We start from the raw sequence: 57016 nt of genomic DNA on the forward strand, positions 1-57016 counted from the left end.
GTGCATGTACTCGCTGCAGGGGTTCGAGCCGTTGATCCGGCCGGACTCCGGGCAGGTGTGCCAGTGGTTGATCGTGTCGTCGTACTGGATGCCCGGGTCGGCGCAGGCCCAGGCGGCCTCGGCCATCTTGCGGAACAGGCTCTTGGCCTGGACCTCCTCGATGACCTCACCGGTCATCCGGGCGCGCAGGCCGAACTGTCCGCCCTGCTCGACCGCCTTCATGAACTCGTCGTTCACGCGGACGGAGTTGTTGGCGTTCTGGTACTGGACGGACGTGATGTCGTCGCCGCCCAGGTCCATGTCGAAGCCCGCGTCACGCAGGGCGCGGATCTTCTCCTCTTCCTTGACCTTGGTCTCGATGAAGTCCTCGATGTCGGGGTGGTCGACGTCGAGGATGACCATCTTGGCGGCGCGACGCGTGGCGCCACCCGACTTGATGGTGCCGGCGGAGGCGTCGGCACCGCGCATGAAGGAGACCGGGCCGGAGGCGTTGCCGCCGGAGGAGAGCAGCTCCTTGGAGGAGCGGATCCGGGAGAGGTTCAGGCCGGCACCGGAGCCGCCCTTGAAGATCATGCCCTCTTCCTTGTACCAGTCGAGGATCGACTCCATGGAGTCGTCGACGGACAGGATGAAGCAGGCGGAGACCTGCTGGGGCTGCGGCGTGCCCACGTTGAACCACACGGGGCTGTTGAAGCTGAAGACCTGGTGCAGGAGGGCGTATGCCAGCTCGTGCTCGAAGATCTCCGCGTCGGCGGGCGAGGCGAAGTACTTGTGGTCCTCGCCGGCCTTCCGGTACGTCTTCACGATGCGGTCGATCAGCTGCTTGAGGCCGGTCTCGCGCTGCGGGGTGCCGACGGCACCCCGGAAGTACTTGCTGGTGACGATGTTGACCGCGTTCACCGACCAGAAGTCGGGGAACTCGACGCCACGCTGCTCGAAATTGACCGAGCCGTCGCGCCAGTTGGTCATGACGACGTCACGGCGCTCCCAGCTCACCTCGTCGTACGGGTGTACGCCGGGGGTGGTGTGGATGCGCTCGATACGCAGCCCCTTGGTGGCCTTGGTGCCCTTCGCGCGGGAACTCCGTGCCGGACCGCTCGCCGTCTCTGTCATGCCGCCTCCCTCTACGGGCAAAAACGCCCTGAAATGCCACGATGTTCCCGTGACACGCTGTTCTGTGCTGACGCCGCGGGCACCCTCAGCTGCCACCCGCGGCAAATCCTGGATCGCCGTCCGACAACCGGATTCGGGTCCTCCCCCCGGTTCCGGTCCGCCCGTCAGCCGGCGAGATGGACGGGTTCGGGCGCCCTGGTGGTACCGCCCGGCCCGTGATCGTCCTCCTGGCTCCCCGCTCCCGCGTCTTCGTCGTCCGCGACGGGGTCCTGCGCCGCCTGCCTGAGCTCCGCGATCGCGGCCTCGAAGTCCTCGAGCGAGTCGAAGGCCCGGTAGACGGAGGCGAATCGCAGGTAGGCGACGAGGTCGAGTTCCTGCAACGGGCCGAGTATGGCCAGCCCCACGTCGTGGGTGGTCAGCTCGGCACTTCCGGTGGCCCGCACCGCCTCCTCGACCCGCTGGCCGAGCTGGGCGAGTGCGTCCTCGGTGACAGGTCGTCCCTGGCACGCCTTGCGCACGCCGTTGATGACCTTGGTACGGCTGAATGGCTCGGTGACTCCGGACCGCTTCACCACCATGAGCGAGCACGTCTCCACGGTCGTGAAACGACGGGAGCAGTCAGGGCACTGGCGGCGCCTGCGGATCGACGTGCCGTCGTCGGTCGTACGACTGTCGACCACGCGGCTGTCGGGGTGCCTGCAGAAGGGGCAGTGCATGATCTCCAACCCTCCTCACAGCAGACTCAATGGCCTCGCTGGACCACCCGGGCCCCACGAAGCAGCCCCAAGCATAGGCGATCTCAGAGCCACCGGAGACCCGGGGGACCACAACTTGTGGGCTGCTGTAGCAATCCAACCACTAGATGTGGTGATTGGCTGATACATCGCCAGGTTGCGCGTGTCGCACACGTACCGCTACGGCGGATACGGAGATACCGTGGGCGCCGCACGGAGGTCACGTGCGGCTCCGGCGCAGATGGGGGCGGTCGTCCCGGTCGGCAGGGGTCCGGATGGCAGACTGGGCACACCCACACGGCCATCAGCCCGGCGGTGAAGAGTACAACGATGGGACCTTTTGTCCGCTGGGTACCGCGTGAGCCATACACCCAGACATGTGATCGCGTACGGTGAACCGCGTTTTTTCACTCGAACGTGTGTTTGGCGCAACCTTTCGAAAGCAACTACCGTTGTCCAGCAGGGAGACCATCGAGAGGGGCCGACGTGACCACGACCGCAGACAGTGCCACCATCACCGCCCAGGACCGCTCCCAGGGCCGACTCGACCCGGTGCATGCCATGAACGAAGCCGTGAATCCCGAGGGGCACAAGCGCTCCCTACCGGGCCGACCTCCAGGCATCCGGGCGGACAGCTCGGGCCTCACCGACCGGCAGCGCCGAGTGATCGAGGTGATCAGGGACTCGGTGCAGCGGCGGGGCTACCCGCCGTCGATGCGAGAGATCGGCCAGGCCGTAGGCCTGTCCAGCACGTCCTCGGTGGCGCACCAGCTGATGGCACTGGAGCGCAAGGGCTTCCTGCGCCGCGACCCGCACCGCCCGCGCGCGTACGAGGTACGCGGCTCCGACCAGGCCGTCAGCGTGCAGCCCACGGACACCGCCGGCAAGCCCGCCGCGTCGTACGTCCCGCTGGTCGGCCGGATCGCCGCCGGTGGCCCGATCCTCGCCGAGGAATCGGTCGAGGACGTCTTTCCCCTCCCTCGGCAGCTGGTCGGCGACGGCGAGCTGTTCGTGCTCAAGGTCGTCGGTGACTCCATGATCGAGGCCGCTATCTGTGACGGCGACTGGGTCACCGTCCGCCGCCAGCCGGTCGCCGAGAACGGCGACATCGTCGCCGCCATGCTCGACGGCGAAGCCACCGTCAAGCGCTTCAAGCGCGAGGACGGGCATGTGTGGCTCCTCCCTCACAACTCGGCCTACGAGCCGATCCCCGGCGACGACGCGACCATCCTGGGCAAGGTCGTCGCGGTACTGCGTCGCGTGTGACGCCTGCGGCGGGCGGTGATCCCGCCCGCCCTCCGATCGGGCCCCGGGACCCCTGCGCCGGTTCCGGGGTCTTGTACTGTCCGGACCCCGGCGACCGCCTCTTCGGATCGCGGGTTAGCCTGACCCGGCGCCGGGTCAGGCTAACCCGCGATCACTTCGCCTCCGCCTGCCGAGCCGTCGCGTCGATGGCCGCCAGCGACTTCCTGACCTGGTTACGGTCCGTGGTGTACCAGAAGTCGGGCAGTGACGACTTCAGATAGCCGCCGTACCGCGCGGTGGCCAGCCGCTGATCGAGTACGGCGACCACGCCCCGATCCCCCGACGCGCGGACCAGCCGGCCCGCGCCCTGGGCCATCAGGAGCGCGGCGTGGGTGGCGGCGACCGCCATGAAGCCGTTGCCGCCGGCGTCCTCGACGGCCTTCTGCCGGGCACTCATCAGCGGGTCGTCCGGGCGCGGGAACGGGATCTTGTCCATGACGACCAGCTGGCAACTGGGGCCCGGGACGTCGACGCCCTGCCACAGCGACAGCGTGCCGAAGAGACAGGTCCGGGGGTCCGCCGCGAAGTTCTTGATCAGCTCGCCGAGGGTCTCCTCGCCCTGCAGCAGTATCGGGAACTCGGGGATCCGGACGCGCAGCTCCTCGGCGGCCTGCTGGGCCCCCCGCATCGAGGAGAAGAGGCCGAGGGTGCGGCCTCCGGCGGCCTGGATCAGCTCGGTCAGTTCGTCGAGCATGTCGGCGCGGTCACCGTCCCGCGCGGGGCGCGACAGGTGCTTGGCGACGTAGAGGATGCCCTGCTTCGGGTAGTCGAAGGGGGAACCGACGTCGACGCCCTTCCACTGCGGGAGGTCGTCGCCCTCGGTGCCCTCGGGGGCGAGGCCCAGGGACGCGCCGACGCCGTTGAAGTCGCCGCCGAGTTTGAGGGTCGCCGAGGTGAGAGTGACCGAACGGTCCGCGAAGAGCTTCTCCCTGAGCAGGCCCGAGACGGACATCGGGGCGACCCGCACCGAGGCACCGAAACGGTCGTGGCGTTCGTACCAGACGACGTCCCACTCGGAGCCGTTCACGATCCGCTCGGCCACGTCGTGCACGGTCTCCACCGAGGCCAGGGCCTGCTTGCGGACCGCGTCCTCGTCCTGGACCGACTTGTCACGGGTCGTGCCGATCGCGGAGATCACGGTGCGGGCGGCGTCCCTGAGGGCCGCCAGGGCGTAGCCGAGATCTTCCGGGATCTCCTCGAGGCGGCCCGGCAGGGCCAGCTCCATCAGCCGCTCGAAGCCCTCGGCGGCGGTCTGGAGCTGGTCGGCGGCCTTCTCGTCGATCAGCTTGGCTGCCCGCCGGACCGCTCGGTTGACCTGGCCCGGGGTGAGTTCGCCGGTGGCGACGCCGGTGACCCGTGAGACCAGTTCGTGCGCCTCGTCCACGATCAGCACCTCGTGCTGCGGGAGCACCGGGGCGCCTTCGATGGCGTCGATCGCCAGCAGCGCGTGGTTGGTGACGACGACGTCCGCGAGCTTGGCGCGCTCACGGGCCGTCTCGGCGAAGCACTCGGCGCCGTAGGCGCACTTGGACGCACCCAGGCACTCCCGGGAGGAGACCGAGACCTGGGCCCAGGCCTTGTCGGAGACGCCCGGGGTGAGGCCGTCCCGGTCACCGGTCTCGGTCTCGTCGGCCCAGTCCCGCAGCCGCAACAGGTCCTGGCCGAGCTTGCTGGTCGGCGCAGCCGCCTCGAACTGGTCGAAGAGGCCCTCCTCCTCGTCCTGCGGCACGCCCTCGTGCAGCCGGTGCAGACACAGGTAGTTCGACCGGCCCTTGAGCATCGCGAACTCCGGGCGGCGGCGCAGCAGCGGGTGGAGGGCGTCGACGGTGCGCGGCAGGTCCCGCTCCACGAGCTGTCTCTGCAGGGCGAGGGTCGCCGTCGCCACGACGACCCGCTCGCCGTGGGCCAGCGCGGGCACCAGATAGCCGAGCGACTTTCCGGTGCCGGTGCCGGCCTGGACCAGCAGATGGGATCCGTCGTCGATCGCTTCGGCGACCGATTCGGCCATGGTCACCTGGCCGGGGCGCTCCGTACCGCCGACAGCTGTGACAGCGGCATGCAGGAGTTCAGGGAGGGAGGGCTTCGTCATAGCGCGACCACCCTACGGCCCGGCACTGACAATCGGGCGATCAAGGCGAGGACGAGGGGCGGGATCACGCGAGGTGCTCCTGGGCAGGTGGGCTGAGGAGGAGTCATGAAGGGGCCGCCAAGGGAAGGGCAGGCCAGGGGGTTTGCCCGTGTTGTTTCCTCCCGGGTGGCCGGGTGGCGGGTTGTTCCGAATTCTTCCGGGTGGCCGGGAACTTGATCGGCGGCCGCTTCGTACTACATGTGTACGCGCCATCACTCAGCGCTACATCAGATGACGTAGGGACCGGTCTCGGATCATGAGGGCGGCCCGTTTGGCAGGCAGGTCGATCTCGGCGGCGTAGCGGAAGCCCGCGCCGAGGAAGGCGGCCACGGAGGGGGTGTTGCGAAGATCGGGCTCCGCGACGACGCGCGCACAGGCGGGGCGGTGATCAAGTACGAGATCGGCCACGGCTCTGAGCAGGGCGGACCCCAGTCCGCGCCCCCGGTCGGCGGCATCGCCGATGAGGAGGTGGACTCCGGTGTCGTGCGGGCGGGCCGGGTAGTGGCGGGCGAGCGGGTCCAGGTCGGCCCGGTAGATCTCCCAGTAGCTCATCGGAGTGCCGTCGAGACTGCCCAGGCAGGGCACGCTGCGTCCGTCTCCCGCGAGCTGGCCACGCAAATGATCTTCCGTCTGCGCCCGTGAACCGGCCAGCTGCCAAAATGCGGCCACGGCGGGGTCGTTCATCCAGCGGCCGATGATCGGCAGGTCGCGTTCGACATGGACCGGCACGAGGTGGAAGGTACCGACGGGGGTCTCGGTGGGGCCCCAGCCGGCCAGCCGATCGAGCAGGTCGAGCGTGTCCAGTGGGCCGAGCGGGTCTTGGTGGAGCGGGGTCGGTCGGGCCTGAGCGTGCGGAGTCGGTCGGACGTCGGCATGCGGAGTCGGTCGGACGTCGGCATGCGGGGTCGGCAGGACGTCGGCATGCGGGGTCGGTCGGTCAGGAGTGTGCGGGCTCGGTCGGTCGTGGCCCAGCAGGGTCGGTTGTTCATGACCGAGCGGGGTCTGTCGCTCGTGACTGAGCGCGGCAGATCGTTCCTCGTCGAGCGCGACGGCTCGGTCGTGTCCGAGTGCGGCAGATCGGTCATGCCCGAGTGCAGAGGCTCGACCGAGTGCAGAGGCTCGGTCGGGGTCGAGTGCGGGCACCTGCGACTCGGTGGTCGGGGCGGCGCGAGTGCCGTCCGGGGCGGCCGGTGCGGCCAGTCCTCCACCGCCGTTGTCGGAGCCGGGGATCTCGCCGTCGTCGGTGTGGGCCGTCGTACCGAGATCGGGGCCGGTCGTCTTCCCGGCGAAGAGGGCGAGGAGATCGGCGGGCAGGCGGAGGTCCAGGGTGTCCTCGCAGTCCCGGGTGTCCTCGGCGGGACCTGAGCGGCCGGGGTGGACGGGGTGGACCGGTACGGGGCCTGCGTCGGCGCTCGCGTCGGTGGGAGGCATGGTGCGCTCCTCTCAGGAGACGAGGTGGGTCATGTTCCTCGGTCGGTGAGGTGGATGAAGATCGGTGGACGAAAGGCGGTGGATGACGGCGGTGGATGAAGGGCGGTGGGTGGAGTCAGTGGTCGGCGGCGGGTGAAGGCCGGGTGGCGGGCGGTAGAGGGAGGGCCGGTGATGAGGTCGCCGTGGTCAGAGCGGTCGGACGGTCAGGAGTGGAGGGGGTTGGCGATGGTGACGTAGACGGACTGGGTGTCGACCGGGCCGACGAGTTCGTCGAGGCCGTGCAGCCGGGTCAGCAGGTTGGCCTTGCAGCGCAGGACGGGTGAGTCGAGCAGGTGGCCGGGCAGGGAGGTGCGCATCCGGGCGGGTCCGGAGGCCGCGTCGGTGAGGAACCGGCGGAAGGCCGCGAGCAGCAGGCGCTCGTCGGCGAGCCGCTGGGAGCCGAACGCGCCGATCAGACCGAACACGTTGTTGATGCCGAGGTAGTAGGCGAAGCGTTCGTCGGTGACCTCGTCGGAGACGAAGGTGTCGCTGTGCTCGCCGACTCCGGGCAGCCGGGCGTCGAGTTCCGCCCACCGGGACTCACGGAAGTAGTAGCCCTGGTTGTCACGGTAGCGGCCGTCGGCGGGCCAGCCGTCGGCGTCCAGCAGCAGCAGGGTGTTCTGCTGGTGTGCCTCCAGGGCGATACCGGCCTCGCCGTCGAGCCAGAGCACCGGGCGGACGGCCTGCTCCAGGTAGCGCAGGAACCACTCGGCGCTGACGGCGCCGACGGGGCGGCCGGTGCGTTCGGCCAGCCGGGCGACCACCCGGGCGAGCCGGGACCGGTACGGCCGGGGAGCGCCGTTCGCCGATGGGGCGTCCAGGGGAAGGGGTGCGGCCAGTCCGGCAAGGCAGGACACGTCGTCGTCGGGGGTGAACGGGTTGTGCCGGATCATCACGTCGAGTCCGGGCACGGGTCGGCCGTCCTGGCCGTCCACGGCCAGCCAGGCGGGGTCGCGCACGATGTCGAAGCCGGGGTGGGCGGCCTGCCACTGCTTGGCGAGGCCGGTGCGCAGCAGGCGGTGCATCTCGACGCCGCGGTGGAGTTCCTTGCGGAGGTTCTCCCGGCGGGAGTTGGTGATGCGCAGGCCCAGCGACAGCTTGAGCATGGCGGGGGCGCCGGTGCGGTGCACGGTTCGTACGGAGGAGGTGGGATGCCAGGGGACGCCGAGAGGGCCCAGGTCGCGCAGGAGTCCGGCGTCGAGCAGGGCGGCGGTCGTCTCGCGGTGGCGGACCTCACGGGCCTGCCAGGGATGCAGGGGCAGGGCGGCGCCATAGCCGTCGGGCAGGGGCAGGGCCGTGCCGGCCAGGCTTTCCATGAGGTGCGGCGCGGGGACAGGGCGGCCGCGCTCGGTCCAGGCCGAGTCGGTGGCGAGGAGGGAGGAGGCGACTGCCATCCAGTGCAGGGGGAAGGAGCCGCGCAACTCCGGTGAGTAGAGCCGGGCTTCGGAGTCGGTCAGACCCTCACGGCTCTTCGGGGTCGGGTGCAGGGGATGCCCGAGGAGGAGTGCCTGTTCGGCGTCGAGAAAACGGTCGGGGCCGTCGGCGGGGTGGGCACGCCGGTCCGCGATGAAGGTGACCGTGCGGCGCAGGGAGTCGGCGACCCGGGCCACGAGGTCGCCGGCGTCGAGGACGGCCTGGGTGCGGGGAGCGCCTTCGGCGCGGCGAGGGCCGCCGTCGGGCTGGAAAGGGCTGCCGTTGAGGCGGAGGGGACTGCCGTTGGCTTGGGCGACGATGCCACCGACCGAACCGGGACTGCCGTCGACCGGCTCGGGACCGCCGCCGACCGGATCGGGACCGCCGCTGACCGGATCGGGGCCACCACCGACCGGATCGGGGCCACCACCGACCTGACCAGAGCTGCCACCGCCCGGACCGGGGCCACCACTGACCTGGCCTGGGACACCACCGACCTGACCAGGGCCACCACCGACCTGACCAGGGCTGCCACCGACCTGGCCTGGGACACCACCGATCTGACCGCGGCCGCCCTCCGGTCGGACCACCGTGCCCCCTGCCGCTCCCGCCGTCTCCCGGCTGAGCAGGGCCGCGAGGGTGAGCGCGTCGACGGGCGGGGCGGTGTCGGGGGTGCCGGCCAGGCGGGGTGGGCCGAAGCGGTGCCAGCCGGTCGGGGACCAGTGGCGGACCGGGGTGATCAGGGCCGTACCGCTGGCGGGCAGCGGGATGCGGAGGGTGCCGGTGTCGGGCGCGGGGAGGTTCGTCTCGCGTGCCCAGCAGCGCAGCAAGTTCTCCACGGCGGCGGCCTGGGCGGCGACGTGCGGGTCGGGGTGTTCCAGAAGGTCCCCGGCGTCGTCGCGGGACCGCTCGGGCGGGAAGGTGCGGCCGCGCTGCTGGGGAACCGACTCGGCGAGCGGAACGGGACGTCCCTGTGGACCCTGGTCTCCGTGGTCGTCGGGGGTGGGGGTGGCGTTCAAGGGGGTTCCTCAGGGGCTCGGGCGGTGCGGGGTCGACCGGTGGCCGTCGGCCGTCGTGTGCGGCGAACTCGGCTGTCGGGGGGGTGAGTCAGGTGCTGGCTGTCCTTACGAGAGAGGTGTGAACGATGTGGGGTCTCATGCGCGGCCCGGTCGGGCCGCGTGGTTCCGTTCTGGTCCACCGGTCGGCTGCTGCGGTCCGGCGCCGGTCGACTGCTGCGGTCCGGCGCCGGGCGACCGCTTCGGTGCGGCCGCGCCGGGCGCCCGGCCTGCTTGCGCCGGTCCGGCAGCGCCGGGGCGCCGGTCCGACGGCCGCGGTCCGGTGGGCGGGCGCCTTCCGGTTGGTCCGGCGGGCGGGTTCCGCCTTCCGGCTGATCCGTCGGGTGGGTTCGCTGCGGGCGGTCCCTTCGGCTCGGTCGTCTCGGGCACGGTGGCCGGTCGGCCCGTTCCGGATGGGTGGGCTAGCCGGCCGGCTCCTTGCCGCCGCCTCGTCGGCGGGGCGGCCGTACGCCGTGGGCGGCGGGCTCGCGGGCCACCGCCGCCACGGCGTCGGCGAGGCGGTCCAGGACGGCGGCGGCCTGTTCGTCGGTGATGGTCAGCGGCGGCAGGAGTCGCACGACACCGGCGTGGCGGCCGCCGAGCTCGACGATCAGCCCGCGTTCCAGGCATGCGCGCTGCACGGCGGAGGCCAGTTCGGGAGCGGCCGGGTGCGGGCGGCGACGGCCCGCACCGTTCCACCCGCTCACCGCACCGCCGCCCCGCCCGTCGCCGGGCACGGCACCGCCGCGCCCACCGCCCTCGCCCGCAGCACCTTCGCGCCGGTCGACCCTGCCCGCAGCACCGCCGTCCGAGTCGCTTCCGTCCACGGCACCGCCCCGCATCTCCACCGCACCGCCCCTACCGAAGCCCCGGATCTCACCGTCCTGCCGCGTCTCCGCGTATCCCCCGCCCTCCCCCGCGGCCCACGCGCGCCCGTCCTGCGCGGCTCCCGGGCCCTGCTCCCCCTCCGGATCCACCAGTTCCACCCCGATCATCAACCCCCGCCCCCGCACGTCGCCCACGCACGCGAACTCCTCCTGGAGGCCTCGCAGCTGGGCGAGCATGCGGGAGCCGAGCAGGCCCGCGCGTTCGGCGAGGCCGTTCTCCCGGACGTGGGCGAGGGTGGCCGTGCCGGCGGCCATGGCGAGTTGGTTGCCTCGGAACGTGCCGGCGTGGGCGCCGGGTTCCCAGACGTCGAGGTCGTCGCGGTAGACGACGACGGCGAGGGGGAGGCTGCCGCCGATGGCCTTGGACAGGACCATCACGTCGGGAGTGACCCCGCTGTGCTCGACGGCCCAGAAGGCTCCGGTCCTGCCCACCCCGGTCTGGATCTCGTCCGCGATGAGGGGGATGGAGCGGTCGGTGGTGAGCTGCCGCATCCGCCGGAGCCAGTCGTCGGGCGCCGGGATCACCCCGCCCTCGCCCTGGACGGGTTCGAGGATCATCCCGGCGGGCAGCGGGACGCCGGACTTGGGGTCGTCGAGGACGGACTCGGTCCAGCGGGCGGCGAGTTCGGCGCCGTCCGGGCCGCCGACGCCGAACGGGCAGCGGTAGTCCTGGGGGTAGGGCAGCCGGGCGACCCGTACGTCGCAGGCCCCGCCGGAGGCGGCCAGCGCGCCGCTGGTCATGCCGTGGTACGCGCCGGTGAAGGCGAGGATGCCGGTGCGGCCGGTCGCGGCCCGGACGAGTTTGAAGGCGGCTTCGACGGCGTCCGTCCCGGCGGGCCCGCAGAACTGGACGCGGGCGCGGTCGGCGAGGCCGGGCGGCAGGGTGCGGAACAGCTCGGTGATGAAGGCGTCCTTGACGGGGGTCGCCAGGTCGAGCACGGAAAGGGGGGCGCCCGAGTCCAGGACTTTGCGGATCGCCTCCAGTACGACCGGGTGGTTGTGGCCGAGCGCGAGGGTGCCGGCGCCGGAGAGACAGTCCAGGTAGCGGCGGCCGTCGGCGCCCTCGATGGTCAGCCCACGGGCCCGCACCGGCACGATGGGGAGGGCGCGCGCGTAGGTCCGCGCCCGCGACTCACGCGCCGACTGGCGTCTCAGGATCCCCTCGTGCGCCGCGCGCGCTCCCCCGAACGTGTCCCCGGTCACCGACTCCGTCACGGCCACGGCTCGCTGTCCTCCCCGCTGTCCAGAGGCGAGTTGATCGGCGGGCACCGGGCACAGGCAGCGGGACCCCCACCGCTACCAACCCCGGACCGGCCGACGGGTTACGGGTTGCCTCAAGATCCTTGCCTTCACCAGACCGACGGACACCGACACCGGGCCGCCGTCTGTCACACCCTGATACGTGCCGAGCGTCGTCCTGATACATGCCGAGCGTCGTCCTGATACGTGCCGAGCGTCGTCCTGATGCATGCCGAGCGTCCTCCGGAACCGGCGGCCGCACACTCGTCCCCCGGCCGGAACCCAACGGGAACTGGCCCGTCCGGGTCAGCGCGGTTTGACGAGGTCAGGCGGGTCCGAGTGACGGAAGTGCGGGGACGGCCGCACCGGACCGCCCGTAGCGAAACCGTTGCCCTTCCATGGGCGGCCCCGCACAGCGAGCGCATAGTGTGACGCTCAAGTTCCTTACCAACAGGGGGAGTCACCAGCATGCGATCCATCCGGCCGTCGTTCACCCTTCGAAGGGGCGCGCCCCGGGCGCTGGCGGCCGTCGCCCTCGCTTCGGCGCTGGCGCTGACCGCCACCGCCTGCGACAGCTCCGGCGACGACAACGCGGGCGGCCCGGCGCCGGCGTCCGCCACGGCCGACACCGGCGACGGCAAGATCAAGATCCCGGACGACATCAGGAACAAGCTCAAAGAGCACGGGATCGACATCGACAAGTGGAAGAACGGCGCCTGGAAGAACTGGGACAGGGACGACTGGCTGCGCGAGGCCAACGACTTCATCAACCCCATCATCAAGGGCCTGTGGAACCCGGACCGGATGCGGGACGCCAACGACCCGGACAGGAACAAGGGCGTCGACGACAACGACCTCTCCGGTGACCAGGGGGTGACCGACCCGACGCCGGACCCGGTCGAGGCGAAGGCCGTGCGGCCGACGTACCACGCCAACGCGGCCACCGCCGGGAAGGTGTTCTTCGACTCCCCCGAGGGCACGATGGTCTGCTCGGCGACGGTCGTCGAGGACCCGGCTCACCCGGGCAAGTCCAACCTGGTGTGGACGGCGGGTCATTGCGTGCACGCCGGCAAGAACGGCGGCTGGTACCGGAACATCGCGTTCGTGCCGTCGTACAACGACCAGGGGCTGACGGGCACGGCGCTCGCGCAGGCGACGCGCTCCCAGGTCGCGCCGTACGGCGTCTGGTGGGGTGACGGGGCGCAGACCTCGCAGCAGTGGATCGACCAGGGCGGGGAGACGGGCGGCGACGGTGCGTCGTACGACTACGCCGTGATCCATGTGACACCGGAGCAGGGCAGTGGCGGCAAGTCCCTGGAGGAGACGGTCGGTTCGGCTCTTCCGGTGAACTTCGACGGGCCGGCCGTGCCGAAGGTCTCGAGCATCACGGCCACCGGGTATCCGGCGGCGAAGCCGTACGACGGGTCGTTGCTGTACCAGTGCGCGGACAAGCCGGGGCGGCTGTCGGTCGACGCGTCGGCGCCGACGATGTACCGGATCGGCTGCACGATGACCGGTGGGGCATCGGGTGGCGGCTGGGTGGAGACGGGGGCCGACGGCAAGCCGGCGCTGGTGTCCAACACGTCGATCGGGCCGGTGAGCTCGGGGTGGCTGGCCGGGCCTCGGTTCGGTGCTGTGGCCAAGGGTGTGTACGAGGGGGTCAGCAAGGAGTTCGCGGGACGGTAGAGGGGCGGTCGTCTCCCCGTGGGCGCTGCCGCGTTGTCGGCTGACGGCCGTCGCTGACCGGTGGCGCGGGCTGACGGCCGTCGCTGACCGGTGGCGCCGGCTGACGGCCATCGCTGACCGGTGGCGCCGGCTGACGGCCATCGCTGACCGGTGGCGCGGGCTGACGGCCATCGCTGACCGGTGGCGCCCACCCGGCGGCGCCGCATATCGATCCAGCCCCGCGCCCCCGACGAAGCATGAAGGGCCCGCCCCCTTGAAAGGGGGCGGGCCCTTCACCGATCAGTCGTCACGCAGCCGGAGTCGGAACGTACGGTGTCAGTTCCGCCGCCAGTTCCTCGTGGACCCGGACCTTGAGCAGGGTGCCCTCGGCGGTGTGTTCCTCGGAGAGCACCTCGCCCTCGTTGTGAGCGCGGGCGACCAGCTTGCCGTGGGTGTAGGGGACGAGCGCCTCGATCTCGACCGACGGGCGGGGCAGCTCGTCGTCGATCAGGGTGAGCAGCTCCTGGATGCCCTGGCCGGTGCGGGCCGAGACCGCGATGGACCGCTTCTCGTTGCGCAGCAGCCGCTGGAGCACCAGCGGGTCGGCCGCGTCCGCCTTGTTGATCACCACGATCTCGGGTACGTCGGTGGCACCCACGTCCCTGATCACCTCGCGCACGGCGGCCAGCTGCTCCTCCGGCACCGGGTGCGAGCCGTCGACCACGTGCAGGATCAGGTCGGCGTCGCCGACCTCCTCCATGGTGGAGCGGAACGCCTCGACCAGGTGGTGGGGCAGATGGCGCACGAAGCCGACGGTGTCGGCCAGCGTGTAGAGGCGGCCGCTCGGGGTCTCCGCGCGGCGGACCGTCGGGTCCAGGGTGGCGAACAGGGCGTTCTCGACCAGGACGCCGGCGCCGGTGAGGCGGTTGAGCAGGGAGGACTTGCCGGCGTTGGTGTAGCCCGCGATGGCGACGGACGGCACCTTGTGGCGCTTGCGTTCCTGGCGCTTGATGTCGCGGCCGGTCTTCATCTCCGCGATCTCGCGGCGCATCTTCGCCATCTTCTCGCGGATCCGCCGCCGGTCCGTCTCGATCTTGGTCTCACCGGGACCACGGGTGGCGAGGCCGCCGCCCGAGCCGCCGCCCATCTGCCGGGACAGCGACTGACCCCAGCCGCGCAGGCGCGGCAGCATGTACTGCATCTGTGCGAGCGCGACCTGCGCCTTGCCCTCTCGGGACTTGGCGTGCTGGGCGAAGATGTCCAGGATCAGGGCGGTCCGGTCGATGACCTTGACCTTGACGACGTCCTCCAGCTGGATCAGCTGGCCCGGGCTCAGCTCACCGTCGCAGATGACGGTGTCCGCGCCCGTTTCGACGACGATGTCACGCAGCTCCAGGGCCTTGCCGGAGCCGATGTAGGTGGCCGCGTCGGGCTTGTCGCGGCGCTGGATGACACCGTCCAGCACCAGGGCGCCCGCCGTCTCGGCGAGGGCGGCCAGCTCCGCGAGGGAGTTGTCCGCGTCCTGCACGGTGCCGGTGGTCCACACCCCGACCAGCACGACCCGCTCCAGGCGGAGCTGTCGGTACTCGACCTCGGTGACGTCCTCGAGCTCGGTGGAGAGGCCCGCCACGCGGCGCAGGGCCGCGCGCTCGGAGCGGTCGAACTGGTCGCCGTCCCGCTCTCCGTCGATCTCGTGGCTCCAGGCGACGTCCTCTTCCATCAGGGCATCGGCCCGAAGACCTTCGGGGTAGTCCTGCGCGAGGCGCCTGGTGTCCTGGGAAGGGGAAGAAGAGGAGGTCATTGGGTCCTTACGTCGATGGGGATGCCGAAATCGGCGTTCACTTTCTCAACGTACGAGTACCCCGGGAGATTCCCCGCGACCCGTACCGCGCCGACTCCATGATGGTCGCACGGTACGCACCGTCCCGGCACCGTGTTATTCCGGGGGCCGCCCCGCTTGTTCCGGGGGCCGCCGCGCCGTCACTTCTTGGAGTGCCTGGCCGGGGCCGGGACCTGCTTCCAGTCCGGGTGGCCGGGCATCGGCGGGGTCTTCTCGCCGTACAGCCAGGCGTCGAAGAAGCCGGTGAGGTCGCGGTTCGCGATCGACGAGGCCAGCTTCACGTAGTCGGCGGTGGTGGCGGTGGCGTCCTTGTGGCGCTGTACCCAGATCCGCTCCAGGCGCTCGAAGGCGGGCTTGCCGATCTCCTGGCGCAGGGCGTAGAGGGCGAGCGCGGCGCCGTCGTAGATGTTGGGGCGGAAGATGCTGATCTTCTGGCCGGGGTCGGGCGCCTTGGGCAGGGCGGGCGGTCCGCCGGCGGCGCGCCAGCGGTCGGAGGCGCCGTAGGCGGCCTTCATGCGGTTGATCATGGGCTGGTGGCCCTTCTCCTCCGCGTACAGCTCCTCGTACCAGGTGGCGTGGCCCTCGTTCAGCCAGACGTCCGACCAGACGCGCGGGCTGACGCTGTCGCCGAACCACTGGTGGGACAGCTCGTGCACCATGATCGACTCGATGTACCACTTGGGGTACGCGGTCTCGGTGAAAAGGTTCTTCTCGAAGAGGGAGAGGGTCTGGGTCTCCAGCTCGAAGCCGGTGGACGCCTGCGCCATGAGCACGCCGTAGGTCTCGAAGGGGTACGTCCCGACCTTGCTCTCCAGCCACGCGATCTGGTCCGGGGTCTTGGCCAGCCAGGGTTCGAGGGTCTTGGCGGCGGCGCTCGGGACGACGTCCCGGACGGGCAGGCCGTGCGGGCCGGTGCGGTGCAGTACGGCGGAGCGGCCGATGGAGACCTGGGCCAGTTCGGTGGCCATGGGGTGCTCGGTGCGGTAGGTCCAGGTGGTCTGCCGGCCGACCCGGGAGGACTCGGTGGGGAGGCCGTTGGCGACGACCGTGTAGTCGTTCGGGGCGGTGATGTGGAAGGTGAACATCGCCTTGTCGGACGGGTGGTCGTTGCACGGGAAGACCAAGTGGGCGGCGTCGGCCTGGTTGGCCATGGCGAGCCCGTCGGTGGTCCGTACCCAGCCGCCGTCCTGGCCCTTGGCGGCCATCGGGTCGCTGGTGTGCTTCACGGTGATCCGCGTCCAGCTGCCCCGCCGCAGCGGCTGGTCCGGGGTGACGACCAGGTCCTCGCCGGCGCTGTCGAAGGCGGCGGCCCGGCCGTCGACCTCGACGGACTCGACCTTGCCGTGCGCGAAGTCCAGGTTGACCCGGTCCAGGTCGGTGGTGGCCCAGGCGTTGATGGTGGTGACGGCCTGGAGCGGCTTGTCGTTGCTGCCGGGATAGGTGAAGGAGAGGTCGTACGACGCCACGTCGTACCCCGGGTTGCCGAGGTAGGGGAAGAGCCGGTCGCCGATGCCCAGCGGCGCCGGCGGGGCGCTCGCGCCGAGCAGGGCGACGGAGACGGCGGAGGCGAGCAGGGCGGTGTGCCGGCGCCGGGGCCGACGGGCGCGGAGGGTGAGCGACATGAACCACCGCTACCAGCGCGCTGCCGGCCCACGGCGACGCCGCGCGCCCGATCCACTCGAACGGGTACCTACTGGTGTTGCGCTCGGTCGACGTCGTACACCCCGGCCACGTTGCGCATCGCGCGCATGAGGGCGGGCAGGTGGGCCGCGTCGGGGAGTTCGACGGTGTAGGTGTGGCGGACCCGCTGCTGGCTGGGGGGTTCCACGGTCGCCGAGACGATCTCGGCGCCCTCCTGGGCCATCGCCTCGGTGAGGTCGGCGAGCAAATGCGGGCGCCCGAACGATTCGGCGACCAGGGTGACCCGGCAGGCGGTGCTGTCGCCCCAGCTCACCGCGGTCTCGGGGCGCCCGGTGCCCTTCATGTGCGCCACCGCGGCGCAGGCCACGCGGTGCACGGTGACCACTCCCCCGCGGACCGCGAAGCCGGTGACCTCGTCGGGCGGTACGGGGGTGCAGCAGCCGGCCAGCCGTACGGTCGCGTCGGGCCGGTCGACGACCACGGCGCTGGCCGTGCGGGGCGTGACGGTCTGGGGCTCCGGGATCGGGCGCGTGGGTACGGCCACGGGCGCGTGGGGCTCTTCGGTGCTGTCCGGGTGGGTGGCGAGCCAGCGCTGGATGGCGATGCGCGCGGCGGGCGTGTGGGCGTGCTCCAGCCACTCCCGGGAGGGTTCGGAGGCCGGGTCCTGGCCCATCAGCAGCTGGACGGTGTCGCCGTCCTTGAGGACGGTGCTGAGGGTGGCGAGGCGGCCGTTGACCCGGGCGCCGATACAGGCGTGCGCGTCCTCGCCGTACTGGGCGTAGGCGGCGTCGACGCAGGTGGCGCCCTCGGGCAGGCCGAGGGTGCCGCCGTCGGGGCGGAAGACGGTGATCTCGCGGTCCTGGGCGAGGTCCTCGCGGAGGGTGGACCAGAAGGTGTCGGTGTCCGGCGCGGCCTTCTGCCAGTCGAGGAGGCGGGAGAGCCAGCCGGGCCGGGTCGGGTCGGCGCGCTCACCGTCGGCCGGGGCGTCGGAGACGGGTGCGTCGGCGGCCGGGGCGTAGGGGTTGCCGAGGGCGACGACACCGGCCTCGGCGACCTTGTGCATCTGGTGGGTGCGGATGAGGACTTCGGCGACCTGTCCGTCGGCACGGGCCACCGCGGTGTGCAGCGACTGGTACAGGTTGAACTTCGGTACGGCGATGAAGTCCTTGAACTCCGAGACGACCGGGGTCAGACAGGTGTGCAGTTCGCCGAGTACGGCGTAACAGTCCGCGTCCTCGTTGACCAGCACCAGCAGCCGGCCGAAGTCGGCGCCGCGCAGTTCGCCGCGTTTGCGGCTGACGCGGTGCACGGAGACGAAGTGGCGTGGCCGGATGAGGACTTCGGCGGGGATGTCGGCCTCGCGCAGCACCCCGCGCACCTCGTCGGAGATGTCCGCGAGAGGGTCGTCCGCGCGGGCCGCGTTCTCGGCGATCAACTCCCTTGTGCGCGCGTACTCCTCGGGATGCAGGATGGCGAAGACCAGGTCCTCCAGCTCGGTCTTCAGGGCCTGCACGCCGAGCCGTTCGGCGAGCGGGATGAGGACGTCACGGGTGACCTTGGCGATGCGCTCCTGCTTCTCGGGGCGCATCACGCCGAGGGTGCGCATGTTGTGCAGACGGTCGGCGAGCTTGATCGACATCACCCGGACGTCGCTGCCGGTGGCGACGAGCATCTTCCGGAACGTCTCGGGTTCGGCGGCGGCCCCGTAGTCGACCTTCTCGAGTTTCGTCACTCCGTCTACCAGGTAACGGACCTCCTCGCCGAACTGTTCCCGCACCTGGTCCAGGGTCACGTCGGTGTCCTCGACGGTGTCGTGCAGCAGAGAGGCCGTCAGGGTCGTGGTCTCGGCGCCGAGTTCGGCGAGGATCAGGGTGACCGCGAGGGGGTGGGTGATGTACGGCTCGCCGCTCTTGCGCATCTGGCCGCGGTGCGAGGACTCGGCGAGGACGTAGGCGCGGCGCAGGGGTTCGAGGTCGGCGTCGGGGTAGTGGGCACGGTGCGCCTCGGCGACATGGCCGATGGCGTCGGGCAGCTTGCCGCGCGCCGCGTTGCCGAGGAGTGCGGCCCGGCCGAGCCGACGCAGGTCGATCCGGGGGCGGGCCTTCCTGCGGGCCGCTGTGGGCACTACAGGTCCGGGCGTCGCAGGGTTCGTGGCCTCCGCACTCATGGGCACCTCCGGCTCGTGGACCGGCGGACGGGGCCCCAGGGCATACATGGCTCAGGGATTGGTGACGTTCCCCCGTCCGTGCCGGTGCTTGATGCTACCGAGCCCAACACACCCGACTGACCGCCTCTCGCCGAGCGTGAAACGGATCACCCATTCGAGCGACGACTTGGAGGTTTACGATTTTGCGCCACCTGTTCGGGGGGTGGCCGACGTTTTTCGCCACCGGGAGCAACGTCGGCCGTGGATCCGGGTGTTGTGGGACACCCCGGACCACGGTTCTTGACGTCGGGCAGGTTCAGCGTGCGCCGTTTTCCAGCCATTCGGCGTCGATCTCGCCCTCGGCCACGATCACGGCGGGGCCGGTCATCTCGATCTCACCGTCGGGTCGTTCGGTGATGACGAGCCGTCCGCCGGGCACGTCCACGGTGTACGTCGCCGGGGTTCCGGTGACGGCGGGGTCGGCGCCGTCACGGCGGGCGGCGGCCACGGCGACGGCGCAGGCGCCGGTGCCGCAGGAGCGGGTCTCGCCGGAGCCGCGCTCGTGCACGCGCATCGCGACGTGGCCGGGGCCGCGGTCGACGACGAACTCGACGTTGACCCCTTCGGGGTAGGCCGAGGGCGGGCTGAAGGGAGGCGGGGTGTAGAGGTCGCCGGCGTGCGCGAGGTCCTCGACGAAGGCGACGGCGTGCGGGTTGCCCATGTTCACGTTACGGGCGGGCCAGGTGCGGTCGCCGACGCTCACCGTGACGTCGCTCTCGGGGAGGCGGGCACGGCCCATGCCGACGGTGACGTCGCCGTCCTTGGCGATGTGGACGGCCTTCACACCGCCGCGGGTGGCGACGGCGAGGTCGCCCTCCGTGACGTGACCTGCGTGCTGGAGGTAGCGGGCGAAGACGCGGACGCCGTTGCCGCACATCTCGGCGATCGAGCCGTCGCCGTTGCGGTAGTCCATGAACCACTCCGCGTCGGTGGCCATCCCCTTGGCCTCGGGGTGCGCGGCGGACCGGACGACGTGCAGCACGCCGTCGGCGCCGATGCCCGCCCTGCGGTCGCACAGGGCGGTCACGGCGGCCGGGGTGAGGTCCAGGGCGTTGTCCGGGTCCGGGACGATCACGAAGTCGTTCTCGGTGCCGTGGCCCTTGAGGAAGGGGATGCTCATTCTTCGAGGGTACGGGAGGGGTGCGGCGTGTTTCGGGCGCGGGCCGGTGGGGTCGGACCGCGCCCGCGCGGCAGAGCCGCATGTCGATACGGCCCCGCGCTCCTTGCGGGCGCTTCGGTCAGCGGCGCTTCCAGTGGGCCGTCCGTCAGCGCAGTCGCGCCACTCGCCAGACAGCCAGGACGACCACGAGTGCCACCAGGACCACGTATCCGAGCACCACACGCCAGTCGGGCCTGCGGTCCGAGCCCCTCGCGGGGAAGCCCGGCAGGGTGTAGCCCACCCGGCGGGCGGCCATCATGCCCCAGCCTGCCGCGCAGGAGCAGATCAGCAGGCCCAGCATCGCGATCACCGCGCCGCTGTCGCCGAAGTCGAAGGCGAGCGGGAAGGCGAACATCAGGGAGCCCACCGCGGCCAGGCCCACGATCGGGGCCAGCTGCCACAGGCGCAGCCGGCGCTGCGGGCGGAGCTCGACCTCGACCTCGGGGCCGCTGGTGAACATCTCCTCCGGCTCGGGGCCGTCGGCGGTCACCCCGCCACCCACCGTGTCGTCCGGACCGTCCGGCGTCAGTCGGTCCTCGCCCTCGTCCGGATCACCCGGTGCCACGGCGACGTGCTCGGTGTCATGTGCGGTGTCGCGAGGGCCGGCCTCCATCGCCACGCGCCCTCCCAACTAGGACTCCACTTGCGATCGAAGCTCGATGATGGCACGGCGCCGGAGGCCTCGATGACCGGTGGCGCATCCCGATGCCATGACGTGATCAGGCTGTGACCGGTCGTTCGAGCAACGCCAGGGCCAGCCGCGGAAGTTCCTCGCGGTCCGCCGCGGCCCCACTCAACCAGTGCACCCGGGGGTCGCGCCTGAACCATGAATCCTGACGGCGCGCGAAGCGCTTGGTGGCACGGACGGTCTCGGTCCGCGCTTCCGCTTCCGTGCACTCCCCGGCGAGCGCCGCGAGGACCTGCTGGTAGCCGAGCGCGCGCGACGCCGTACGGCCCTCGCGCAGCCCGTGCGCCTCCAGGGCGCGCACCTCGTCCACGAGCCCGGCCTCCCACATCCGGTCGACGCGCAGCGCGATGCGCTCGTCGAGCTCGGGGCGGGCCACGTCGACGCCGATCTGGACGGTGTCGTAGACCGAGTCGTGGCCGGGGAGGTTGGCGGTGAACGGCTGACCGGTGATCTCGATCACCTCCAGGGCCCGGACGATACGACGCCCGTTGCTGGGCAGGATGGCACGGCCGGCCTCGGGGTCGGCGGCGCACAGCCGGGCGTGCAGGGCGCCGGAGCCGCGCAGCGCGAGTTCCTCCTCCAGGCGGGCCCTGACCTCGGGGTCGGTGCCGGGGAACTCCAGGTTGTCGACGGCGCCGCGGATGTAGAGCCCGGAACCGCCGACCAGGATCGGCCAGCGGCCCTCGGCGAGGAGGGCGTCGATACGGGCGCGGGCGAGCCGCTGGTACTCGGCGACCGAGGCCGTGACGGTCACGTCCCAGATGTCGAGCAGGTGGTGCGGGACCTCTGCGCGCTCCTCGGGCGTCAGCTTGGCGGTGCCGATGTCCATCCCCTGGTACAGCTGCATGGAGTCGGCGTTGACGACCTCACCGCCGAGCCGTTGGGCCAGGAAGACGCCGAGGTCGGATTTTCCGGCCGCGGTGGGGCCGACGACGGCGATGACACGGGGGGCGGGGGGTGCGCTGCTCACCGCACCAGTCTCGCAAACCTCGGCGGCGGGTCTCGAACGAGTTACGTGACGGTCCGTGTCCGGCTTCGTTGCCCGTTGCGAGATTCCCGCCGCCGGCGAGAGGCGGTGACCGGGGTGGCGCAAACGGACGCACCGGGTCACGCGGGATTTCGCTCGCACGAGTAACGTATGGAGTGGATATGGGCGTTTTTGCACGATTCCTCGGGAAGAAGCCGAAGGCCACGGAGGAGCCGCACACCGAGGCACCGGCCGTTGCCGAGCCGGACCCGTCCGCCGCGGAGGACGTAGCGGAGAACGCGGCGGGGAACGCGGTGGAGGAGACGGCCGGGGCCTCGGTGGCGAAGGGGCCGGGCGAGGACGGCGACGGAAGCGTGGAGGCGCGGACGGAACCGGAGCCCGTCGCGGTGACCGGCGCCGAGAGCACCGAGATCCCCCAGCAGCAGTCCGCCAAGGAGGCCGCCGACAACGAGGTCGGCGAGGGCGCCCGCACATAGCGGCCCGCGAGGGAAGCCATAGGGAAGGTAGCCATGGGTCTTTTGGACAATTTGAAGGCCAAGCTCGCCCCGGCCAAGGACCGGGTCTCTGATCTCGCGCACCAGCACGAGGACAAGATCGACAAACTCCAGCACGGCATCGACAAGGCCGCGCGGGTCGTCGACGAGAAGACCAAGGGTAAGTACAGCGACAAGATCCAGACGGGTACGGGCAGGGCCAAGGACGCCATGGACCGGTTTGTGCACCCGGACGCGACCGACCCCACCGCCCCCACCCGGCCGGACGACCGGCCACCGGCTCCCTGAGCCGGGCGGACCACGCAGATCGGCGGACGGCCGAGAGTCACCCGACTCCCGGCCGTCCGCCGTTTCGCGAAGCGTCCAGGCCTGGACGGGCCGGGCTCAGGCAGGACCGGGTCAGGACCAGGTCGCCACGAGGTAGCCCACGCCGTACGGCGCCTCGTCGTGGAGCAGCGCCCCGGCGAGGCCCGCGTCCTCGGCCGCGCCGGCCAGGACCTGCCAGGGGGCCCGGCCCGAGGCCTTGAGCTGGTACGCGAGCTCCACGTCGAGGGCCTTGATCGCCGCGAGGTCGGCGGTGCCGAGCGCGCGGGCCGCCTCGGCGTCGAAGGGGGCCGCCCGCTCGTCCAGGTAGCCGGGCGCCTTGAGGGTGCGGCAGGCGCTGGCGTCGCCCATGACCAGCATCGCCACCCGCGCGGCCCGGCCGGCGATCTCCCGGCCGGTACGGACGCACCGCTCGGCCTCCAGCGGCTCGCCCACGCCCAGCCCCTCGATGGGCGCGTCGGCCCAGCCCGTGCGCTCCAGCAGCCAGGCGCCGACGGCGAGCGAGGCCGGCAGCTCCCGCTCACCGGCCTCGCCACTTCCGAGCCGTACGTCGACGTCGACGCCGAAGCCGCGGAAGGAACCCCGGCTGCCCTGCGGGAACGCGCCCCGCGCGGACTCCTCGGCGGGCCCGACCACCACCAGCAGGTCGGGCCGCGCGGCGGCGAGCACGCCCAGCGCGTCGGCGCAGGCGGCACGCGCGGTGTCCATTTCGGGGGCGGCACCCGCGGCGACCTCGGGCACGAGGAGCGGCGGGCAGGGGCAGACTGCTGCGGCGACAAGCATGATCGGCAGGGTAGCGGCGACGGCCGCCCGAGGTCGGACCCCGACCGGCACGTCACCCGGGTCGGCCGATGCGAGGACCGGCGCGGTGAGACTGTTCCCGTCAGTCGCAGCCGCAGCCGCTCGCCGCGGCCACCGGCAGCGGCTCCGGCACGCCGATCTTCGGCAGCCCGAGCAGCACACCCGCCGGCTTGGCCGCCTCGGCGGCGTTGCGCTTCTCCCAGGCGTCGCCCGCGCGGGTCCGGCGCACGTCCAGGACGGCGCCCTCGGCGAGGAGGTGGTGAGGGGCCGCGTAGGTGATCTCGACCGTGACGACGTCGCCGGGGCGGACTTCCTGGTCGGGCTTGGTGAAGTGGACCAGGCGGTTGTCGGGGGCGCGGCCGGAGAGGCGGTGGGTGGCGCCGTCCTTGCGGCCCTCGCCCTCGGCGACCATCAGCTCCAGGGTGCGGCCGACCTGCTTCTTGTTCTCGTCCCAGGAGATCTCCTCCTGGAGGGCGACGAGACGCTCGTAGCGCGCCTGGACGACCTCCTTGGGGATCTGGTCCTCCATGGTGGCGGCCGGGGTGCCGGGCCGCTTGGAGTACTGGAAGGTGAAGGCCTGGGTGAAGCGGGCCTCGCGGACCACGTGCATGGTCTGCTCGAAGTCCTCCTCGGTCTCGCCGGGGAAGCCCACGATGATGTCCGTCGTGATCGCGGCGTGCGGGATGGCGGCCCGGACCTTCTCGATGATCCCGAGGTAGCGGTCCTGCCGGTACGAGCGGCGCATGGCCTTGAGCACGGTGTCCGAACCGGACTGCAGGGGCATGTGCAGCTGCGGCATCACGTTCGGGGTCTCGGCCATGGCGGCGATCACGTCGTCGGTGAAGTCACGGGGGTGCGGGGAGGTGAACCGGACCCGCTCCAGGCCCTCGATGCTCCCGCAGGCGCGCAGCAGCTTGCTGAAGGCCTCGCGGTCGCCGATGTCGGAGCCGTACGCGTTGACGTTCTGGCCGAGCAGGGTGATCTCGGAGACGCCCTCGCCGACCAGGGCCTCGATCTCGGCCAGGATGTCGCCGGTGCGCCGGTCCTTCTCCTTGCCGCGCAGGGCGGGCACGATGCAGAAGGTGCAGGTGTTGTTGCAGCCGACGGAGATCGACACCCAGGCCGCGTACGCGCTCTCGCGCCGGGTCGGCAGCGTGGAGGGGAACGCCTCCAGCGACTCGGCGATCTCGACCTGTGCCTCCTCCTGCACCCGGGCGCGCTCCAGGAGGACCGGCAGCTTGCCGATGTTGTGGGTGCCGAAGACGACGTCGACCCAGGGGGCCCTCTTCACGATGGTGTCGCGGTCCTTCTGCGCGAGGCAGCCACCGACCGCGATCTGCATGCCGGGGCGCTTCGTCTTCATCGGGGCGAGGCGGCCGAGGTTGCCGTAGAGGCGGTTGTCGGCGTTCTCCCGGACGGCGCAGGTGTTGAAGACGACGACATCCGCGTCGCCGTCGGCGCCCTCGGGGGCGCGGACATAGCCCGCCTCCTCCAGCAGGCCGGACAATCGCTCGGAGTCGTGGACGTTCATCTGGCACCCGTAGGTGCGGATTTCGTACGTTTTCGATGAACGAATGTCCACTGCCGGGCTCCGGTCGCTGCTGATGGTCATGGCTCAAGGGTAGGCGGTGCCGAGAGCACCTCGTCGCGGGCCGGTCCCCGCAGCCGACGCGGGAACGGGGTCATCGGGGGCCGTGCGAAGGCGGGACGGGTGTGGGGGCCGTCGTCTCCCGGACCGCCGGTTCGGAAGCCGGGTCCGCCCCGCGGCGGCTCGCGGCGGCGAGGGCGAGGAGCAGGGCCGCGCCGGTCAGGGCCGCGCCGGTCAGGGCCGCGCCGGTCAGGGCCGCGCCGGTCAGGGCCGCGCCGGTCAGGGCCGCGCCTGCGGCGGCCACCGACGGCAGGGCGTGGCCACGCGCCGACAGGAAGCCGCCGCACCGGCGAGCGCGATCCCGGCCATACCCGCCAGGGAAGCCAACACCTTCGCCGGTGACTTCTCCGGGCTGTGCACCGGCCAGTGGATCACCCACCCGGTGGCGGATCTTCAGCGACGGGCACTGGTGTGGGACTCGGCGGGCAGCGCCGATCTCCCTTTCGGCCATCCCCGAGCGGGCCTTCGGGACTCAGGGCCGGGCCGGTCCGGCCGCGGTGATGGCCGAGGCCACGTCGTCCGCGGCATGGCCGGACGCGATCGCCTCGTCCCAGCGCTTCAGCAGCGCTTCGGTGAGTGGCAGTTCGAGTCCTCGCTGATCGGCGGCCGCCAGGGCGAGGGCCGCGTCCTTGCCGGCGTGGTGCAGCGGGAAACCCGGGGCGAAGTCGTGCTCGACCATGGCACGGCCCTTGGCCGTCGCATACGCGGATCCCAGCGGGCTCTCGGTGAGGGTGCCGAGGACCAGACCGGGTTCCAGCCCGAGCACGTTGGTCAGGCTGACGGTCTCGGCCATGCCTTCGACCAGGACCGCGAGCCAGTTGTTCAGTACGAGCTTGAAACGGCTGCCGTCGCCGAGGCGGTCCAGCCACAGCGTCCGGCGGCCCAGCGCGTCGAACAGCGGCTGTACCCGGGGGCGCAGCGCCGGGTTCCCGGAGGCGAGGACGAGCAGTTCGCCCCGTTCCGCGGGCTCGGAGCTCCCGGAGACCGGGGCGTCGACGAACTCCGCCCCCTCGGCGAGTTCCGCCAGCCGCCGGGTGGCGTGCACGCCCACCGTGCTCATCTGGATCCAGACCGCGTCCGGGCCGAGCGCGGTGAGGGCGCCGTCGGCCCCGGTCATCGCGCTCTCCACGGCGTCGCCGTCGGCGAGCATGGTGATCAGGAACCCGGCCTCCGCTGCCGCCCCGGCCGGGGTGCCGGCGACCCGCGCGCCCAGTCCGGCGAGCGCCTCGGCCTTCTCCCGGGTCCGGTTCCACACCGTCACGTCGAACCCGGCGCGCAGCAGAGTGCGCGCGATGGGGGCGCCCATGACACCGGTGCCGAGGACGGCGACGCGAATCCTCCCTGTCCCTGTCTGTGTCTGTGTCTGTGCCTGTTCTATTCGTTCTGTTCGTTGTGTTCGTTCGGTCATCACACACTCTCCGGGGAAGATCCGGCGACCGGCGTGGCCGCCGTCGTGATCAAGTGGCTGTCGCTCCGGATCGGCGGTCGAGATCAGCCGACTCTGGCGCCGATCACGTGCCCGATCCCGAAGACGGCCGCGGCGGCGAGGGCGCCCACGAAGAGCTGGCGGGCCCCGCAGCGCAGCGGAGACCGGCCGTTGAGCAGGCCGATCGCGCCGCCGACGGCGAACAGGGCGCTGCCCGCCAGAGCGACGGCGAGGAACAGCGCCGCCGTTCCCGAAAGGAAGAGGAAGGGCAGGACGGCGGCCAGGGCACCGACGGCGAACGAGGCGAGGCTGGAGAACGCCGCCGACCACGGCGAACCCAACTCGTCCGGGTCCAGCCCGAGTCCCTCGCGGACCATGGTGTTCAGGGCCGTGTCGTGGTCCCGCATGATGGTCGTCGCGACATGCCGGGCGTCCTCCGTGTCCAGCCCCTTGTCCCGGTAGACCTGGGTGAGTTCCGCCTCCTGCGTGCCCGGGTCCGCGCGCAGCCGGTCGGCGGCGACCGCTATCTCCCGCTCGTAGGCCTCGCGTTGGCTGCGCATGGAGATGTACTCGCCTGCGGCCATGGAGAAGGCACCGGCCAGCAGCCCCGCGACTCCGGCGAACAGGACGGCCGTACCGGAGACGCCGGAACCGGCGAAGCCCATCACCAGGGCCGTGTTGGAGACCAGGCCGTCGTTGACGCCGAACACCGCGGCACGCAGGGCACCCGAGCGGTCGCCGTGCCGTGTCCGCTCGCCGCGCTCGGCGGGGTTCCTGGTCTCGTCGTTCACGATGCCCGGGCGAGCGGCATACGTCCGTTCGGATGACGTCAGCGACATGACAGCGCTCCGATCCTCGATGGTGGTTTCCATCGGCGGCGATCACCGGACTCCCGGTTATTCGCCGTCATAGATACCAACGCACGGGAAGTGGCGCTGTTTCCCATTTGGGATAGATAGTCGGAGATAAGCGTTATCGCCATAAAAGATAGGGCGCGTGAGAGTCATGTAAGCCCGTGACTCCTGTCGGCGGGCGTGATGGCATGGGCGGCATGGAGTTGCGGGAGCTGCGGGCGTTCGTGGCGGTGGTGGAGGAGGGCGGCCTGTCCGCTGCCGCGCGGCGGCTGCATGTGAGTCAGCCCGCGCTGTCCCAGACGATCAGCGGGCTGGAGCGGCAGCTGGGTGTGCGGCTGCTGCTGCGCGGACACAGCGGGGTGCGGACCACCGAGGCGGGGACCGCGCTGGCCGGCGAGGCACGGGCGGTGCTCGCCCGGCACGATCAGGCGCTGCGGGTGATGGCCGGGTACGCCGGTCCGGGCGGCGGGGCACTGCGCGTCGGGATCCCCCTGGAGCTGCCGTCCGGGCTGCTCGACCCGGCGCTCGCCGAACTGGCCGAGGCCCATCCGCAGACGCGGGTGCAGGCCCGGCATCTGTCCACGGCGGAGCAGCTGACCGCGCTGCGCTCCGATGAGCTCGACGTCGGCTTTCTCCGGGAACGGCCGTCGGGGCCGGAGTTCGACGCGCTGCTCGTCGTACGGGAGAGGCTCGGTGTGCTGATCGCCGTCGACCAGGCCGCCGAGCTGGCCGGTCCCGACGGCATCCCGCTCGACGCGCTCGGCTCCCTGCAGTGGGTCGGGTTCCCGCGGGCCGGAAGCCCCGCCTGGTACGACGAGCTGACCGCGATCCTGCGCGGGCACGGCCTCGACCTCGGTCCGGAGGCGCCCGAGGGACAGGCCCTGATCGCCGACGTGAAGCTGGCCGCGGTCGCCTCCGGGCAGGCCTTCGCGCTGGCTCCGCCGGGCTGGCCGCAGCCGTTGCCCGACCACGTGACCTGGTCACCGCTGATCGGCCACCCGCTGGTGCGCCGCACCTGGGCGGTATGGCCGTCCAGCTCCCGCCGCCGCGACCTGGGCCGCTTCGTCGCGGCCCTGGACCGGGCGGTGCGGGACTGAATCGTGCGGTGCGGGTCTGAATCGTGCGGTGCGGGACTGAATCGTGCGGCGCCGAAACCGCGGCCGGCCGAGCCCTTCGCCCCAGGTGCCGTGATGCGCCGCCGTTCGGCTGCGGTGCCGTCGTGGCCGTCGTGGCTGTTTCGCGCCCACCCGGCGGATCCGCCCACGGGCACAGCCCCGCACCCCTTCGGGGCGCCGCCGGACCGCAGCCGACGTCGCTCGGCCCGTCGGCGCGTCAGCCGACAGAGCCGGGGGGCGCCGGCCGGCATGGGCCGGCGCCTCCGAGTGTCAGACGGCCGTGCGACCGCCGTCGACCGGCAGGATCGCACCGTGTACGAAGCTCGCCGCGTCGCTCGCCAGGTAGGCGATCGCCTCGGCGATCTCCCGAGCCTCACCGGCCCGGCCGGCGGGCGCCAGTGCGGCCAGGGCGTCCAGGTCGTCGCCCATGCCGACCGTGCCCTCGGTGCGGGTCGGGCCGGGCTCCACGGCGTTCACCCGTACGCCCCGCGGGCCGAACTCGGCGGCCCAGGCCTTGGTCAGCAGGTTGACCGCGGCCTTGCTCGACCCGTACAGCGCCATGCCCGCGAGGCCGAACTCGGCGACCATCGTGCTGACGTTGACGATCGCACCCTGCCCGCGCTCGGCCATGCCCGGTGCCAGCTCGGCCACCAGGTAGAACGGCGCCTTCACATTCAGGTCGTAGACGGCGTCCACATCGCTGGACGGCGTCTCGGCCGTCGCGCCGAACGGGAAGATCCCGGCGTTGTTGACGAGGATGTCCACGCGGCCGCCGCCCAGTTCGGTGGCCCGCCTGGCCAGCTGCCGCACCGAGTCGGCGTCCCTCAGCTCGGCCGCCAGGAAGTCGGCCTTGCCGCCGCGCTCCCGGACGGCCGTGACCACCTTGTCACCGCGCTGCGCGTCCCGTCCCGCGACCAGCACGTGGGCGCCCCGTTCGGCGAACAGGGTCGCGGTCGCGGCGCCGATACCGCTCGTGGCGCCGGTCAGAAGGGCCACGCGTCCGGTCAGATCAACAGTTCCCATGAGATGTCCTCAGGTGTGAAAAGTGGGGGCGAACCGGTCGTCCCGTCACCTCGTCCATGAGGTGACGGGAGTCCTCAAGCACCCCGGCGCACCGCGGATTCCGGCCCGTCCATCGGCGGATCCGATGGCCTCCATAAGGGATCGGACCGGCCTGCCGTGCCGGCGGTCACCGTCCTGGCCGTACCGCGTTCGCGCCGGTCAGGGTGGCCGGGCGGCCCGAGGGTGCGCGCTTATGACGGGTCTTCGTCAGGCGTATGGCCCCAGGGCGATCAACTCCGCGCGTCCAGCGGTTACCTGACCCGTACGGCACGGGGAGCCGCCATCGCGTCCGAGATGGTGACCCAGCAGCTCGGACCGGCACCGATCGTCATGCGAGGCAGCAATGAGCGCATCACAACAATCGGAACAAAAGGTACTTACGATCTTATCGTCCTGGGCGCCGGACCGGTCGGGCAGAACGTCGCCGACCGCGCCCGACCTACCTCCGGCTCCCGCCAAGACGGCTCAGCCCCTCCCCGGCGTCCTGCGGAAGAGTTCGTTCAGGTCCGTCTGCGGGATCTGGTGCTCGGCGTAGGAGAAGGTGCCCCGGTCCGCCAGCTCCTTCGCGGCGGCGAGCAGCTGGCCGTACATCGCCCGGGCGATGCTGCCGCCCACCGTGACCCGGCGTACCCCGAGGTCGCGCAGGTCGGCCAGTGACAGGGCACTGCCGGTCAGGCCCATCACCACGTTCAGCGGGCCGTCGATCCCGCGCACCAGCGTGCCGATGGTCTCCGCGTCGGCCGCACCCGGCACGAACGCGCAGTCCGCGCCCGCCGCCAGATAGGCGTTGGCCCGCCGGACGGCCTCGTCGAGCGGCCCTCCGGTGAGCAGCACGTCGGTGCGGCCGACCAGGACGAACGGCTCACCGGCCATGTCGACGGCTTCCCGGGCGGCACGGATGCGGTCCGCCGACAGTTCCGGCTCGTAGAGCGGCCGGGAGCGGTCGCCGGTGAAGTCCTCGATGTTGCCGCCGGCGGCTCCGGCCGCGAGGGTCAGCGAGATCGTCTCGGCCACGGTTTCGGGCGCCTCGCCGAACCCGTCCTCCAGGTCCGCGCTCACCGGGATCCGCACCTCGGCGGCGATCTCGCCGATGCGGCGGATCATGGTCGTACGGTCGACCCTGTCGCCGTCCGACGATGTGTCGCCGTCCGACGATGTGTCGCCGTCCGACGATGTGTCGCCGTCCGGCGATGCGTCGAGGTAGTCGTGGTCGGGGCGGCCCAGGGAGAAGGCCACACCCGCACTGGTGGTGGCCACGGCCGGGAAACCGGCCGATTCCAGGACACGGGCGCTTCCCGCGTCCCAGGCGTTGGGGAGCAGGAAGCAGCCCTCCCGGTGCAACTCGACGAAGCGTGCGGCCAGTTCCCGACGTTGAGTGTCCACGATGCCCAGTCTGTCAGCCGGCACTGACAACGAGGCTCCCCCTCGCCGTGGCCGGCGCGCGGCGAGGGCCAGGGCCGGATGCGGGCGAGGGCCAGGGCCGGACGCCGATGAGGGCCAGGGCCGGACGCCGGTGAGGGCCAGGGCCGGAGGCCGGTGAGCGTGTTCGGCCGGGCCGAGCACGATGATCGCCCTGCCGCGGACCGCGCCGCCGCCCTTCCCGTCGGCGGCCGCCGTGGCGCGCGTGAACTCGTCGACGCACTGGCCCCGTCCACAGGCTGGCGCCGGTCCGCGTACCCCCGGTCCGCGTACCCCCGGACCGCGTACTGTCGTGGCCGTCCGGCACCCGCACCCGATGGACGCCCCAGGAGGAACCGCCCCGTGACCTGCCGAGTCATTCTCATAGCCCCGGCGATCACCCCCTCGCTGCGGCGGGCCCGCTTCGACGACGGTGACTCCATCGAGAACCCGGAGGCGGTGGCGCTGTCCCTGCCCGCCGGCCGGGCGGTCAGCTCTCCCAGCGTGCGCTGCCGTGAGACGGCGACCGCGCTGGGCCTCGACGCCTCGGCGGAGCCCGGGCTGTCGGGCCTGGACGTGGGCCGCTGGCGGGGCCGGACGCTGGAGGAGGTCAGCGCCGCCGAGCCCGAGGCGCTGGCGCCCTGGCTGTCCGACCCGGGGGCCGCGCCGCACGGGGGCGAATCGGTCCGGGGGTTCTGCGCGCGGGTCACCGAGTGGCTGGAGACGACGGGCCGTACCACCGGCCGGACGATCGCGGTGGTGGAGCCCGAGGTGGTACGGGCCGTGGTGCTGCACGCGCTCGGGGCGCCCGAGACGGCGTTCTGGCGCGTGGACGTCCCGCCGCTGGCGGCGACGCAGGTGACGGGTGGCCCCGGCCGCTGGAACCTGCGGCTCGGGCAGGTCGGCGGTCAGGGAGTCTCCGGCGAGGTGCGGTAAATCCGCTGGAACGGCGCGCCCCGCCCCGCCTAGGGTCGCGCCATGACCACCCGCACCTTCCGCATCACCGTCCGCGGTGTCTTCGACGGCCTCGCCGCCGAGCAGCGCGCCGAGCTGCTGTCCCGGGCCGCCGACCACGATGTGCTGCGCGCGGCCTTCACCCCCGAGGGCCATCTCAGTTACGACATCGCCGCGCGGGCCGCCTTCACCTTCCGCTTCCTGGACGCCGGGGTGGAAGAGGCGGACATCCTGGAGGCGACCGAACGCGCCGAGGAGGCCGCCAGGGCGTGGCTCGCCGAGCGCGGCTACGGCTACAAGAACCTCCGGTCCAAGGCGGAGGATCTCTCGCAGGCACCCCTCGGCAAGCGGCAGCGCCGGGCCGCCGCGCAGCAGGGCTGACCTTCCGGGAAGCGGCCACGGCGGCCTGAAGTCGCCGTGGTTCAGGTCACGTTGGGCTGTGGCCGGATTGTGGAGGCCAGGTGTCCGCGGGCGTGGCATGCTCAGGGCCACACCGAGTTACCGGCCGGTTCTACCCGCCAGTAGCCATCGTCGGTGCCTCTTCGCCACCCCCCACTCCCAGGACTGACCTTGCGCAGACGCACGAGGCCCGGGCATGCCCTCATGCCCGCCTTCGCCGTGACCGCCCTCCTTCTCTCCGCCGGCTGCTCCGCACCCCCGCACCAGAGCTCCGCCGGGGACCGCGCCGCCGAGACCGCCCGGGTCTCCGACGACACCACCGCAGCCGCCCGCACGGACGGCCGGTCTCTCGCCGTCGCCGCCGCGCCCGCCGCGACCGCGACCGCGGCCGCGGGTTCGGCGGGCTCGGGCCGCCCGGCGCACCGCACCACGCTCACCGTCAGCTCGTACGACAGCACAACGCGACGAGCCGTCATCTCCAAGCCGGCCAAGGGGAGTCCGGCGTCGCCGACCGTCTCCCCCAGCACCTCGGCGTCGCCCTCGCCCTCCCCCTCGGCCGCGACCGGGCAGGCCGCCGTCGGTGACGTGATCGCCAGCGCACCCGCGCCCGGCGCCCCGGACGGACTGCTCGCCAAGGTCACCAAGGTGGTCGGCGAGACCGACGGGGGCACCGAGGTGCAGACCGAGCCCGCCACGCTCGACGCCCTGCTGGGCGATGACACCGCGAAGGGCACCGTGCCGGTCGATCCGGACGCCTTCGACGTGGACAAACTGCTGCCCGACGTCAAGGTGTCCTGGGCCAAGTCGGGTGATGTGCACGTCGGCCCGGAGGGTGCCACCGTGCCGCTCGGCAGCCTCCGGCTGGACGTCAGCGCCGAGATCCCGACCGCCTCGGGTGCTCCGGCCTCCGCCTCCGCCTCGGTGTCCGGCTTCGTCCAGGTCGCCCCGCAGGTCGACTTCGCCTACGGCGGCGCGGGCACCGGCAGCGCGCCCGGCTCCGCCTACCTCGGCGTGTCCGGCGACTGGAACTCGGGCTGGGCGGTCAGGGGCCGGGCCGCGGCGGCCACCGCCACCCCGCTGCGCGTCCCGTTCGCCAAGCTGCACGCCGACCCCGTCCTCCAGGTCGGCCCGGTCCCCGTCGTGGTCAACCTCGATCTGACCTGCTACCTCCAGATCACCGGCGACGGCAGGATCACCGTCGACGTGGAGCAGAGCCTCAAGGGCGACTTCAGGGCGGGCGGCACCTTCGGCACGGCCCAGGGCTGGACGCCGGTGAGCAGCTCCGACATGACGAGCACGCCGGTGCGCACCTCGGTGACCACCGCCGGCAGCGTCAAGACCGCGCTGGGCGCGGAAGCCTCGGTCGGCCTCTACGGCGCCGTGGGCGTCACCGCCGACCTGGCCCCCTATCTGCGCGGCGAGGCCTCCGGCACGGTCACCGCCGACTCCGCGACCCCGGGTGTCGACGCCCGGGGCGCCTGGAGCCTGTACGGCGGTGTCGACCTCTCCGGCACCCTGCGCCTCCAGCTGTCGATCTTCGGTACGCCGGTGCTGCAGCGGAGCGTCCCGCTGGGCGCCCTGCACCGCGAGTGGAAGCTGGCGGGCGGCTCGCTCTGAGCCCCGGTCAGGCCTCGCCGCCGGATATCCAGCCCTGCCGGCGCAGCTCGGCCGAGACGTCCGGCGCCCGGTAGTGCTCGCCCTTCAGCACCTTGCCGTCGGCCCGGCGGGCGACCTGCCCGTCGGGCCCCAGCTTGCTCATGTTGGACCGGTGGATCTCGGCGATCACCGCGTCGAGGTCGATGCCGTGCACCAGCGCGGTGCCGTACGCCACGTAGACCACGTCCGCCAGTTCGTGCGCGAGCCGGTCCAGGGGTCCGGCGACGGCCACCTCGGCGACCTCCGCGGCCTCCTCGGCGAGCAGCTCCCCGCGGTGCGCGGCCAGCTCGGGGGACACCTCCGTCGGCGTGGTGCGGGCGTCCAGACCGAAGGCGTGGTGGAACTCTCGGACGAGGCGGGCGGGCGAGGGTCCGGTCGGGGAACTGGTCGAGGAGCTGGTCATGCGAACGACTCTAGCGGCCGCCACTGACAGCCCGGGGCCCGCCGCCGTGCCCCCCGGCCCTGGTCAGGAGCGGGACCGGCTGGCAGGATCGCGCGCATGTCAAAGGTGTTCCCCCGTATCGGCAGGCGCCGAGCTCTCCAGGGCTCGGCCGCGGGCGTCGTCGCGTTCGGCCTGCTGCTGTGGTGGCTGCTGCCGCTGGGCGAGAACCCGCCGACCGGGACGATCACCTTCAGCACGGGGACGCTGAGCGGGGTCTACCAGGAGTACGGCGTGCGGCTGCGCACCGAGCTGGGCCGGGACATGCCGGGGCTGAAGGTGAAGCTGGTCCAGAGCGCGGGGTCGTACGAGAACGTCCGGCGGGTGGCGACCGGTCAGGCCGACTTCACCATCGCGGCGGCCGACGCGGTGGAGACGTACGAACTGAACGGCGGCCGGGGCGCCGACCGGATGCGCGGGGTGGCGCGGCTCTACGACGACTACGTCCAGCTCGTGGTGGGGCGTGACTCGGGCATCACCAGTGTCGCGCAGCTGCGGCACAAGCGGGTGGCGATAGGACTGCCCAACTCGGGTGTCCGGCTGATCGCCAACCGGGTGCTCAGGGCCGCCGGGATCGACCCCGGGAAGGACATCACCCCGATGTCCGACGGCATCGACACCGGCCCGGACCGGCTGCGGAAGGGCAAGATCGACGCGTTCTTCTGGTCGGGCGGACTACCGACCAAGGGGCTGCTGGACCTCGCGCGGAAGTACAGCTTCACGTTCGTCCCGATAGACGGCGGCCTCGTCTCCACGCTGCACTCCGAGAGCGAGGCCGCGCTCTACTACCGGGCGACCAACATGCCCGAGTCGGCGTATCCGTCGGTGCAGCAGGGCACGGCGGTGGCGACGATCGCGGTCTCCAACCTCCTCATGACCCGCAAGGACATGGACCCGCGTCTCACCGAGTGGGTGACCCGCACGGTCATCAAGAGCCGGGACGACATCGGCGCCCACGTCCACTCGGCCCAGCTGGTGGACCTCCGCACGGCGATCTACACGGACCCGCTACCCCTCCAGGAGGGCGCGCGACGGTACTACCGCTCGGTGAAGCCTTGAAGCACCCTTGATCAACCCCGACCGCCCCGCACCCGCACCCGCACCCGCACCCGCACCCACCGCACTCCTCACCCGCTCCGCGGCACCGAAACAGTCACCCGCAGCCCCCGCGGCTCACGGTGCTCGTACGACAACGAGCCCCCGCCCGCCGCCAGCAGCGCCCGCGTGATCGACAGCCCCAGCCCCGACCCCTTCACGTTCTGATGCCGGCCGCTCCGCCAGAACCGGTCCCCCACGCGCGCGAGTTCCTCAGCGGTCAGCCCCGGCCCCGTGTCGGTCACCACGACCTTCGACACGCCACCGTCGGCCGCGACGTCCACCTCCACCGAGCCCCCCTTCGGTGTGAACTTCACCGCGTTGTCGATCACCGCGTCCAGCGCGCTGGAGAGCGTGATCGGGTCGGCCCATCCCGTGGTCGCCGGGCACTCCCCGCTCAGCCGGACCCCCTTCGCCGCCGCGGCCGGTGCCCATGCCGCGACCCGCTCCGCCGCCAGCCGCCCGATGTCCGTCAGCATCAGGTCCGCCTCGGCGTGTTCGGCCAGCGCCAGGTCGAGCAGGTCGTCCAGCACCTGGGCGAGCCGCTTGCCCTCGGTGCGGACCGAGGCGATCTCCTCGTTGCCCTCGGGGAGTTCGAGGGCGAGCAGTTCGATGCGCAGCAGCAGTGCGGCCAGCGGGTTGCGCAGCTGGTGGGAGGCGTCGGCGACGAACGCACGCTGCTGCTCCAGCACGTCCTCGACGTTGTCCGCCATCTCGTTGAACGCCCGGGCCAGCCGTCTGAGTTCCGGCGGACCGCCGGCCGCCGCGACCCGGGACTTGAGCCGGCCGCTGGCGATCTCGTGGGTGGTGGCGTCGAGCACCCGTACGGGCCGCAGCACCCACCCGGTCAGCCGTAGCGCCGCGCCGACAGCGAGCAGCATCGCGGCGATCTCGCCGGCACCGATGAACAGCCAGCCGCGCAGGGTCCGTGAACGCATCGGCCCGGTGGGCGAGTCGGTGACCACCACGGCGACAACGTCACCGTCGCGGATCACCGGCGAGGCAACCACGAGCCGGGTCCGCTGCCAGGGCCACACCTGCTGCGGGTCATGGCTGCGCCGGCTCAGCAGCGCCTCGGCGTAGGCGTCGCGTACCTCGCCCGTCTGCGGCAGCACCCAGTCGTCGGGCGCGTTGGCCATGGAGGACGCGTTGCGGTAGAAGACGCCCGCGCGAATGCCGTACACCTCGTAGTAGCTGATGAGTTCGCGGTGGAGGGTCTCCTGCCGGTCGTCCGTGCGCATCGGGCGCGCGCTGGTCGGTGTGCCGGTGACGAACTGGGCGAGGGCCGCGAACCGCGCGGTGTCGTCGATCCGGTCCACGACGACCTTCTGCTGCTGGGCGGCGGCCACGCTGACGGCGAGGGGGATGCCGAGCGCGAGCAGGACGGCCGCCAGCAGGACGATGAGCAGCGGAAGCAGTCGTGTGCGCACCCGTCCCCGCTACGCGGCCGGGGCGACGAGCCGGTAGCCCACGCCGCGTACGGTCTCGATGAGCGCGGGCATGCGCAGCTTCGCGCGCAGGGAGGCGACATGCACCTCCAGGGTGCGGCCGGTCCCCTCCCAGCTGGTGCGCCAGACCTCGCTGATGATCTGTTCCCGGCGGAAGACCACGCCGGGCCGCTGGGCGAGCAGCGCCAGCAGGTCGAACTCCTTGCGGGTGAGCTGGACGACCTTGCCTTCCACGCTGACCTGGCGGGTGGGCAGCTCGATGTGGACGGAGCCGAGGCTGAGCGTGTCGTCGCCGTCGGCCGGACCGTCCTCGTGGTGGGTGCGCCGGCTGACGGCGTGGATCCGGGCGAGCAGTTCCCCGGTGTCGTACGGCTTCACCACGTAGTCGTCCGCGCCCAGATTGAGGCCGTGGATGCGCGAACGGACGTCGGCGCGGGCGGTGACCATGATGACCGGGGTGCTGGTGCGCTTGCGGATCTTGCCGCAGACCTCGTAGCCGTCCTGGTCGGGCAGTCCGAGGTCGAGCAGGACGACGTCGTAGCCGGCGCCCTCGGGGACGAGCGCCTGGAGGGCCTCCTCGCCGCTGCGGGCGTGGGTGACGGAGAACCCGTGCCGGGCCAGGACCGCGGAGAGTGCGGCGGCGACGTGGTTGTCGTCCTCCACGAGCAGCAGTCTCATCCCGGCCCCCTCCGGTTCAACGTTCGTTTCGTCCTGGTTCGTTCTCGGCTTGCCTGCGGAGAACCTGTGCCTTGTAGAAAACGCGCACACGCGCGCGTGCACGATGGCAGTCACGCTGATGGACGACGATGGCGTCAAGTGCGTTTCGGCGGCGCGCAGGTTCCGTTACCCGGCCGATACGCACAGAGGTCACGGCTGCTACGACATGTGCCCGAATGCTATCGGATCGTGATGCTCAGATCTCCCTCAGATGTAATGACGCTGGTCATGCGCGGTAACTACATTCCTCCGCAACCGAGGAGGACGGAGCCCGATAGCGATGACCGAAGTATCGGTGGCCAAGGAAGATGTGGCCGCGACCGGCGAACTGGTCGTCCTGAAGAGCGTCAACAAGCACTTCGGCGCGTTGCACGTGCTCCAGGACATCGACCTGACGATCGCCCGCGGCGAGGTCGTCGTGGTGATCGGGCCCTCCGGGTCCGGTAAGTCGACTCTGTGCCGCACCGTCAACCGTCTGGAGACCATCGACTCCGGGACGATCACGATCGACGGCAAGCCGCTGCCCCAGGAGGGCAAGGAGCTGGCCCGGCTGCGCGCCGACGTCGGCATGGTCTTCCAGTCCTTCAACCTCTTCGCGCACAAGACGGTGCTCGAGAACGTCATGCTCGGTCAGGTGAAGGTCCGCAGGACGGACAAGAAGCAGGCCGAGGAGAAGGCCCGTGCCCTGCTCGACCGGGTGGGGGTGGGCACCCAGGCCGACAAGTACCCCGCACAGCTCTCCGGCGGCCAGCAGCAGCGCGTGGCGATCGCGCGGGCGCTGGCGATGGACCCGAAGGTCATGCTCTTCGACGAGCCGACGTCGGCCCTCGACCCCGAGATGATCAACGAGGTCCTGGAGGTCATGCAGCAGCTGGCCCAGGACGGCATGACGATGATCGTCGTCACCCATGAGATGGGCTTCGCGCGGTCGGCCGCGAACCGGGTGGTGTTCATGGCGGACGGCCGGATCGTCGAACAGGCCACGCCCGACCAGTTCTTCAGCAACCCGCGCAGCGACCGCGCCAAGGACTTCCTGTCGAAGATCCTGCACCACTGAGGCGCGGCGGGACCCGCTTCCTTTCCCAGACGTCTTCACCAAAACGAGGGATGTTTCATCATGCAGCTCCGCAAGGTCACCGCCGCCTCGGCCACCGTGCTCGCACTCGCCCTGTCCGCCACGGCGTGCGGCGGCAGCGACAAGGGCGACGACAGCTCGTCGGGCGGCGGCAAGATCAAGATCGGCATCAAGTACGACCAGCCCGGTCTCGGCCTCCAGGAGCCGGACGGCTCCTACTCGGGCTTCGACGTGGATGTGGCCACGTACGTCGCAGGGCAGCTCGGCTACAAGCCGAACCAGATCGAGTTCGTGCAGACCAAGAGCGCCGACCGCGAGAACGCCCTCGCGCGTGGTGACGTGAAGTTCATCGCGGCCACCTACTCGATCACCGACGAGCGCAAGCAGAAGGTGGACTTCGCCGGCCCTTACCTGCTGGCCCACCAGGACCTGCTGGTCAAGAAGGACTCGAAGATCGCCAAGGGCACCGACCTCAACGGCAACAACCTGTGTTCCGTGACCGGTTCGACCTCGGCGCAGAACATCCAGAAGACGATCGCCCCGAAGGCCAACCTCAAGGAGGTCAGCACCTACTCGGAGTGCATCGCCGGCCTGCAGAGCGGGTCTGTCGACGCCGTGACCACGGACGACTCGATCCTCGCGGGCTTCGCCGCGCAGGACAAGTACAAGGGCCAGTTCAAGCTCGCGGGTCTGAAGCTGAGCAACGAGAACTACGGCGTCGGCGTCAAGAAGGGCGACTCCGCGACCCTCGACAAGATCAACAAGGCGCTGGAGAAGATGGTCAGCGACGGCTCCTGGCAGAAGGCGGTCGACGCCAACTTCGGCCCCGCCGACTACAAGAACGAGCCCGCCCCGAAGATCGGCGTGATCGTCAAGTAAGGCGCGGTTCCGCGCGCCCCGCGGAACTCGGCCGACGCAGGGATCCGGCAGGTCGCACGGTTCCTCGGGCGCGCCGCCGCCGCCGCTTCCCCTGGCGGCGGCGCGCCATGCCCTCCACCTACGCCACACACCCGGAAGCGCGGGAAATCGTGTTCGACTTTCTTCAAGGCTACGACGTCCTAGGGGCGTTCTGGACGACGGTGAAACTGACCGTCTTCTCCGCCGTGGGCTCCCTGGTCTGGGGCACCCTGCTGGCCGCGATGCGGGTCAGCCCGGTCCCGCTGATGCGCGGGTTCGGCACGGCCTACGTCAACATCGTCCGGAACATCCCCCTGACGGTCATCATCATCTTCACCTCGCTCGGTCTCGCCGACATCTTCGGCGTCACCCTGGGCGCCCACGACTTCAAGGTCCAGGGCTTCCGGCTGGCCGTGCTCGGCCTCAGCGCCTACACCGCGGCCTTCGTCTGCGAGGCGATCCGCTCCGGCATCAACACCGTGCCCGTCGGACAGGCCGAGGCGGCCCGCGCGATCGGGCTGAACTTCTCGCAGACCCTGCGGCTGATCGTGCTGCCGCAGGCCTTCCGCGCGGTGATCAACCCGCTGGCCAACGTCCTGATCGCCCTGACCAAGAACACCACCGTGGCCGCCGCGATCAGCGTCGTCGAGGCCGCCGCCCTGATGAAGACGATGATCGAGAACGAGGCCCAGACGGTGCCCATCGGCGCGGTCTTCGCCTTCGGCTTCGTGGTCCTGACCCTCCCGACCGGCCTGTTCCTCGGCTGGCTCGCCAAGCGCCTGGCGGTGAAGCGATGAGCTCGGTTCTGTACGACGCCCCCGGGCCCCGCGCCAAGCGGCGCAATGTCCTCCTCTCGATCGTCTTCGTCCTGCTGCTCGCCCTCCTGCTGTGGTGGGTGTGGCAGAAGATGGACGACAAGGGCCAGTTGAAGTGGGCCCTGTGGCAGCCGTTCACCACCTCCGAGGCGTGGACCACGTATCTGCTGCCGGGCCTCGGCAACACCCTCAAGGCCGCGGCCCTCGCCATGGTCATCGCCCTGCCCCTGGGCGCGGTCTTCGGCATAGCCCGGATGTCCGACCACGCGTGGATACGCATCCCGGCCGGCGCCGTCGTGGAGTTCTTCCGCGCCATCCCGGTCCTGCTGCTGATGCTGTTCGCCATGGAGTTCTACGTCCGCTCCACCGACGTCGGCAGCGACGAACGGCCGCTGTACGCGGTCGTCACCGGCCTGGTGCTCTACAACGCCTCGGTGCTCGCCGAGGTCGCGAGGGCCGGTGTCCTGGCCCTGCCGAAGGGGCAGACGGAGGCGGCGTACGCGGTCGGTCTGCGCAAGGGACAGACCATGACCGGCATCCTGCTGCCGCAGGCGGTCACCGTGATGCTGCCGGCCATCGTCAGCCAGCTGGTGGTGATCGTGAAGGACACCGCGCTGGGCGGTGTGATGCTCCAGTTCACCGATCTGCTCAACGCCCGCGGCACGCTGGCCGCCAACTACGCCAACGTCATCCCCAGCTTCATCGTCGTGGCGATCATCTTCATCCTGCTGAACCTGGTCCTCACCACGTTCGCCTCCTGGCTGGAGCGCCGGCTGCGGCGCAGCAAGCGCGGCACGGGCGCGGTCCTGGGGGCCGAGGAGGTCAACGACCTGAACGTGGCCGAGGTCGGCGGCGGGTTCGCCACGGGAGCTTCCGCCTGACACGGAGTCAACCCGGGCGACGCCCACGGAGGCAGCGGTCGTATGATCGCTGCCTCCGCCGTTTTCCGGGCCGTCGGCGGGCCCGCGCGCCCGCCATGCTGACGTGTCCCCGGGTGCGCCGCTTGACCGGGTGGCGCCCAGTCTGTTGCATACGTTCTGTGATCGTGCACCCTGCTCAACCAACCTGTTCATCCGTGTCCGTCGGGACTTGCGTACGGGCAGGGGGCGCCGCGCCGTGGACCCGGTGATCATTGTCGGAGCGGGGCCCGTCGGGCTTACGCTCGCGCTGGCGCTGGCCCGTCAGGAGGTGCCGTCCGTCGTCCTGGACGAGGGCCCGGGCAAGGACGAACCACGCCCGGCGCGCACGGCGGTGCTGCGCGAGGACACCGCCGCCCTGCTGACACGGCTGTCCGGCGCCCCGCTGGACGAGCTGGGCACCCGCTGGACCGGCTGGCGCTCGATGCGCCGCAAGCAGGTGATGCGCGAGGTCGTCTTCGACGAGACCGGTGAACCGTCCCCGCTGCACATCGCCCAGCACACGCTCACCAACGCCCTGCGCGCCGCGATCGCCGACCAGCCGCTGGTCAGGGTCGCCACGGAGAGCCGGCTGGACGCCGTGGAGCAGGAGCGCTCCGGTGTCACCGCGCACACCCGTGGCCCCAAGGGCACCTGGTGGCGCGGCAGTTACCTGGTGGGCTGCGACGGCCCCCGCTCGACCGTGCGCAAGCTCCTGGACATCCGCTTCCCGGGCCGTACGGCGGTGGAACGGCACGCGGTCGCCGCGCTGCGCACGGAACTTCCGTGGCCCGGTCAGGCGTTGCTTCATCGGACCCCGCCGTGGCGGATGTCCGGGCCCTCGGCCGGGGAGGTGACCGCCCGCCCCCTCCCGGACGGCGCCTGGCGCCTGGACTGGCTGCTGCCGCCCGGCAAGGACCTGGTCACCCCCGAGCTCCTGGTGAACCGGATCCGCGAGACCCTCGCGGGCTGGACGGACGGCACCACACCGCCGTACGACCTGCTCGACACCGGTGTGCACACCGTCCACCACCGCCTCGCCCGGCGGTGGCGGGTGGGCCGGGTGTTCGTCGCCGGGGACGCGGCGCACCTTCTCGGCGCGTTCGGCACGCACGGGCTGGAGGAGGGCCTGCGGGACGTGGACAATCTCGCCTGGAAGCTGGCTCCGGCCTGGCACCACGGTCCGCACGAGGCGCTGCTTGACAGCTACCAGACCGAGCGGCGCGCGGTGGTCGCCGCCCGGCTGCGCGCCGCCGACCAGGTGCTGCCGGTGCTGCGCGGCGGTGGCGGGCTGCGCGGGATCGTGCCCGGCACGGCCCGGGGGCACGACGCGCTCCTCACCGACGGCCACCTGGGGCACGGCCCGCTCGGAGCGCCGGGGGCGTACGCCGACTCGCCGCTCGCGCCCCGGCACCTGGAGCACGAGATCCCGGTCGACACCCCGTTGGGGGCGCCGGTCACCGACGTCCGGGTCACCGCGGAGGACGGCACCTTCGTACAGCTGCGCTCACGGCTCGGCCGCGGCGCGCTGCTCGTCGTCCTCATCGCGCCCGGTACGGGGGTGTGGGACCGCAAGCACTGGGTCTCCGCCGGGATCATGCCCCGGCTGGCCGCGGCCGTGACCGCGCTGCCGCACCCCGCCGAGCTGCTGGTCGCCGAGGCCTACCCGGGCGCACCGGCGCATTCGGTGCTGCTCGTGCGCCCCGACGGCCATCTGGTCACCGCCCTCAACGGGGTCCGCCCGGCCGATCTGTACGCGGCCGCCGAGGCGACGCTGGGCGGCAAGAACCCCGAGACGACGGAGGCGGAGGCGGCGGAACAGGCCGGATCCGGCGCGCGGTGAGCGCGCGGTCCACATAGTGACAGTGAGTTGACCCGCCCGCACCGGCATGGTGTACTCCGCAACGTGAACGACACCACTGTGCGCCTGTGGCGGAAGGTCCATGTTGACCTGGTCCGCTATGCGGGCTGCGTGTGTCTTCCGTCCTGCTGAATTCGCTTTTTCTCCTTCCTTCTCCGGGGCGCCGTCTGCGCCCCCTTCGGCGAATCTTCATCAGGAACGGTGCACGTGTCTGCCTCTCTCTCCACCCCGTCCTCCCCTGTTTCCCCGTCCGCCTCCGCGTCCGGCGTCGCGCCCACCCAGGCGGACCTCCTCGACTTCGTCCGGCGTACGGCCGCCGACACTCAGCTGATCTCCTCGCTCCCGCTCGACCCGGAGGGACGCACCTGGGTACGGCTCGACGGCCCCGGCGGCAGCGAGGCCTGGCTGATCGGCTGGCCGCCCGGCTCCGGCACCGGCTGGCACGACCACGCCGAGTCGGTCGGCGCCTTCCTCACCGCCACCGGTGAGCTGAAGGAGTACTCGCTCGCCACCCGGCTGCCCACCGACGGCTGGAAGACCCTGGAGCTCTCCGAGGACGTCGACCGCGAGCGCCGGCTGCCCGCCGGAAAGGGCCGCTCCTTCGGCCGCGACCACGTCCACGAGGTGCTCAACGAGTCCACCGAGCACCATGCGGTCTCCGTCCACGCCTACTACCCGCCGCTGCCGCGGATCCGCCGCTACAGCCGCAGCGGACCGGTGCTGCGCCTGGAGCAGGTCGAGCGCCCGGAGGACTGGCAGTGAGCGGCTCCGGACAGCACCCCGTGGGCATCGACGAGTTGCTGGAGCGGGTCCGGGCCGACTACCGGCGCGTGGCGGCGCACGAGGCGTACGAGGCGGCGCAGGCCGGAGACGCCCTGCTGGTCGACATCCGGTACGCGGCGCTGCGCGAGCGGGACGGGGTGATCCCGGGCGCCCTCGTCATAGAACGCAACGAGCTGGAGTGGCGCCTGGACCCCCAGGGCAGCCACAAGACCCCCGAGGCCACCGGCCACGACCTCCGGATAGTCGTGATCTGCAACGAGGGCTACGCCTCCAGCCTGGCCGCCGCCTCCCTGCACCAGCTGGGCCTGCACCGCGCGACAGACCTGGTCGGCGGCTTCCAGGCCTGGAAGTCAGCGGGACTGCCGGTCAGCCCTGACAACGGCGCCGACCTCTAGCCGGCCAGCCTGAGCAGCGCGAACTCCCGGACACGTGCGGCCACCGACATGGCGAGCGTGGTGACGACGGCGATGGCGGTGAAGGCCAGGACCAGCCCCATGGCCAGGTAGTCGACCTCGGCGTTGTCCTGTTGCCGGTCGGCCTGGAGAGAGTCGGCGGCGGCCGGCGAAAGAATCCGCAGCCCCGGGAACTCACGGAGCGTAGTCGCGAGTTGTGTTACCCGGCCTTGCGGGCGTGGACGGTCCTGAGGGCGTAACGCAGCATCATGGCGTACACGGTTGTTCACCCACGGGTCCCCGGGCACTGCGTGGTCCGGTGTCTTGGGAGGGGGATAACCCCACCCCGCCTCCAGGCCGTGAGTCCTCAGACCTGCCTGCCGCCCGTCAGGCCCGTCTGCTCGTCAGGCCCGTCTGCCCGTCAGAAGTCCCCGCCCTCGAGGAAGTCCGTGTCCTCGCCCTCTTCCTCCAGGGCTCGCCGGACGACCCTGAGGGCCATGCCCTCGGGGTATCCCTTGCGGGCGAGCATGCCGGCGAGGCGGCGAAGGCGTTTGTCCCGGTCGAGGCCCCGGGTGGAGCGGAGTTTCCGGGCGACGAGTTCGCGGGCCGTCTCCTCCTCCTGCTCGGAGTCGAGCTGGGCGAGGGCCTCGTCGATGAGGGTCGGTTCGACGCCCTTGGTCCGCAGTTCCCGGGCGAGCGCGCGGCGGGCCAGCCCCCGGCCGTGGTGCCGGGACTCCACCCACGCGTCCGCGAACGCGCTGTCGTTGATCAGCCCGACCTCCTCGAACCGCGACAGCACCTCCTCGGCGACATCGTCCGGGATCTCCCGCTTGCGCAGGGCGTCCGCGAGCTGTTTCCGGGTGCGCGGGGTCCCGGTGAGCAGACGCAGACAGATCGCCCGCGCCCGCTCAGCCGGGTCCGCCGGAGACTCCCCCTGCTCGGCCCTCGACAAGGAGGAGGAACCCCCGTCCTCACCTGACGGCCCCCCGGAGCCACGCCGGCGGCGCGTCCCGGGCCGCCGCGAGCCACGGCCGGGTGATCCGTGTCCGCGGGGCCCGTCCGGGCCTTCGTGCGTGCCGTTCCCGTACGCGCTGTACGAGTCGGGCGGGCCGTCGTCCTCGTACGAGCCGTCACGCCCGTATGAGCCATCGCTCCCCCGTGTCGCGCCCCCGTCCCGGCGCCGACCTGCCACCGGGTGTCCCTCGCTGTCGCCCCCGTATCCGTCGCCGCCCGTGCCGTGGGCCCCGGAACCGTCCCCGGTGCCCTCCCCCCGGGGGGCACCGGGGGACGTGTACTCGTGGTCGGCCCAGTCGGTTCGTCGTGTCACGGTGTCAGCTCTTGGCGGTGGCGGCCTTGGGCTTGGTGACCTTGGCGGCGGCCGGGGCGGGCACCGTCTTCGCGGCGTCGGCCGGGGCCGCGGTGGTGACCGCCGCGTCCGTGCCGGGCTCCGCGGCGGGCTCCTGCGGGCGGACGCCGACGCCCAGCTTCTCCTTGATCTTCTTCTCGATCTCGTTGGCCAGGTCGGGGTTGTCCTTGAGGAAGTTGCGCGCGTTCTCCTTGCCCTGGCCGAGCTGGTCGCCCTCGTACGTGTACCAGGCGCCGGCCTTGCGGACGAAGCCGTTCTCCACGCCCATGTCGATCAGACCGCCCTCGCGGCTGATGCCCTGGCCGTAGAGGATGTCGAACTCGGCCTGCTTGAAGGGCGGCGCGACCTTGTTCTTGACGACCTTGACGCGGGTGCGGTTGCCGACCGCGTCCGTGCCGTCCTTCAGGGTCTCGATGCGGCGGATGTCGAGTCGCACCGAGGCGTAGAACTTCAGCGCCCGGCCACCGGTCGTGGTCTCCGGGGAGCCGAACATCACGCCGATCTTCTCGCGGAGCTGGTTGATGAAGATCGCGGTGGTCTTGGACTGGTTGAGCGCGCTGGTGATCTTCCGCAGCGCCTGGCTCATCAGCCGGGCCTGGAGGCCGACGTGGCTGTCGCCCATCTCGCCCTCGATCTCCGCGCGCGGGACGAGCGCGGCGACGGAGTCGATGACGATGAGGTCGAGGGCGCCGGAGCGGACCAGCATGTCCACGATCTCCAGGGCCTGCTCGCCGTTGTCGGGCTGGGAGAGGATCAGGTTGTCGATGTCGACGCCGAGCTTCTGCGCGTACTCGGGGTCGAGGGCGTGCTCCGCGTCCACGAACGCGACCTGGCCGCCGGCCTTCTGCGCGTTGGCCACGGCGTGCAGGGTCAGGGTCGTCTTACCGGAGGACTCCGGTCCGTAGATCTCCACGACCCGGCCGCGCGGCAGGCCGCCGACACCGAGGGCGACGTCGAGCGCGGTCGACCCGGTCGAGATGACCTCGATGGGCTCCTTCGTCCGGTCGCCCATGCGCATGACCGCGCCCTTGCCGAACTGCCGTTCAATCTGTGCGAGTGCGGCTTCGAGAGCCTTCTCGCGGTCGGTACCTGCCATGGGTTCCACCCGGTTTGCTTGAGTCGATCGCTTCACGTCAAAGACGCTAACGCCTGCCACTGACAATGCGCCCCGACGCCTGTCCGGCCTGTGGACAACTCGGGGACCTATCCGCCCAAACCGTGTCGAACCGCCACTGGATTCCCCGTCGGGAACCTCGCCGGAGCCTCCATAAGAATGGATGTTCGATTTTCGTGTCAAGCGCACCACGCGGTACTCCCGCCACTTCCCCGCAGGGTGCTCACCCACCGCTCACCCACGGACTCCGGGCAGTGCGTAGGACAGCGACGGGCGCGCGCGACGCGGGTCGGGGCGCGCGGGGCGGGGACGGGCGACGCCCGGGAACCGGGCGTACGCGGCACGCGGACGGGAGCGTGCGGCGCGCCAGGGGCGGCAGCCGGAAGCGGAACCGCGGCACGGCGATCCACACCACCCGGCGAGGCGTTCACCCGATCGTGAGTTTCCGCATGACCGCTCCCGCCGTGCCGCGATCCTCAAAGAGGCGGCCGGTAGGCGGCGCCCCTGTGTGCCGTGGGTGGGAGAGCGCATGACACGTGAGACGGGACGACGCGGCCTGGACGAGCAGGCCGTACTGCTGGCGGCGGGGCTGGCCGATCTGGCGGTGAGCACGCTGGGCACCGCCGTCGGCACGGTGCGGGGGCTGCTGCGCCGCTCGGACGCCGGCGCACTGGCCGCGGAGGCCGAGCACGACCTCACCGCGCGCGGACGCCTGGTCCTGGACCGGTACGCGACCGTGCCCCCGGCACATCTGGAGACCCTCGCCCGCCACGCCCTCGCCCGGCGGACCGCCGGCCATGACTGACCGGTGGGATCCGACCGCCTTCAAGGTCCGCGTCGACGAGGTACTGCACCGGTTCGTCGCCCAGGAGGCCGACCTGTTCGCGGCGATCGATCCGCTCCTGGGCCCGGTGGCCGAACAGCTGGAGGCGGCGGTCGCGGACGGCAAACGACTGCGGGCGGCGTTCTGCTACTGGGGCTGGCGTGCGGTGGGGCAGCCGGACAGCGACGCGCTGGTGCGGGCGGCGGCCTCCATGGAGCTGGTGCACGCCGCCGCCGTCGTGCACGACGACCTCATCGACGACAGCCCGCTGCGGCACGGGCGCCCCACGGCACATGTCGCCCTGCGTGCCGCCGTACCGGCTCGCCCGTGTGGCGACGGCACCGCGCGGTCGCTGGCGATGCTCGTGGGCGATCTGCTGATGTCGCTGGCCGGGCAGCTGTTCGCGACCTGCGGTCTGCCCGCCGCCTATCTCGCCCGGGGCCGCCCCCTGTGGTCGCTGCTGGCCCGGGAGCTGATCGCGGGCGAGTGCCTGGAGATCCTGCGCACCGGCACCGGTCCGGACACGACGGCCTCGCTGAAGGTGATCCGCTACAAGACCGCCAAGTACACCGTCGAGCAGCCCCTGCTGATCGGCGGCGCCCTGGCCGGGGCCGGCGAGCGGCTGCGGGCGGGGTACTCCGCGTACGGGCTGCCGCTGGGCGAGGCGTTCCAGCTCCGCGACGACCTGCTCGGCCTGTTCGGGGAACCGGAGCACACCGGCAAGGCCAACGCCGACGACGTGCGCGGCCACCGGCCCACCGCGCTGCTCGCGGAGACCTGGCGGCTCGCCCGTGACGACGACCGGGAGCGGCTCGGCGCGTTGCTCGGCAAGCGTGATCTGGGTGCGGAGGGCCTGGACGCGGTCCGCGAGGTGATGTGCCGGCTCGGGGCACCCGACCGGATCGAGCACATGATCGGCGCGCGGGTCGTGGAAGCGCTGGACGCCCTTCACTCACTGGACGTGCCGGCCCCCGCCGCCGGCGCCCTGACCGCGCTGGCCCACTCGGCGGCCGTCCGCCTGTCCTGACACCCACCCGGTGGCACGGCCGAGGCCCATGAAGTCACCCCACGAAGACACCTGACGAGACACCCCGCGTAGACACGCACGAAGAGACCCACGAAGAGACCCGCGAAGACAAGGAGCCCTGCGTGACCCACACCGAGGCATCGTCGGACGCCCTGCGGTACGCCGGTGACGAACTGGCCGACGCCACGGTCGCCGCACTCTTCGAGCGCGGGGAGGTGGGCACGTTCAACACCCTGATGCGTTATGTGTCCACCGCCGGCGCTCCCCTGCCCGACGGGCTGCCCGACGTCGCGCGGGAGTACCTGGAGGCCACCCGGGTACCGCCGTCGTGGGTGGACTGGGGCGAGATGGAGAAGGCCCGGCTGTTCTTCATCGACAACAACGTCCACATCGCGACCGCGCTCTCCTTCGCCTCCATGCCCGCCTGTTACGTCGTCCCGCGCGTGGCGAAGCTGCTGTCGGCCACGCACGGGCTCAGCTATCCCTCCAAGCGCATGGCGGAGACCGGCCAGTTCACCGTCTACCTGATGCAGCCCGACGCCTTCGAGGCCGGCGGCCGCTTCGTCCCGGCCGCCCAGAAGGTGCGCCTGCTGCACGCCTCGATCCGGCACCACCTCAAGCGCGAGAACCGCTGGGACACCGAGGCGCTGGGGACGCCGATCTGCCAGGAGGACATGATCGGCGGGCAGATGTTCTTCTCGCTGCTGGTCCTCGACAGCCTGCACCGGCTGGGCATCCACCTGTCCACGGAGGGCGCCGAGGCGTACTACTACGCGTGGCGGGTGGTGGGCGCCATGCTCGGCGTCGACCAGGAGGCCGTTCCCAAGACCCTCGACGAGGCCCGCCGCTTCCTCGACCTGTACATGATCCGGTACATGGGCCCCTCCGAAGAGGGCGCCCACCTGACCCGGCAGCTCATCGAGCTCTACGAGGAGGTCGTCCCCGGCACCTTCTTCGACCCGATCGTCCCGGCCCTCGTCCGCCACCTTGTCGGCGACACCTGCGCGGACTGGCTGGAGGTGCCGCGCACCCCGTGGGACACCGTCGTCAAGGCCGTACCGCACCTCCTGGGCGTCCTGGAGACCATCGAGGACCGCTCCCCGCTGGGTGCCTGGGCCCTGGACCGCCTCGGCCATCTCACCACCGTCTTCGAACTGTCCTCCCTCACCCGTGGCCGCGTCATGCACTACGCCATCCCCGAACACCTCAGGAAGGACTACGGCGTCCCGGGCGCGGTGCCCCGCACCCGGCGGTGGACCCCGCCGGCCGCCACGGTCTCCTGACCGTCCGTACGCCTACTCCCCACGGTGTACGGCCGGTGTCTTCGGCCGGACGACGACCGCGCGGCCGCCCCCCGGGAGGGTGGTCGCATGCCCTCACCCCTGGAAAGTCCGACCTCTCCGGAGGCTCCGCCCCGAAATCCACCGGCGAGCCGCCTGCGCGGGATACGCCCCGCCGAGCGCCTCTGTCATGCGACCGGGGTGTTCCTCGTCGTCTCCGGCCTGGTGCATCTGGTGGTGTTCGCGGTCGACGGCGGCCCCTGGTACGGCCCCGTCTCCTGGCGCAAGCCGGTCACCTTCGGGCTGTCCTTCGGGCTGACGCTGATCGCGGTCACCTGGGTCACCTCGTACCTGCGGGTCGGGGAGCGACTGCGGACCGTACTGCTCCTGGTGTTCGCCGCCGACTGTGTGGTGGAGGTCGGCGGGATCACCCTGCAGGCGTGGCGCCGGGTGCCCTCGCACCTCGACATGGAGACGCCGTTCGACACGGCGGTGTCGATGACGCTCGCGGTGGGCGGCGGGGTCCTGGTGGTGCTGCTCACCGTCTTCGCCGTGGTGTCGTTCCGGCGGCGGCCGACCGGTCCCGTGGGCATGGCGCTCGCCGTGCGCTCCGGGTTCACGGTCCTGCTCGTGGCGCTGGCGTCGGGGGCCGCGATGATCGCGCGCGGGGTGGTGCTCGTCCGGACCGGGCACCAGGAGGCGGCGTACGACTCGACGGCCCCGCTCAAGCCGCTGCACGGGGTCAGTCTGCACGCGGTGCTGGTGCTGCCCGCACTGGCCTGGCTGCTGTCCCGCACCTCCTGGAGCGAAGAGGTCCGGTGGCGGATCGTGGCCACGGCGGTGGGCTGCTACGCGGCCGCCGTGGCCGCCGCCGGGGTGTGGGCGGTGGTGACCTACTGATCGCGACAGCCGTCACCGATCCGGCGACCGCTACCGATCACGACGGCCTTCCCGGAACCAGCAACCACTACCGATCACGACGGCCCTCCCGGAACCGGCGACCGCTACCGACCCCGGTGCCCGTCACCGGTCGCGGCGGCCCTCCCGGAACCGGCGACCACTACCGACCCCGGTGCCCGTCACCGATCACGACGGCCCTCAGGCCCGGCCCTCGCCGGAGTCCTCGGCCGGCCGCTGCCATATCGTGCGCCGCGCGCGCGTGAGCAGCCCGGGGCCGCCCGCGCCACGCCGGCGGTGGCCGTGCACCCGCGGGTCGTCCGTGACGTCGTACCGCTTCACATAGGCGCCCAGGAACGCCTGGAGGGTGGCGACCGCCGGAATGGCGATCAGCGCGCCGACCGCGCCGAGCAGCGCGGTGCCCGCGATGACCGAGCCGAAGGCGACCGCCGGGTGGATGTCGACGGACTTGGAGGTCAGCTTGGGCTGGAGCATGTAGTTCTCGAACTGCTGGTAGATCACGACGAACACCAGCACCCACACCGCGTACAGAGGGTTGACGGTGAACGCGATCAGCATCGGCAGCGCGCCCGCGAGATAGGTGCCGATGGTGGGGATGAACTGCGAGACCAGGCCCACCCAGACACCGAGCACGGGCGCGTACGGCACGCCCAGGGCCTCCAGAAGGATGTAGTGGGCGATGCCGGAGATCAGCGCCATCACACCGCGCGAGTACAGATAGCCGCCGGTCTTGTCCACGGCGATCTCCCAGGCCCGCAGCACCTCGGCCTGGCGGGCGGGCGGCAGGACGGAGCACAGGGTGCGGCGCAGCCGGGGACCGTCGGCGGCGAAGTAGAAGGCGAACAGGGTGATCGTCAGCAGCTGGAAGAGGCCGCCGAGCACCTGCCCGGAGACGTCGAGCACACCGGCCGCGCTGTTCTGCGCGTACTTGCGCAGCCAGTCGGAGTGCAGCAGCCCCTCCTGGACGTCGACCCGCTTCACGTCGGTGTGGAAGGTGTGGTTGACCCAGTTGATGACCGAGTCCAGGTAGTCAGGGAAGTCTTCGACGATCTTGATGATCTGGCCGGCCAGCATCGAGCCGAGCAGCGTGACGAACCCCGCCACGGCAATGGCCAGGCCCAGGAAGACCAGGAAGGTCGCGAACCCGCGGCGCATGCCACGGGAGGCCATCCAGCTCACCGCGGGCTCGATGGCGAGCGCCAGGAAGAACGCGATGAGGATGTTGATCAGCAGACCGGTGAGCTGGTGGAAGGCCCAGCTGCCCAGCTGGAAGGCGGCGACGAGGGCGAGCGCCAGCACCATGGCGCGCGGCAGCCAGCGCGGCATGCGGGCAGCACGCGGCGCGGCGCCGGTGGCCGGGGGTCCGGCGGGCGGTGTCGTGTCGACCGGGGATGCGTGCTGGGCGGTCCGCCCGTCGTCGTCAGTGGGTGCCACGGTGCAAGTCTCGCCGACGCCACTGACAACCTGCGGCCGGTGTCCGATCTTTGTGCACGTTCAGCGCTTCTCCCCGGGAACGTTCATGACCGTGCAGACCACACGCCACACTTCCTTGGCCTCCCAGCCGGCGTCCAGCGCCTCGTGCACCGTGAGTCCGCCGAGCTCCGTCATCACATGATCGCGTGCGAAGGTGTCGGCGTATCCGGAACCGAAGTGTTCCGCCATCCGCTGCCAGAAGACCGTCAACCGCATGACACCAGTATCCCGCCCCTGAGAGTGGGCCCTGCCCGGGACCGCCTGCCGAGACCGCTTTCCGTCCTACGGTCTGACGCATGGCCGAAACCGGAGCTTCCCCACTCCCCCCTACGCCCCCGGCGCACTCCCCGCTCTTCCGCGCCGAACAGTTCATGTGGCTCACCGCGCGCGTGCTGGAGCAGCGCCTCTTCGCGTACCACTTCCTGAACGGCAGCCCCGATCCCGTGGAGACGGCGCTGGACGCCTACCGCAACGAGGACGGCGGGTACGGCCATGCGCTGGAACCCGACCTGCGCGGTCCGGTGAGCCAGCCGCTGCACACCGGGCACGCGCTGGCCGTCCTGGACGCCATCGGGCGCTGCGGCGGGCAGCGGGTGGAGCGGGTGTGCCGCTATCTGACGTCCGTCTCCACCGCGGACGGGGCGCTGCCGGCGATCCATCCGAGCCAGCGCGGCTATCCGGCCGCCCCGTTCATCCCGATCACCGACGATCCGCCCAGCGAGCTGCTCGCCACCGGGCCTGTGGTGGGTCTGCTGCACCGCAACGAGGTGTGGCACGCCTGGCTGTTCCGGGCCACCGACTTCTGCTGGGAGGCCGTGGAGTCGCTGGACAAGTCGCATCCCTACGAGGTGGAGGCCGCCGTCGCCTTCCTGGACGCGGTACCCGACCGCGCCCGGGCGGAGGCGGCCGCCGACCGGCTGGGCCGCCTGGTGCGCGAGCACCGGCTGGCCGCGCTGGATCCGGAGCGCCTGGACGCGTACCCGGTGGCGCCCGGCTACGCCCCGGGCGAGCACCACTTCCCGCACGACTTCGCGAAGTCCCCGCACTCGCTCGCGCGCGCGTGGTTCACCGACGAGGAGATGGCCCGCTCGCTGGACCACCTCGCCGCCCAGCAGCAGGAGGACGGCGGCTGGCCGATCGGCTGGCTCCAGTGGGCGCCGACCACCGCCCTGGAGGCCCGCCCGAGGGTGACGATCGAGGCGCTGCGCACGCTCAGGGCGTACGGCCACTTCGTGGGGTGACCCGTCTCTCAGCCGCTCCCCTCCCGGCCCCGGCCCCGCTCAGCCCGCGATGGCCCGCACCCCCGCGGTCACCAGCACGGCCGCGCCGACGACGACCAGGAAGGGCGCGCGCAGCACCAGTGCAACGGCGGCCGCCCCGAGCCCCGCGGCCCGGGCGTCCAGCACGAGCGTGTGCCCCTCGGCGAACGTCTGCTGGGCCGTGAGGGCGGCGAGCAGGGCCACCGGCAGCAGGGCGGCCAGCCGTCGCACCACCGGCCGCTCCAGGACGCCCGCGGGCACCAGCAGGCCGGCGAGCTTGACGGCGTAGCAGCCGAGGACGGTCGCGGCGATCGCGATCCAGGTGTTCATCGGGTCTCCTCGGAAGCGTCGTCGCGGGTACGACCGGACCGGCGCCCGGAGACGTACAGGACGGCCGGTGCCGCCAGCGCGGCCGCCAGGACCGGCACCCCGGCGGGCAGCACGGGCAGCAGGCCGAGCCCCAGCAGCACCGCGAGAGCGGCGACCGCGCGGTCGGTCGTGGTCTTCAGCATGGGGGCGAGCAGTGCCAGGAAGACGGCGGGTCCGGCCGCGTCCAGGCCCCAGGCGCCGGTGTCGCCGACGGCCTTGGCACCGAGTGCGCCGAGCAGGGTGGTGAGGTTCCACAGCACGTACAGGCTGAGTCCGGTGACGGTGAAGCCGAGCCGCGCGGCGCGCCGTGTCGGCTGGGCGAGCGTCACCGCGGTGGTCTCGTCGATCACCCACTGGGCGGCCAGCGGCCGTAGCGCGCGCGGGAGGGCCAGCACCTGCGACAGACGCAGCCCGTAGAACGCGTTGCGCACCCCCAGGAAGAAGGCGCCGGCCGCCGCGGTGAGCGGGTTGCCGCCGGCCGCGAGCGCTCCGACCAGGGCGAACTGGGAGGCGCCGGTGAACACCAGGAGGCTGAGTGCGCAGGTCTGGAGCAGGCCGAGCCCGCTGCCGGCCGAGGTCACCCCGAAGGCGAACCCGGAGAGTCCCACGGCGACGCCGACCCCGAGGGCGTCCCGGACTACGGCCGAGTCCGGTTTCGGCTCGCCTTCGTCACGTATGTCTGCGAGTGCTGTCTGCTGTGCCACGCCCAGGACGCTACGTACCGCCGCCCCGCGCGTCTTGTACGTTCTTGCGCCCGCTCGAGCGCGCACCACGCGAACCCCGCCCACGCGAGTCCGGTCCGGGACCCCGCCCGCCCAGGTCCGCTCCGGAACCCCGCCCACGCGAGTCTGCCCCGGAACCCCGCCCACGCAAGTCCGCCCCGGAACCCCGCCCGCCCGGGCCCGCCCCGGAACCCCGCCCGCCCGGGTCCGCCCCGGAACCCCGCCCACGCGAATCCGCCCCGGATCCGCGCTCACGCTGGTAGGCGCCCGGTGGGACGCCGACGATCCGGGCGAAGTGCCGGTTGAGGTGTGGCTGGTCGGTGAAGCCGACGGCGACGGCCGCCTCGGCGGGTGCCGTGCCCGCGTCCAGCAGCAGCCGGGCGCGGCGCACCCGGGCGTCGGTCAGCCAGGTGTGCGGGGGCATGCCGTAGGCGTCGCGGAACGCCCGCAGCAGCGCGAAGGGACCGGTGCCGAGGTCGGTGGCGAGCCGCTCCAGGGTCGGCGGCTCGGCCATCCGCTCCTCCAGCACGGCACGCGCGCGTGCGGCGAGCAGGGCGCCGGCGGTGCGGACCTGCCGCTGCGGCAGCGGACCGCCGTTGGACCGCAGCAGCCGGGTCACCGCCACCCGCAGCAGCGTGTCGGCGGCGAGCGCGTTGCCCTCGTCGGCGGCGCGCAGCACCCGGTGCACCAGGGCGACGGAGTACGGGTCGTCGAGCATCGGGCTGACGAAGCCGGGGGTGCCCCGGATCGCGGTGGTCTCCGCGGCGATCGCCGCCACCAGTTCCGGGGACGGGTAGACCGCCCCGTACCGCCAGCCCTCGGGGACCCCGGCCCGGCCGGTGTGCGCGGTGTCGGGGTTGACGAGCGCGAGCGCCCCGGCGCCGACGGTCACGTCGGAACCCCGGTGCCGGAAGACCTCGACCCCGTCCGCGATCCCGGCGATCACGAAGTGCTCGTGGGTGTGCCGGACAAACGTCTTCCGGACGTACCGGGCACGCAGCAGATCGACGTCGGGCAGCGCCTCGTACCGCCAGTGCCGCGCCCGCTCGTCCGATCCCGTCATACGCCCATTGTCGACCGCGCCGCCCCACCCGACCGCCCGCACCCCGCACCCCCGGTTCCCGCTTCGCGCCGGGCCGCCTGGCCCGGGTGCCCACCCCGCACTCCTCTTCCCGGTACCCCCACCTCCCGCATGTCCGAAGGTCAGACCCGGTTGTCAGTGGCCGGGTGCAGGATGGACGCATGGCGAAATCCGCAGACCGGGCCCTCGACGGCTTCTCCCCCGCGACCCGCGGCTGGTTCACGGGGGCGTTTTCCGCGCCCACCGCGGCCCAGGCGGGCGCGTGGCAGGCCATCGGGGCGGGCTCGGACGTGCTGGTGGTCGCCCCGACCGGCTCCGGCAAGACGCTGGCCGCCTTCCTCGCCGCCCTGGACCAGCTGGCCTCGGCCCCGCCCCCGGCCGACCCGAGGAAGCGCTGCCGGGTGCTGTACGTGTCTCCGCTCAAGGCCCTCGCGGTCGACGTCGAGCGGAACCTGCGCAGTCCGCTGACCGGCATCCGCCAGGAGTCCGTGCGCCTCGGCCTGCCCGAGCCGGAGGTCAGGGTCGGTATCCGCTCCGGTGACACCCCGCCCGCCGAGCGCCGCGCCCTGTCCACCCGCCCGCCGGACATCCTGATCACCACCCCGGAGTCCCTGTTCCTGATGCTGACGTCGGCCACGCGCGACGCGCTGACCGGCATCGAGACGGTGATCCTGGACGAGGTGCACGCGGTCGCAGGCACCAAGCGCGGCGCCCATCTCGCGCTCTCCCTGGAGCGGCTGGACGAGCTGCTGCCGAAGCCGGCCCGCCGCATCGGCCTGTCGGCCACCGTCCGCCCGGTCGACGAGGTGGCCCGTTATCTCTCGCCGCACCGCAAGGTGGAGATCGTCCAGCCCCGGTCCGGCAAGGAGTTCGACCTCTCCGTGGTCGTACCCGTGGAGGACATGGGCGAACTGGGCGGCTCCCCGGCCACCGACGCCAAGGAGGGCGGGGACCGGCCGTCGATCTGGCCGCATGTGGAGGAGCGGATCGCCGACCTGGTGCAGGCCCACCGCTCGACCATCGTCTTCGCCAACTCGCGCCGGCTGGCGGAGCGGCTGTGCAACCGGCTCAACGAGATCGCCTACGAGCGCATGACCGGCGAGCCGCTGGACGAGCACCACTCCCCCGCCGAGCTGATGGGGGGCTCGGGCGCGGCCCAGGGCGCCCCGCCGGTCCTCGCCCGCGCGCACCACGGCTCGGTCTCCAAGGAGCAGCGGGCCCTGGTCGAGGAGGACCTGAAGGCCGGCCGGCTGCCCGCCGTGGTGGCCACCTCCAGCCTTGAACTGGGCATCGACATGGGTGCGGTGGACCTGGTCGTCCAGGTCGAGTCGCCGCCCTCGGTGGCCTCCGGCCTGCAGCGCGTCGGCCGCGCGGGACACCAGGTCGGCGCGGTCTCCACCGGTGTGGTCTTCCCCAAGTACCGGGGCGACCTGGTGCAGGCGGCCGTGGTCACCGAGCGGATGCGCACCGGTTCCATCGAGTCCCTGAGGGTGCCGGCCAACCC

52 protein-coding genes (2 of these 52 running past the window's edge) are annotated in these 57016 nt (G+C 71.9%); 23 read left to right on the forward strand and 29 right to left on the reverse strand.

The window, feature by feature from the left end; all coding sequences use genetic code 11:
- Both ACWDGI_RS37845 and nrdR read right to left on the reverse strand, forming a co-directional pair.
- Nucleotides 1–1113, reverse strand: partial view of a vitamin B12-dependent ribonucleotide reductase gene (locus ACWDGI_RS37845; protein ID WP_450767063.1) — the start only. Its footprint begins 1782 nt before the window's first position; only the first 1113 of its 2895 coding nucleotides appear in the window; the start codon lies at nt 1111–1113; its stop codon lies off the left edge, out of view.
- Between the two features lie 164 nt (nt 1114–1277).
- Complete coding sequence (gene nrdR / locus ACWDGI_RS37850; protein WP_450767065.1) at nt 1278–1829, reverse strand: transcriptional regulator NrdR; 552 nt, start codon at nt 1827–1829, stop codon at nt 1278–1280.
- 504 nt (nt 1830–2333) lie between these two features.
- On the opposite strand from nrdR, the gene lexA reads away from it, so the two are divergent.
- A complete protein-coding gene (gene lexA / locus ACWDGI_RS37855) occupies nt 2334–3113 on the forward strand; it encodes a transcriptional repressor LexA (RefSeq protein WP_362579448.1) in 780 nt (259 codons plus the stop codon).
- A gap of 151 nt (nt 3114–3264) precedes the next feature.
- On the opposite strand, the gene ACWDGI_RS37860 is transcribed toward lexA, so the two are convergent.
- The 4 genes from ACWDGI_RS37860 to ACWDGI_RS37875 form a co-directional block, all read right to left on the reverse strand.
- Nucleotides 3265–5241 carry an ATP-dependent DNA helicase gene (locus ACWDGI_RS37860; RefSeq protein ID WP_450767067.1) on the reverse strand — a complete coding sequence of 659 codons (1977 nt, stop codon included), beginning with the start codon at nt 5239–5241 and terminating at the stop codon, nt 3265–3267.
- A 261-nt stretch (nt 5242–5502) separates the two neighbouring features.
- A complete protein-coding gene (locus tag ACWDGI_RS37865) occupies nt 5503–6255 on the reverse strand; it encodes a GNAT family N-acetyltransferase (protein WP_450767183.1) in 753 nt (250 codons plus the stop codon).
- A gap of 659 nt (nt 6256–6914) precedes the next feature.
- Nucleotides 6915–9182, reverse strand: coding sequence for an IucA/IucC family protein (locus tag ACWDGI_RS37870; protein ID WP_450767069.1), 2268 nt, complete (start codon nt 9180–9182; stop codon nt 6915–6917).
- A gap of 458 nt (nt 9183–9640) precedes the next feature.
- Nucleotides 9641–11326: a diaminobutyrate--2-oxoglutarate transaminase family protein gene (locus tag ACWDGI_RS37875; protein WP_450767071.1), complete on the reverse strand. Its 1686-nt coding sequence runs from the start codon at nt 11324–11326 to the stop codon at nt 9641–9643.
- A 486-nt stretch (nt 11327–11812) separates the two neighbouring features.
- On the opposite strand from ACWDGI_RS37875, the gene ACWDGI_RS37880 reads away from it, so the two are divergent.
- On the forward strand, nt 11813–13030 hold the full coding sequence (locus tag ACWDGI_RS37880) for a trypsin-like serine peptidase (protein ID WP_450767073.1): 1218 nt from the start codon (nt 11813–11815) through the stop codon (nt 13028–13030).
- A gap of 286 nt (nt 13031–13316) precedes the next feature.
- Here the strand turns inward: ACWDGI_RS37880 and hflX are convergent, their stop codons facing one another.
- From hflX to miaA, 6 genes are all read right to left on the reverse strand, one after another.
- A complete protein-coding gene (gene hflX / locus ACWDGI_RS37885; RefSeq protein ID WP_450767075.1) occupies nt 13317–14810 on the reverse strand; it encodes a GTPase HflX in 1494 nt (497 codons plus the stop codon).
- Between the two features lie 179 nt (nt 14811–14989).
- Nucleotides 14990–16471 (reverse strand): M1 family metallopeptidase, encoded by a 1482-nt coding sequence (locus ACWDGI_RS37890; protein WP_450767077.1) that lies wholly within the window; start codon nt 16469–16471, stop codon nt 14990–14992.
- A 68-nt stretch (nt 16472–16539) separates the two neighbouring features.
- Nucleotides 16540–18657 (reverse strand): RelA/SpoT family protein, encoded by a 2118-nt coding sequence (locus tag ACWDGI_RS37895; RefSeq protein WP_450767079.1) that lies wholly within the window; start codon nt 18655–18657, stop codon nt 16540–16542.
- 295 nt (nt 18658–18952) lie between these two features.
- Nucleotides 18953–19816, reverse strand: a complete 864-nt coding sequence (gene dapF / locus ACWDGI_RS37900; RefSeq protein ID WP_450767081.1) for a diaminopimelate epimerase — start codon at nt 19814–19816, stop codon at nt 18953–18955.
- A gap of 145 nt (nt 19817–19961) precedes the next feature.
- Nucleotides 19962–20468: a hypothetical protein gene (locus tag ACWDGI_RS37905; RefSeq protein ID WP_450767184.1), complete on the reverse strand. Its 507-nt coding sequence runs from the start codon at nt 20466–20468 to the stop codon at nt 19962–19964.
- A gap of 106 nt (nt 20469–20574) precedes the next feature.
- Nucleotides 20575–21513 carry a tRNA (adenosine(37)-N6)-dimethylallyltransferase MiaA gene (gene miaA / locus ACWDGI_RS37910; protein WP_450767083.1) on the reverse strand — a complete coding sequence of 313 codons (939 nt, stop codon included), beginning with the start codon at nt 21511–21513 and terminating at the stop codon, nt 20575–20577.
- Between the two features lie 179 nt (nt 21514–21692).
- On the opposite strand from miaA, the gene ACWDGI_RS37915 reads away from it, so the two are divergent.
- Complete coding sequence (locus ACWDGI_RS37915) at nt 21693–22007, forward strand: hypothetical protein (protein WP_450767085.1); 315 nt, start codon at nt 21693–21695, stop codon at nt 22005–22007.
- Nucleotides 22008–22040: 33 nt separating this feature from the next.
- Entirely contained in the window at nt 22041–22313 is a 273-nt protein-coding gene (locus ACWDGI_RS37920; protein WP_450767087.1) for an antitoxin, read from the forward strand.
- Nucleotides 22314–22424: 111 nt separating this feature from the next.
- Here ACWDGI_RS37920 and ACWDGI_RS37925 read toward each other — a convergent pair whose 3' ends face one another.
- From ACWDGI_RS37925 to ACWDGI_RS37945, 5 genes are all read right to left on the reverse strand, one after another.
- Entirely contained in the window at nt 22425–23132 is a 708-nt protein-coding gene (locus ACWDGI_RS37925) for a class III extradiol dioxygenase subunit B-like domain-containing protein (RefSeq protein WP_450767089.1), read from the reverse strand.
- Between the two features lie 100 nt (nt 23133–23232).
- Nucleotides 23233–24762 (reverse strand): tRNA (N6-isopentenyl adenosine(37)-C2)-methylthiotransferase MiaB, encoded by a 1530-nt coding sequence (gene miaB, locus ACWDGI_RS37930; protein ID WP_450767091.1) that lies wholly within the window; start codon nt 24760–24762, stop codon nt 23233–23235.
- 70 nt (nt 24763–24832) lie between these two features.
- The gene (locus ACWDGI_RS37935; RefSeq protein WP_450767093.1) at nt 24833–25042 is read right to left on the reverse strand and encodes a pentapeptide repeat-containing protein; all 210 of its coding nucleotides are present in this window, start codon (nt 25040–25042) and stop codon (nt 24833–24835) included.
- A 228-nt stretch (nt 25043–25270) separates the two neighbouring features.
- Nucleotides 25271–26206, reverse strand: coding sequence for an NAD(P)-dependent oxidoreductase (locus ACWDGI_RS37940; protein WP_450767096.1), 936 nt, complete (start codon nt 26204–26206; stop codon nt 25271–25273).
- A gap of 83 nt (nt 26207–26289) precedes the next feature.
- Nucleotides 26290–27063 carry a VIT1/CCC1 transporter family protein gene (locus ACWDGI_RS37945; RefSeq protein ID WP_450767098.1) on the reverse strand — a complete coding sequence of 258 codons (774 nt, stop codon included), beginning with the start codon at nt 27061–27063 and terminating at the stop codon, nt 26290–26292.
- Nucleotides 27064–27239: 176 nt separating this feature from the next.
- On the opposite strand from ACWDGI_RS37945, the gene ACWDGI_RS37950 reads away from it, so the two are divergent.
- Nucleotides 27240–28175, forward strand: coding sequence for a LysR substrate-binding domain-containing protein (locus tag ACWDGI_RS37950; protein ID WP_450767100.1), 936 nt, complete (start codon nt 27240–27242; stop codon nt 28173–28175).
- 288 nt (nt 28176–28463) lie between these two features.
- Here ACWDGI_RS37950 and ACWDGI_RS37955 read toward each other — a convergent pair whose 3' ends face one another.
- Nucleotides 28464–29216, reverse strand: coding sequence for an SDR family NAD(P)-dependent oxidoreductase (locus tag ACWDGI_RS37955; protein ID WP_450767102.1), 753 nt, complete (start codon nt 29214–29216; stop codon nt 28464–28466).
- A gap of 504 nt (nt 29217–29720) precedes the next feature.
- Nucleotides 29721–30638: an isocitrate lyase/PEP mutase family protein gene (locus ACWDGI_RS37960; RefSeq protein ID WP_450767104.1), complete on the reverse strand. Its 918-nt coding sequence runs from the start codon at nt 30636–30638 to the stop codon at nt 29721–29723.
- Between the two features lie 378 nt (nt 30639–31016).
- Here ACWDGI_RS37960 and ACWDGI_RS37965 point away from each other — a divergent pair, with 378 nt between their 5' ends.
- The 3 genes from ACWDGI_RS37965 (at nt 31017) to ACWDGI_RS37975 (ending at nt 33623) form a co-directional block, all read left to right on the forward strand.
- Nucleotides 31017–31589, forward strand: coding sequence for a histidine phosphatase family protein (locus ACWDGI_RS37965; protein WP_450767106.1), 573 nt, complete (start codon nt 31017–31019; stop codon nt 31587–31589).
- Nucleotides 31590–31631: 42 nt separating this feature from the next.
- A complete protein-coding gene (locus ACWDGI_RS37970) occupies nt 31632–31988 on the forward strand; it encodes a DUF6204 family protein (RefSeq protein ID WP_450767108.1) in 357 nt (118 codons plus the stop codon).
- 222 nt (nt 31989–32210) lie between these two features.
- Nucleotides 32211–33623 (forward strand): hypothetical protein, encoded by a 1413-nt coding sequence (locus ACWDGI_RS37975; RefSeq protein WP_450767110.1) that lies wholly within the window; start codon nt 32211–32213, stop codon nt 33621–33623.
- 7 nt (nt 33624–33630) lie between these two features.
- Here the strand turns inward: ACWDGI_RS37975 and ACWDGI_RS37980 are convergent, their stop codons facing one another.
- Nucleotides 33631–34065, reverse strand: a complete 435-nt coding sequence (locus ACWDGI_RS37980) for a pyrophosphohydrolase domain-containing protein (RefSeq protein ID WP_450767112.1) — start codon at nt 34063–34065, stop codon at nt 33631–33633.
- Nucleotides 34066–34161: 96 nt separating this feature from the next.
- Between ACWDGI_RS37980 and ACWDGI_RS37985 the strand changes: the two genes are divergently transcribed.
- Nucleotides 34162–35160, forward strand: coding sequence for a TAXI family TRAP transporter solute-binding subunit (locus ACWDGI_RS37985; protein WP_450767114.1), 999 nt, complete (start codon nt 34162–34164; stop codon nt 35158–35160).
- Nucleotides 35161–35228: 68 nt separating this feature from the next.
- Here the strand turns inward: ACWDGI_RS37985 and ACWDGI_RS37990 are convergent, their stop codons facing one another.
- Nucleotides 35229–36626, reverse strand: a complete 1398-nt coding sequence (locus tag ACWDGI_RS37990) for a sensor histidine kinase (RefSeq protein ID WP_360495724.1) — start codon at nt 36624–36626, stop codon at nt 35229–35231.
- A 9-nt stretch (nt 36627–36635) separates the two neighbouring features.
- Complete coding sequence (locus tag ACWDGI_RS37995; RefSeq protein ID WP_450767116.1) at nt 36636–37322, reverse strand: response regulator transcription factor; 687 nt, start codon at nt 37320–37322, stop codon at nt 36636–36638.
- 319 nt (nt 37323–37641) lie between these two features.
- Here ACWDGI_RS37995 and ACWDGI_RS38000 point away from each other — a divergent pair, with 319 nt between their 5' ends.
- From ACWDGI_RS38000 to ACWDGI_RS38035, 8 genes are all read left to right on the forward strand, one after another.
- Nucleotides 37642–38418 carry an amino acid ABC transporter ATP-binding protein gene (locus ACWDGI_RS38000; RefSeq protein ID WP_450767118.1) on the forward strand — a complete coding sequence of 259 codons (777 nt, stop codon included), beginning with the start codon at nt 37642–37644 and terminating at the stop codon, nt 38416–38418.
- A gap of 60 nt (nt 38419–38478) precedes the next feature.
- Nucleotides 38479–39315, forward strand: coding sequence for a glutamate ABC transporter substrate-binding protein (locus ACWDGI_RS38005; protein ID WP_450767120.1), 837 nt, complete (start codon nt 38479–38481; stop codon nt 39313–39315).
- A gap of 149 nt (nt 39316–39464) precedes the next feature.
- Entirely contained in the window at nt 39465–40130 is a 666-nt protein-coding gene (locus tag ACWDGI_RS38010) for an amino acid ABC transporter permease (RefSeq protein WP_362576560.1), read from the forward strand.
- Complete coding sequence (locus ACWDGI_RS38015; protein WP_450767122.1) at nt 40127–41029, forward strand: amino acid ABC transporter permease; 903 nt, start codon at nt 40127–40129, stop codon at nt 41027–41029. Before ACWDGI_RS38010 ends, ACWDGI_RS38015 begins: the two co-directional genes overlap by 4 nt.
- Before the next feature lie 235 nt (nt 41030–41264).
- Nucleotides 41265–42887: an FAD-dependent monooxygenase gene (locus ACWDGI_RS38020; protein ID WP_450767124.1), complete on the forward strand. Its 1623-nt coding sequence runs from the start codon at nt 41265–41267 to the stop codon at nt 42885–42887.
- A 78-nt stretch (nt 42888–42965) separates the two neighbouring features.
- A complete protein-coding gene (locus ACWDGI_RS38025; RefSeq protein ID WP_311737274.1) occupies nt 42966–43037 on the forward strand; it encodes a putative leader peptide in 72 nt (23 codons plus the stop codon).
- A gap of 75 nt (nt 43038–43112) precedes the next feature.
- Nucleotides 43113–43667, forward strand: a complete 555-nt coding sequence (locus ACWDGI_RS38030; RefSeq protein ID WP_450767126.1) for a cysteine dioxygenase — start codon at nt 43113–43115, stop codon at nt 43665–43667.
- A complete protein-coding gene (locus ACWDGI_RS38035; protein WP_450767128.1) occupies nt 43664–44083 on the forward strand; it encodes a rhodanese-like domain-containing protein in 420 nt (139 codons plus the stop codon). Before ACWDGI_RS38030 ends, ACWDGI_RS38035 begins: the two co-directional genes overlap by 4 nt.
- A gap of 418 nt (nt 44084–44501) precedes the next feature.
- Here the strand turns inward: ACWDGI_RS38035 and recX are convergent, their stop codons facing one another.
- Both recX and recA read right to left on the reverse strand, forming a co-directional pair.
- Complete coding sequence (gene recX / locus ACWDGI_RS38040) at nt 44502–45407, reverse strand: recombination regulator RecX (RefSeq protein WP_450767130.1); 906 nt, start codon at nt 45405–45407, stop codon at nt 44502–44504.
- A 4-nt stretch (nt 45408–45411) separates the two neighbouring features.
- On the reverse strand, nt 45412–46542 hold the full coding sequence (gene recA, locus ACWDGI_RS38045; RefSeq protein ID WP_450767132.1) for a recombinase RecA: 1131 nt from the start codon (nt 46540–46542) through the stop codon (nt 45412–45414).
- Nucleotides 46543–47089: 547 nt separating this feature from the next.
- On the opposite strand from recA, the gene ACWDGI_RS38050 reads away from it, so the two are divergent.
- The 4 genes from ACWDGI_RS38050 to ACWDGI_RS38065 all read left to right on the forward strand — a co-directional run bounded on the left by ACWDGI_RS38050 (nt 47090) and on the right by ACWDGI_RS38065 (nt 50590).
- Nucleotides 47090–47365 carry a polyprenyl synthetase gene (locus ACWDGI_RS38050; protein ID WP_450767134.1) on the forward strand — a complete coding sequence of 92 codons (276 nt, stop codon included), beginning with the start codon at nt 47090–47092 and terminating at the stop codon, nt 47363–47365.
- Nucleotides 47358–48410, forward strand: a complete 1053-nt coding sequence (locus tag ACWDGI_RS38055; RefSeq protein WP_450767136.1) for a polyprenyl synthetase family protein — start codon at nt 47358–47360, stop codon at nt 48408–48410. The genes ACWDGI_RS38050 and ACWDGI_RS38055 overlap by 8 nt, the downstream gene beginning before the upstream one ends.
- 122 nt (nt 48411–48532) lie before the next feature.
- Entirely contained in the window at nt 48533–49693 is a 1161-nt protein-coding gene (locus ACWDGI_RS38060; RefSeq protein ID WP_450767138.1) for an oxygenase MpaB family protein, read from the forward strand.
- An 87-nt stretch (nt 49694–49780) separates the two neighbouring features.
- A complete protein-coding gene (locus tag ACWDGI_RS38065) occupies nt 49781–50590 on the forward strand; it encodes a hypothetical protein (RefSeq protein WP_450767140.1) in 810 nt (269 codons plus the stop codon).
- Between the two features lie 198 nt (nt 50591–50788).
- On the opposite strand, the gene ACWDGI_RS38070 is transcribed toward ACWDGI_RS38065, so the two are convergent.
- Entirely contained in the window at nt 50789–52042 is a 1254-nt protein-coding gene (locus tag ACWDGI_RS38070; RefSeq protein ID WP_450767142.1) for an AI-2E family transporter, read from the reverse strand.
- 60 nt (nt 52043–52102) lie between these two features.
- Nucleotides 52103–52297: a DUF3046 domain-containing protein gene (locus tag ACWDGI_RS38075; protein ID WP_362576501.1), complete on the reverse strand. Its 195-nt coding sequence runs from the start codon at nt 52295–52297 to the stop codon at nt 52103–52105.
- Between the two features lie 80 nt (nt 52298–52377).
- Between ACWDGI_RS38075 and ACWDGI_RS38080 the strand changes: the two genes are divergently transcribed.
- A complete protein-coding gene (locus tag ACWDGI_RS38080) occupies nt 52378–53322 on the forward strand; it encodes a hypothetical protein (protein ID WP_450767144.1) in 945 nt (314 codons plus the stop codon).
- A 39-nt stretch (nt 53323–53361) separates the two neighbouring features.
- On the opposite strand, the gene ACWDGI_RS38085 is transcribed toward ACWDGI_RS38080, so the two are convergent.
- From ACWDGI_RS38085 to ACWDGI_RS38095, 3 genes are read right to left on the reverse strand one after another with little or no spacing between them, the layout of a single operon-like run.
- A complete protein-coding gene (locus ACWDGI_RS38085) occupies nt 53362–53670 on the reverse strand; it encodes an AzlD domain-containing protein (RefSeq protein WP_450767145.1) in 309 nt (102 codons plus the stop codon).
- Complete coding sequence (locus ACWDGI_RS38090) at nt 53667–54413, reverse strand: AzlC family ABC transporter permease (protein WP_450767147.1); 747 nt, start codon at nt 54411–54413, stop codon at nt 53667–53669. Before ACWDGI_RS38090 ends, ACWDGI_RS38085 begins: the two co-directional genes overlap by 4 nt.
- 10 nt (nt 54414–54423) lie before the next feature.
- Entirely contained in the window at nt 54424–55494 is a 1071-nt protein-coding gene (locus tag ACWDGI_RS38095) for a helix-turn-helix domain-containing protein (protein WP_450767149.1), read from the reverse strand.
- A 179-nt stretch (nt 55495–55673) separates the two neighbouring features.
- Here ACWDGI_RS38095 and ACWDGI_RS38100 point away from each other — a divergent pair, with 179 nt between their 5' ends.
- Nucleotides 55674–57016 carry the start of an ATP-dependent helicase gene (locus ACWDGI_RS38100; protein WP_450767150.1) on the forward strand. The gene runs 3646 nt beyond the window's last position, so the window shows 1343 of its 4989 coding nt (coding positions 1–1343); its start codon is at nt 55674–55676; the stop codon falls past the right edge of the window.

This window comes from Streptomyces sp. NPDC001220, assembly GCF_053597895.1.

Bases quoted from the DNA above. Each gene is read 5' to 3' on its own strand.
- nrdR (WP_450767065.1), bottom strand. From the start codon at position 1,829: ATGCACTGCCCCTTCTGCAGGCACCCCGACAGCCGCGTGGTCGACAGT.
- ACWDGI_RS37860 (WP_450767067.1), bottom strand. From the start codon at position 5,241: ATGACGAAGCCCTCCCTCCCTGAACTCCTGCATGCCGCTGTCACAGCT.
- ACWDGI_RS37880 (WP_450767073.1), top strand. From the start codon at position 11,813: ATGCGATCCATCCGGCCGTCGTTCACCCTTCGAAGGGGCGCGCCCCGG.
- hflX (WP_450767075.1), bottom strand. From the start codon at position 14,810: ATGACCTCCTCTTCTTCCCCTTCCCAGGACACCAGGCGCCTCGCGCAG.
- ACWDGI_RS37890 (WP_450767077.1), bottom strand. From the start codon at position 16,471: ATGTCGCTCACCCTCCGCGCCCGTCGGCCCCGGCGCCGGCACACCGCC.
- ACWDGI_RS37895 (WP_450767079.1), bottom strand. From the start codon at position 18,657: ATGAGTGCGGAGGCCACGAACCCTGCGACGCCCGGACCTGTAGTGCCC.
- dapF (WP_450767081.1), bottom strand. From the start codon at position 19,816: ATGAGCATCCCCTTCCTCAAGGGCCACGGCACCGAGAACGACTTCGTG.
- ACWDGI_RS37905 (WP_450767184.1), bottom strand. From the start codon at position 20,468: ATGGAGGCCGGCCCTCGCGACACCGCACATGACACCGAGCACGTCGCC.
- ACWDGI_RS37915 (WP_450767085.1), top strand. From the start codon at position 21,693: ATGGGCGTTTTTGCACGATTCCTCGGGAAGAAGCCGAAGGCCACGGAG.
- ACWDGI_RS37920 (WP_450767087.1), top strand. From the start codon at position 22,041: ATGGGTCTTTTGGACAATTTGAAGGCCAAGCTCGCCCCGGCCAAGGAC.
- ACWDGI_RS37925 (WP_450767089.1), bottom strand. From the start codon at position 23,132: ATGCTTGTCGCCGCAGCAGTCTGCCCCTGCCCGCCGCTCCTCGTGCCC.
- miaB (WP_450767091.1), bottom strand. From the start codon at position 24,762: ATGACCATCAGCAGCGACCGGAGCCCGGCAGTGGACATTCGTTCATCG.
- ACWDGI_RS37940 (WP_450767096.1), bottom strand. From the start codon at position 26,206: ATGACCGAACGAACACAACGAACAGAACGAATAGAACAGGCACAGACA.
- ACWDGI_RS37945 (WP_450767098.1), bottom strand. From the start codon at position 27,063: ATGTCGCTGACGTCATCCGAACGGACGTATGCCGCTCGCCCGGGCATC.
- ACWDGI_RS37955 (WP_450767102.1), bottom strand. From the start codon at position 29,216: ATGGGAACTGTTGATCTGACCGGACGCGTGGCCCTTCTGACCGGCGCC.
- ACWDGI_RS37970 (WP_450767108.1), top strand. From the start codon at position 31,632: ATGACCACCCGCACCTTCCGCATCACCGTCCGCGGTGTCTTCGACGGC.
- ACWDGI_RS37975 (WP_450767110.1), top strand. From the start codon at position 32,211: ATGCCCGCCTTCGCCGTGACCGCCCTCCTTCTCTCCGCCGGCTGCTCC.
- ACWDGI_RS37980 (WP_450767112.1), bottom strand. From the start codon at position 34,065: ATGACCAGCTCCTCGACCAGTTCCCCGACCGGACCCTCGCCCGCCCGC.
- ACWDGI_RS37985 (WP_450767114.1), top strand. From the start codon at position 34,162: ATGTCAAAGGTGTTCCCCCGTATCGGCAGGCGCCGAGCTCTCCAGGGC.
- ACWDGI_RS37995 (WP_450767116.1), bottom strand. From the start codon at position 37,322: ATGAGACTGCTGCTCGTGGAGGACGACAACCACGTCGCCGCCGCACTC.
- ACWDGI_RS38000 (WP_450767118.1), top strand. From the start codon at position 37,642: ATGACCGAAGTATCGGTGGCCAAGGAAGATGTGGCCGCGACCGGCGAA.
- ACWDGI_RS38005 (WP_450767120.1), top strand. From the start codon at position 38,479: ATGCAGCTCCGCAAGGTCACCGCCGCCTCGGCCACCGTGCTCGCACTC.
- ACWDGI_RS38015 (WP_450767122.1), top strand. From the start codon at position 40,127: ATGAGCTCGGTTCTGTACGACGCCCCCGGGCCCCGCGCCAAGCGGCGC.
- recA (WP_450767132.1), bottom strand. From the start codon at position 46,542: ATGGCAGGTACCGACCGCGAGAAGGCTCTCGAAGCCGCACTCGCACAG.
- ACWDGI_RS38050 (WP_450767134.1), top strand. From the start codon at position 47,090: ATGACACGTGAGACGGGACGACGCGGCCTGGACGAGCAGGCCGTACTG.
- ACWDGI_RS38055 (WP_450767136.1), top strand. From the start codon at position 47,358: ATGACTGACCGGTGGGATCCGACCGCCTTCAAGGTCCGCGTCGACGAG.
- ACWDGI_RS38065 (WP_450767140.1), top strand. From the start codon at position 49,781: ATGCCCTCACCCCTGGAAAGTCCGACCTCTCCGGAGGCTCCGCCCCGA.
- ACWDGI_RS38075 (WP_362576501.1), bottom strand. From the start codon at position 52,297: ATGCGGTTGACGGTCTTCTGGCAGCGGATGGCGGAACACTTCGGTTCC.
- ACWDGI_RS38080 (WP_450767144.1), top strand. From the start codon at position 52,378: ATGGCCGAAACCGGAGCTTCCCCACTCCCCCCTACGCCCCCGGCGCAC.
- ACWDGI_RS38085 (WP_450767145.1), bottom strand. From the start codon at position 53,670: ATGAACACCTGGATCGCGATCGCCGCGACCGTCCTCGGCTGCTACGCC.
- ACWDGI_RS38095 (WP_450767149.1), bottom strand. From the start codon at position 55,494: ATGACGGGATCGGACGAGCGGGCGCGGCACTGGCGGTACGAGGCGCTG.